Genomic DNA, 57,671 nt, shown 5'->3' on the forward strand with positions numbered 1-57,671 from the left:
TCTGGGACGGCAGCATCGGAAGGAACGACAGAAATACCGAGGCTCCTGCCGCCGAGAACATGTTGCCGAAGTTACTCGACGTCCCCATCAGCACGTATTTGATCGTGTTAGCGAAGATTCTGCGCCCTTCGGCTACTCCGTCGGCGAGTACATCGAGGTTCTTCTCCAGCAAAATGACATCTGCTGCGTCTTTCGCGACATCGGTAGCCGAGTCCACCGAGATCCCCACGTCGGCCGCATGGAGGGCCAGTGCGTCATTCACGCCGTCCCCAAGGAAGGCGACACCGGCGCCACTTCGACGTTGGACACGCACGATCCGGGCCTTGTCCTGGGGACTTACGCGGGCGAAGACGGTGGTCGCAGGAATAGCAGCCGCCAGCGCATCGTCATCCATGCCCGCGAGTTGCACGCCCGTCAACGCGGCACCGTCGGGAATCCCGAGATCATGGCAGACCTTGATGGCAACTGCCGGGTTGTCCCCCGTGATCACCTTGACGGTGATCCCGATGGAGGCCAGCCGGCGCAGCGCGTCGGCAGCGTCGGGTTTGGGTGGGTCCAGAAAGATGAGATAGCCGATCAGGTTGAGGTCCCGTTCGTCAGCGACCACCAAATCCTTCGCCACGGAAAGTTTTCGAGTACCGACAGCGATGACGCGGTTGCCAGCTGCAAACTCGGCGGCCACAGCGTCGCGGGCCTCCCTGGAGACGTTGACGCATCGATCCAGCACTGATTCGGGTGCACCTTTTGTGACGAGCGTCAGGACGCCCGCACCATCTCGGACCAGTACGGAAACCATGTTGCGATCGTGATCGAATGGGAGCAGCCCGAGCTGGGTGTAATCCGTGAGCGCAGCATGCTCGGCCGTCGCGGCAGTGGAAACGCTCAGCGCACGGTCGAGCGGGTTGCCGCCGACTGCTTGCCCGTCCTGGACGGTGCACTCTGTGCATAGAAGTCCCCAGCGCAGCACGCCGACATCGTCGAGACTGGTTGGCACGCTGCGGGTGTAGTCGACGCGGCCTGCGGTCAGCGTCCCAGTTTTGTCGGTGAACAAAACCTCCACGTTGCCGAGATCTTCGATACAGACGAGCCGTTTGACGAGCACCTTGCGACGGCTCATCCGGCGCGAGCCTGCGGCCAGGCTGCTCGAAACCACAGCAGGCAACAACTGCGGTGTGATGCCCACCGCGATAGCCAGGGAGAACAGCAGAGCGTCCATGATCGGCTTATGCACAACGACATTGAGAACGAAGATTGACGTGGTCAGGGTGCCCGCGACGTAGACCAGAAGCATCGAGAAGCGGCGCAAACCCCGTTGAAATTCTGTTTCTAATTGGTGCCCACTCAACCCGGCCGCAATCTTGCCGAACTCGGTCCGCCCCCCGGTCGTCACCACCACGGCGCGGCCGCTACCAGCGTTGACAACGGTGCCCATCAGCGCGCAGCCAGTCAGGTCCGCCAGCGCTGTCCCAACAGGAACGGCCGATACGCGTTTGTCGACCGGCAGCGACTCCCCCGTGAGTATTGATTCGTCGCAGGCCAAACCTGATACCTCCAACAACCGGACGTCAGCAGGCACGATGTCGCCCAACTGCAACCGGACGATGTCTCCCGGCACCAACTCTGTGACGTCAATCGAGGCCGCCCGACCGTCTCGGACAACCGTGCACCGGTGTCGAATCTGGTCGTGCAGCGACTCAGCAGCCTTCTCGGCGCGATATTCGTTCACGAACCCGAGTCCCACGGAAAGCGCGACAATCGCGCCGATAATTACCGCGTCGCTGCGCTGGCCCACAAAATATGACGCGGTGGCTGCGGTGAGTAACAGGGCCAGCAGCGGCGAACGAAGCTGGTGCCAGAGCACTAAGAGCAGTCGGGCTTTGTGCGAGGACACTGAGTTTGGGCCGTACTGGTCTGCGCGACGCAACGCTTCTTCGGTCGACAACCCCTCCGCTGCTGTGCTTCCCAGAGTGGAGAGCACGTCGCTGCTCTCGGTGACCGCGGCCTCGATGATGCCACCGAGCCCGGCCGTCGACGGTGACTTCCCCGGCTGCTTCACGGTGTGAGTCTCGGAGTCAGCAGTATTCACGAGGTAGTGCTCTGGCCCGCGCCGACCTGCCTTACCCGGAGACCTGACCCGGAATCAGCTCGGGTCTTTACGGTGCACCTCGATCTTCCAATCATTGGCGAGCGCCGCAAGTGCCCCCACTGCGGTGATGATGGGAAGGCCCACTGCGGCAACTACTCCCGCCGTCACCGGGATTTCCATCACGGTGTGGCCGTCCTCGTCTTTGACCACGATGCGACGAACGTTGCCCTCGTGCAAGAGTTCCTTGACCTTGTCGCCCAATGCTTGGCCGGTCAATTTCAGAGATTCTTGAGGTTCAGCGGCAGCAGCCGACTGGTGAACGTGATCATCTTTAACAGTGCTCATGACGTTTCCCTTCGCGTGGAATCCTCAGCATGCGCCGATCTTTCGGCGCCCGACCGGGGCGAAAGTCCCTGAAACTGGGGACCATCGGCGAGAAACTTGGGAGCCGGTCAACGCAAAAATTCAGCGTCAGTGAGCGCTGACAATTTCTTTCCCCAGGGGGGCTAAAGACACTGGGATGAGCTTGAAGTTGGCTAGCCCCAGGGGGATTCCAATAACGGTGACACACATGAGGACCCCGCTGATGAGGTGGCCGATTGCTAACCAGATGCCGGCGAGTAGGAACCACATCACGTTGCCAATCGTCGATGCAGCGCCACCCGTGGCTCCCCCGGGTCTGGAAACCACAGTCCGACCAAAAGGCCACAACGCGAAGAAACCAATGCGAAACGCAGCAATACCAAAGGGAATTGTCACCACGAAGACGCACATGACGACTCCCGCTAGCAGGTAGCCCAAGAACATGAAGAAACCGCCGAAGACCAGCCAGATGAGATTCAGAATAAGGCGCATAGTGAGTGAGCCTAGAGGTGTTCGGCGAATGAGCTGGGCAGCGTAGGGTCAGCGACCAGTCGCCCCCGCACTCGCCCGACAGGATGCCACATGACGTCAACCACGCCCACCACCGCTCCGACTGCTGACCTCGCGGGTTGGACCCAAAAGAGTTTCACCGCAGCGGGTATCACCCATGATTGTTTCGAGAAAGCGCCTGTCGGAGGCGGACCGGGTGTGGTGTTGATCCCTGAAATTCCAGGCATGGCACCAGAGGTAATGGGTATGGCGCAGCATTTGGTGGACAACGGATTCTCCGTCGTCATTCCGTCGCTCTTTGGGCAGCCGGGCCGTGCGGTCTCGGCGGCCTATATGGCTTCCACGATCCCCAAGCTGTGCATCTCCAAAGAGTTTCGCGCTTTCGCGACCAATGCCCAGCGTCCTGTGACGGCATACCTGCGCGCATTAGCCTCCGACCTCAATGCGCGTACGCCGGGCGCTGGGGTGGGAGTCGTGGGAATGTGCTTCAGCGGAGGTTTTTCCTTAGCGACAGCAGTGGACGACGCGGTGGTCGCGGCCGTCGCGAGCCAGCCCTCGGTGCCATTCCCGTTGGGGGCAGCGAGAAAACGCGACCCTGGGATGTCGCCGGAAGAATTCGACGCCTTGGCACGGCGGACAGCGAGCGGCGAGGTATGCCTCCTTGGATTGCGCTTTTCCGAAGACAAGGCAGCGCCTGCAGAACGCTTTGTGACGCTCAAAGCCCGTCTTGGCGATCGCTTCGAAGTAATTGAACTCGACTCTTCGAAGGGCAACAGCGGCGGGTTCTCCTCGTCTGCGCACTGCGTCATTACCCGCGAAGTCCGCGAAGAGCCCGCCAACGAAGCGTTTTCGGCTCGCGAACGAGTGGTGAGCTTTTTGCGCGAAAACGTTACTGGCGCCGCGAGGCAGTAAATGCGAAATTCTCGGGTTTGCTTTTGCTAAATTTACGTCAGAACCGGCTCACGCACGGTAACCCGGGGGCCTGCCAATTAGCGGGACGTTCTGGGAATTAAATGAAGCGCCACTGAGAGGACGCCCATGCAAGCCACTGGAGTTAACGAATCGAGCCTGTCTCGCTTACGCCGCTGGAACCTGGGGCTCACGATCCTGCACGGCTTGCAAGCGGTCGGGATCCTTATCCTGGCAAAAGAGTTTGCGATCACCATCACGTCATCGTTTCCCGCGGGCCCGCCCGGCAGTGTGGTCCCAGCACCCGAGGCGCTCTTCGATGTTCCGGTAGCTCCGGTCATTGCTCTCTTCTTGGCACTGGCAGCCCTCGATCACCTGCTGACCTCCACCGTTTTACGCACCCGCTACGAGACTGATCTGCGAGCGGGCCTCAATAGATTCCGATGGATCGAATACTCCGTTAGTTCCACACTGATGATCCTTCTCATCGGCTCGTACAACGGACTGACGGGGATCAGCGAAATTATCCTGATTATCGGCGCAAACGTCGCGATGATCCTGTTCGGTTGGCTGCAGGAGATCATGAACCCGCCCGGGCGCAGCCGCACCACGATGATGCCGTTCTGGTTCGGCTGCATCGCTGGCTTCGCCCCGTGGGTGGCGATCTTCGTCAATCTCATTGGAGCAGCCGCAGTGCCGGGATTCGTACTGGGCATCGCTGGTTCGTTGTTCATATTCTTCATGAGCTTCGCGCTCAACCAGTGGTTGCAGTACCGCGAGATCGGCAAATGGTCCAACTACGCCTACGGCGAAAAGGTCTACCTGGTCTTGAGTCTCGTAGCGAAGACAGCGTTGGCCTGGCAGATCTTCGGCGGCTCGCTTGCTGGAACGGGCTGAGTGGTCACGGGCTCATCTCTGGCTACTTACGGGGGCTGCTCCGGCTTCCGTAGCATGGCGATATGCCTGCCACTTCACTTCCACTCTTTCCCCTGGGCACCGCCTTGTTTCCAGGAGTCGCGCTGCCGCTCAACATTTTCGAACCGCGATATCGGAATATGGTTCGCGAGCTGATGGAGCAACCGGCAGAGTCTCGTCAATTCGGCGTGGTGGCAATCAAGGCGGGGCGCGAAGTGGGGATCAACGGCATTGATGCCCTGCATGAGATCGGTTGCACCGCAAGGATTCAACATGTCGAGGCCTATGCCGACGGGGGCCTGGAAATACTTGCGGTAGGTGCCACCCGTTTCAAGCTTGTCTCCACAGACACCTCCGATGCTCTCGTGCGCGGCGAAGTCGAGTACCTCGCGGATTCATTCTCGCCGGGCGCGGCTGCGCTGGTGGGGCCCGTGTCCCGCCGCTTCGTGAATTATCGGGACTCGCTACTCGCCGCGCAGGGCCTCGAAATGGCCGAGGGTTCGTCCCTGCCCACAGATGCAACTCGGCTTTCCTATTTGGTGGCGAGTGCGATGATTCTGGACCTGGTAGAAAAACAAGAACTGCTGGCCTGCGCCGATGCCGAACAACGTTTGCGCCTTGAGCTGCAGCTGCTGCGCCGCGAGTCCGCAATGTTTGATCAGTTGTCGACCCGTCCCGGGGTGGAGTTGTCGTCAGAGCCCTACAGCACCAACTGATCCGTATCTTTCAGGGCAAGAAGGATGACAGGGCTCGTCGCGCAAGCCATCAGGGAGCCCTCTAGCGGGCCGTTGAGCCACTGTTTCGCCCCTGGGGAACTGGGTGCCTAGCAGATGCAACGGGCCGCAGACGGTGGAAGGAGCGCGATGGCGGCGGACGACGTGCGAGAGATGGATGGTGGCCATCCGATGAGGCTCACCCATCTCTCCAAAGTCCTCTACCCCAAGGCGGGCACCACAAAATCGGATGTCATCGATTATGTAGCTGCTGTTGCTTCCGTGATGCTTCCGCACCTGATCGGTAGGCCGGTGACACGCAAGCGCTGGCCGAATGGTGTGGGGACAGACCCCTTCTTCACGAAAAATCTGGAAAGGGGCGCACCCGGGTGGCTTGACAGGGTCGACATCGAACACAGCTCGAGGGTTTTGACCTACCCCCTCATTGATTCGGTCGCCGGGCTCACCTGGCTGGCCCAGGTCGGGGCGCTCGAAATCCATGTGCCGCAGTGGAGAAGCGGATACGCCCACGCCCCGGTAGCCAAAGCCCTGACCGAACAAGGAAGAACCGCAGAACGCTATCCCGATCGGGTGGTGTTTGACCTCGACCCCGGACCGGGGGCGGGTCTGCCCGAATGTGTGCAGGTGGCGTTACTGGTTCGAGAACGGCTGGGCGCCTTGGGAGAACGGATGGTTCCGGTTACCAGCGGTAGTAAAGGGCTACACCTCTACGTGCCGATGGACGAGGCGATCACGTCAACCCAGGCCAGCGCGTGGGCATTACAGGTCGCCGAGCAAATGGAGAAGGCGCTCCCAGATCTCGTAGTTTCGACTATGTCGAAAGCGATTAGAACCGACAGGGTTCTCTTCGATTGGTCGCAAAATAATGCTGCTAAAACGACCATCGCCCCGTATTCGCTCCGCGGCCGCGAGCAACCCACCGTTGCCGCGCCGCGCACGTGGGAAGAGTTGTCCGAACCAGGCCTGGCGCAATTAGATTTTCGCGAGGTCATGGAACGAGTAGCCGCCGGAATTGATCCACTGGCAACGCTTCTCGATCCCCCGCCGGGATCAACGCGCCGCGCTTTGCGGTCCCAGCCAGCGGCAGCTAGGGCAGCCGCAGCGAAGGCAGCCGCACCGGAAGCAGCCGCAGCGGAAGCGGCCCCAGCGGAAACATCAGCTGCGGCAGACCTACTGACGGAATATCGCGCGAAACGCGACGCAACCAAAACGCCGGAACCCGTCCCCATGGTCACTGTCGGCACGAAGGGGGGCGTCAAGCAGGGGCCTGGCAACACCTTCGTCATTCAAGAACACCACGCCAGCAGCCTGCATTGGGATTTGCGGCTGGAACGGGCTGGTGTTCTCGTGTCGTGGGCAGTGCCCAAAGGAATTCCGGTGCAACCGACCGGTAACCGGCTCGCAGTTCAGACCGAAGATCATCCGCTGGAATACGCGAGGTTCGAGGGCACCATCCCCGCGAAGGAGTACGGCGGCGGGGTGATGACGATATGGGATTCCGGCACCTACGAAACCCTCAAGTGGCGAGATGACGAGGTGATGTTCGAGCTGATGGGATCTCGGGTTCAAGGCAGGTATGTCCTGATTCGCACGTCGGGTCGGCAGTGGCTGCTGCACAGACTCAAGGAGTCCAGCCAACACTTGGCGCCTGCGGAACTGGCTAAACGCCCCCACGAGCGAAGTCTCCCCTACGAGCGAAATAGCCCAGGGGGCCGTCCGCCACTCGCAGCTTCTGCTGGTGAGGTAGACCACGATCTCCGGCCGATGCTGGCTACCGCTGGCCGTGCTGAGGAGGTTGTGGACGGGAGCGCCTGGGTGTACGAAGGCAAATGGGATGGCATGCGCGCCTTGGCCTTCATCGACAATGACACCGTGACACTGCGCAGTCGCACCGGCAAGGACAACAGTGCCACCTTCCCCGAATTGGCAGAGCTCGCTACTCTCGTCCACGGACATCGGGTGGTGCTGGATGGTGAAATTGTCACCTTCGATAATGCTGGCCGCACCGACTTTGGCCTGCTGCAACAACGAATGGGGCTACGAAAGGCCAGCGATATTGCAGCAGCGGCAGCCACTATCACCGTCCACTATCTGATCTTTGACGTGCTGGAGTTGGATGGCGTGTCGTTGGTCGGGAAGAAATACACTGACCGTCGCCGCCTTCTTGATGCACTGTCAATCATGGGCGAGAATTGCTCCGTGCCGGGCCATCTCACCGGAACGCTTGAAGAGATCTTGACCCGCACCAAGGCCGACGGTTGGGAGGGCATCATCGCCAAACGGACGGACTCCCATTACTCCCCCGGAGCTCGCTCACGAGCCTGGCGCAAGGTCAAGCACGAACTCCAAGCCGAAGTGCTGATTATCGGATGGCAGGAGGGGCAGGGACGCCGGGCGGGCGGAATTGGTTCCCTCCTGCTAGCGGTGCCGAAGGACGGTGACGGCTTGGCTAACGAGCTTCGTTACGTCGGCAAGGTGGGCACTGGCTTCAGCGATGCGGCCCTCACCTCGCTGCGGGCGCAGCTGGGCATGTTGCACCGGGAATCTCCGCCGGTGGATATCTCAGCGGCGCCATCTCACACCCAGGACACCCACTGGGTGGAGCCTCAGCTTGTCGCCGAAGTGGCCTACGCTGAATACACAAGTAGCAACATGCTGCGGCAGGCAAGGTGGCGCGGCTTGCGCCCGGATAAGTCTCCCGGTGACGTGAAGAACCCGGACTTTCCACCGAGGACGGGACCCGCCACTGCGAACGCGCTAGCCCGCAACGAGGAATAACAGAGCGAGCGCGTAGGCCTGTTCCGCATCCGGATCGCTGACATGCCAAGGCTTTTCGTTGACAAGCAAGTTGACGACCCACCCCTGGTCAGTTTTTTCCAAGGACTGTAACGCGCCGCCCAACATTTCGCGAAGCTGCGCTTCCCGCGGCAGCCACAGTGCCTGTTCGGCCTCCACCGAATCCAGAGCCCACTCGGTCGTGCCATTGAAGCCGATCACCGTGGCGCTCGGGAACTGGTGAATTTCGGCTGTCATATTGCTCAACACGAAAAAATCAGAGTCCATATCGCGATCTGCGACGACGAACCAGTCGCCGATGGCGGGTTCCCACTTAACGCCGCCTTCGTTCAGGCTTCTTGCTACTTCAATAGTGATCACCCCGTCCAGTATTACCGAACTCTCCCACTGTGCGCGGTGGGCGGCACGGTCGAGCGCTCCACTACGCTGCTATGCATGCAGCAGTACATGGCCCTGATGGAAAAGATCCTGCTCGAGGGCACCGTGAAAACAGACCGCACCGGAACAGGGACTAGGTCCCTGTTCGGCTATCAGATGAGATTTGATCTGGCAGAGGGATTTCCACTTCTCACGACAAAAAAGGTTCACCTGCGTTCGGTCATCATCGAGCTGTTGTGGTTTTTGCGAGGCGGCACCAATGTCAAGTGGCTGCAGGAGCGCGGCGTCTCGATCTGGGATGAGTGGGCGGACGCTGAAGGTGAGCTCGGGCCGGTCTATGGTCACCAATGGAGGTCCTGGCCAACTCCGGATGGCGGCAGCATCGACCAAATCGCCGCCGTTCTCGAGTCAATCCGCACCAACCCGGATTCGCGGCGCCACATCGTCTCGGCCTGGAATGTGGCGGAAGTATCTGAGATGGCTCTGCCGCCCTGCCACACGCTGTTTCAGTTCTATGTCGCCGACGGCAAACTTTCATGTCAGCTTTATCAGCGTTCAGCCGACGTGTTTCTGGGGGTCCCCTTCAACATCGCCTCCTACGCGCTTCTCACCATGATGGTGGCGAAGCAGACGGGCTTGGACGTCGGTGAGTTCGTCCACACCCTGGGGGACGCGCATTTGTACTCCAATCACATTGAGCAGGCGAAGTTGCAACTCACCCGGACGCCAAGACGACTACCGCTCCTCGAGATCGCGGACGGCGTCACGAGTTTGGACGCTTACGAATACGAGGACTTTACGGTGGTCGGATACGACCCGGACCCAGCGATCAAAGCGCCGATCGCCGTATGAGCATCACCTTGATCGCAGCGGTGTCGAGCAACGGCGTGATCGGCCGAGATAACGACTTACCCTGGCGGATCCCGGCTGATCTGAAACATTTTAAGGAGCTCACCATCGGGAAGACACTCTTGATGGGCCGGCGAACCTACGACTCCATCGGCCGAGCGCTACCCGGTCGAACCACAGTGGTAGTGACCAGGCAAGAACAGTGGAGCGCACCTGGCGTCACTACCGTCCGGTCCATTCAAGAGGCGTTGGACCTCGCGGCTGGAGATGAGCTGATGGTGGCCGGCGGCGGCGATCTGTATGCACAGTTGATGCCCACAGCTGACCGACTCGAGATCACCCACATCGCTCAGATAGTCGAGGGCGACACATATTTCCCTCATATCGATCCGGCGCAGTGGACTGAACTGAGTCGTCAAGAGGGCGACGGATACTCATTTGTGTCCTACGGTCGAATTTAGCGGCCGGAATCCACCGCAGCGGCGACCAGTCCCTACTATGCGAGCGCTACTTCTTTCCCGCCTCGAGTCTTGCCGTACGGCACAACAATCCGCAGAACAGCGTCGTTACTATTTTTGCTGCCGTTCTTGACGTTGTTTTTGTTGCTGCCACCCGCAGGCTGAAGCGAGCCGTTGCGATGATCTGCCACCGGTTGACTACGAAGCAGCTCAGCATGTGCTTGGTCGTTGCTCAGAGCAGCAGACACAGTGTTCAACACATCGTGTAATTGAACCTCGAGAGCGGCACAGATAGACGCTAGCAACTCGCTTGAGGCTTCCTTGCGACCGCGTTCCACCTCGGAAAGGTATCCCAGCGAGACATTGGCCGCATGAGAAACATCCCGCAAGGTGCGATTTTGCCGTGTCCGAGCATCACGCAATGTTTCGCCCAGCGCATCTCTTAGCAGCACATCAACCTCCCAATCAGACAGCTCACAACCACTTTTTTCTTGCCGTCCTGTCACCGTACTCGCTGGCGCCGACAGCCGCGCTTCAACGCCGCTATCAGGTCAACGTAGAACTGACCGGTTTCTGTTCCCTGATGCGGACAACCTCAGGCCGGCTGGCTCTGGGTGAGGCCGGCGAGCAGCTGGATCGCCGACCGCACGGCTGCAGCGCGAATGTCCGCACGAGTCCCGTCGGCGGCCAACTCCAGAACGCGGGAGTAATGACCTTCGCGCGGTTGCACACTCCCATCGCAGTCGGCTGCCATCGATAGCGCCACGAAGACCGTCCCGACTGCTTTCCCATCCTGAGGATCAGGTCCCGCAACTCCGGTCAAGCCAATGCCGATCGAGGATTGGCACCGCCGGCGTGTCCCTGCAGCCAGAGCCAGCGCGACGTCGGCATCAACGGCGCCCACGCGGTCAAGCAAGTGGCTATCGACACCGGCCAGTTGATGTTTGAGATCGGTGGCGTAGACGACCAGGCCGCCGCGGATCACGGCGCTGGCGCCTGGGATCTCTGTCAGGACCGCAAGCATCAATCCGCCGGTGAGCGACTCTGCGACCGATACCGTGAGCGACTTCGACGCCAGCGCACGGAGCAGCTCTGCCACCTTGTGGTCCTCAAGTCCCACGTACGTAGACAGCGTGTTCATGCTGATTCGGTGGAGTTTGTCTTGTTCGTTGCCCGCTTGCGACCGGAGGCGACAATCTTTACCGCCTTGACGATGTAATCCAGGCCCGTACCGACAGTGAGCAGCAGCGCAAGGGCCATAAATCCGAATCTGAACCATTCCAGGAAACCGGGAAATGGAAGGACGTACAGACCGATGGCGCAGATTTGAACAAAGGTTTTGAGCTTGCCGCCGGCGCTTGCCGCAATCACCTCGTAGCGCAGCAGGGCGAGTCGAAGCAGCGTGATTCCAATTTCCCTGGAGAGGATGACAATGGTTACCCACCAATAAATGTCACCCAGGATCGACAGGCTTACCAGTGCCGCACCCGTCAGTGCTTTGTCAGCAATCGGGTCAGCTATTTTGCCGAAGTTTGTGATCAAACCGCGCTTACGAGCGATGTGACCGTCGTAGCGGTCAGTGATGGCGGCGATCGCAAAGATGGTCCAGGCCGCGACTCGCCACCACGGCTCGTGCCCGTCACCCTGAAACAGAAAGATCAGACCGATTGGAACCAGCAAGATCCTGGAAACGGTCAGGATATTGGGCAGGTTGACGAGCGGAACCGGCCGATCCGGGATCATCCGCGGGCACCCGCCCCATCAGGACGCGGTAGGACTTCGATCACCCTCGCTTTCAGGTCGATACCTTCTGAGCCGGTGACAATAGCGCGGACCAGATCGCCGAGCTCGACGCCGAGAGCGCCCGTGAGGGTGGTGATTCCGTCAACCTCGGGTGCCTGATGCGCTGCGCGGCCGACGATGGTGGCGCCGCTGGCATCGGAGTGCAGCCCGTCGGAGTAATCGCCAATACCGCCGTCACCATCGACCAGGACGATGACTTCGGTACCGATACGGTCCTCTGCGCGTTGGGTGACCAACTCGTCGACTAACGCTGTGATCCGCTCAACTCGAGCGGCGACCACGTCCTCCTCGAGATGATCCGGCAGATTTTCCGCTGCTGTGCCGTCCTCGTCGGAGTAGCCAAAAACCCCTACCGCGTCCATCCGTGCACCGATCAGGAACGCTTCCAGTTCGGCCAGATCGGCTTCCGTCTCACCGGGAAAGCCCACGATCACATTGGAGCGAATTCCCGCTTCGGGGGCTGCTGCCCGAATCTGCTCGACTAGCCCGAGGAAGGACTCCCGGTTGCCGAATCGGCGCATTCGCCGAAGGACGGGTTCGGAGGCGTGCTGGAAGGACATGTCGTAATAGTCCGCGACGCCCGGGGTGTGCGCGATGGTCTGCACCAAAGACGCTTTGGTCTCCGCCGGTTGAAGGTAGGACAGGCGGACTCGGGTAATCCCAGGAACTGCAGCAAGGCGCATGAGAACAGATTCGAGCTGTCCATCCCCTGGCAAGTCCTTACCGTACGACGTGGAGTTTTCACTCACGAGGACAATTTCACGCACTCCCTGGCCGGCAAGCCAGACGGCCTCGGCGACGATCTCGTCTGCGGAGCGAGAAACGAAGGAGCCGCGGAAGGACGGGATTGCACAGAATGTGCACCGCCGGTCGCAACCAGAGGCGATCTTGAGCGGCGCGACTGGGCCCTTGTGCAGCAACTTGCGCACCAGCGTCGGGCCAGTCTGCGGGAAGGCGCCAGTTCCGTCGTCGGTGTGGGAATGGCTGGTGGTGGAATGGCTGGTGGTGGAATGGCCGGGCACTGAGATGCCCTGGGCAGCGCTGGGCCGTGACACGGGCGAAATGGGAAGGAGTGTGCGCCGGTCAACCGGTGTGTGTGCGGCTGGTCGGTGGCCGTCGATAACATCCCCCAGCAGGCCTGCTAGCTCAGGGTAGGAATCGAAGCCCAGTACCGCATCGGCCTCGGGCAGCGCAGCCGCCAACTCCGCTCCGTAGCGCTCGGCCAGGCAGCCGACCGCAACCACCTTGGCGCCGGTGTCTGCGGCTGCCAGCAAGGTATCGATGGAGTCCTTTTTTGCGCTGGCAACGAAGGCGCACGTATTGACCACGACCACGTCAGCTGGACCATCATCCTCGACGAGCTCGTACCCACCCAGTGCCAGGCGACCAGCAATTTCTGAGGAGTCAACTTCGTTTCGGGCGCAGCCCAGGGTCAGGAGCGAAACACGCGGCGAGGCAGACACACCTTACAGAGTAGTCGCCTGGGGCAGACCTGATTCCCGTTCGCGCCACCGCGCGTTTCGCTCCCTTCGCGCGCGTGCACTACTCTCACAGCGCGTGAGAGTTGAAACATCCGCAGCATCCCGGTCGGGCGAGGCCCAGGGGCCACAGGTCCGCCGGGCCAGACCGGCAGACGTACGACGCATCAAGCAACTAGTCGATGCCTACGCAGGTCCCATCCTTCTCGAAAAAACCCTCGCCAACCTCTATGAAGACGTCACGGAGTTCTGGGTCGCCGAGCTCGACGGCGACGTGGTTGGCTGCGGCGCACTGCACGTGCTGTGGGAGGACCTGGCTGAGATTCGAACCGTGGCAACGGATCCGGCGCTGCGAAGCCACGGCATTGGACGCGCCGTGTGCTCTGGCATCATCACACACGCCCGCGAGATGGGGCTGGAGCGGCTGTTCTGTCTCACCTTCGAAGTGTCCTTCTTCGCAGGCTTGGGGTTTGCGCCCATCAAGGAGCTGGACCTGAGACCGGAGGCACTCGTGGAGTTGAGGCGGTCCTACGATGCCGGGGTGGCCGAGTTCCTTGACCTTCCGTACGTCAAACCCAACACGCTCGGAAACACCCGGATGCTCAAGTATCTGACCTGAGACGTCGGTAGATACAGAAAGGGGCGGCCACCGAAAGGTCGGTGGCCGCCCCTTGTCGGAGACACTCAGGTGGGTCGGATGGTGGAATCGACCTTCAGGATTAACCCGACCCCGATGATGGCGATAACCCAGACCAACGCTACGAAAAGCGTGAGACGGTCGAGGTTCTTTTCCACCACGCTGGACCCGGACAAGGACGACTGAACTCCGCCACCGAACATGGTCGACAACCCGCCGCCCTTACCCCGGTGCAACAGCACCAGCAGGATCAGCGCCAAGCTGGAAAGCAGCAGCACTACGTCGAGAATGACTGTGAGGATGTTCATTGCCTACCTTGTGTATGCGGACAGCGTGGAGCCGACCTGGAATTTCGCGGTGTTTCTACAACCTTGGAGAGCATACCTGCAAAGTGGCAGAGACTCCGATAGGCCCCTAAGCCAGGATGCCCACCGTGTTGGCGCACAAGGTGGCGAATTCGGTCGCATCCAGGCTTGCGCCTCCCACGAGTGCGCCGTCGACGTCAGCTTGGGCGACAATTTCCGCTACGTTCGCCGCCTTGACGCTTCCCCCATAGAGAACTCGGACACCCTCGGCAAGCTCTGCCGAATATTTCGTAGCGAGCGCAGCCCGAAGTGCGCCGCACACTTCTTGAGCGTCCGCCGGAGTTGCCACCCGGCCGGTGCCGATGGCCCAGATGGGCTCGTAGGCGAGAACGATGGATGCGGCCTGCTCTGCAGTCACGTCTTCAAGCGCGCCGAGCAACTGGCTGACCGAATGTTCGATCTGGTTACCGGCTTCGCGTACTTCCAGGCCTTCACCCACACACAGAATCGGCGTGAGGCCGTGTCGATAGGCGGCTTTGACTTTCGAGTTGACGACGGCGTCTGCCTCGTAATGGTTGTCCCGTCGCTCCGAGTGGCCGATAGCCACGTAGGTGCATCCGAGTTTCGCCAGCATCGAACCAGAAATATCGCCGGTATAGGCACCGGATTCGTGCGGGGAGACGTCTTGCGCGCCGTACACGAGCTTGAGCTTGTCGCCGTCGACCAAAGTCTGAACCGAGCGAAGGTCGGTGAAGGGGGGCAGCACCGCCACCTCGACCTTATCGAAGTACTTGTCTGGCAACGTGAATGCGATTTTCTGGACCAATGCGATGCCCTCCAGGTGGTTGAGGTTCATCTTCCAGTTGCCAGCGACCAAGAGCTTGCGTACTGCCATCTCAGGACTCCAATACGTTGATGCCGGGGAGTTCGCTGCCCTCGAGGAACTCCAAGGAAGCACCCCCTCCGGTGGAAATGTGGGAAAAACCAGCCTCGTCGACGCCGAGAGTGCGCACGGCTGCTGCCGAGTCGCCACCGCCGACGACGGAGAACGCGTCCGATGCGGCGATGGCGTTAGCCACCGCTGTGGTTCCGGCCGAGAACGGTGCCATCTCGAATACGCCCACGGGCCCATTCCAGAACACTGTCTTGGCTTCGGTGAGAATCGCCGCAAAAGCAGCGCGAGTGTCGGGGCCAATATCGAGACCCTGCCAGCCGTCGGGAATCTCCGAGGCAGCGACGATCTTGGTGTTGGCATCCGCTGCGAAGGCATCAGCAATGACGAAGTCTGTCGGCAACACGATTTTGCCCGGGTAGCCCTCCAGCAACGCCTTCACGGTATCGATCTGGTCGGCCTGCAGCAACGAGTCGCCGACACCGTGACCTTGCGCAGCCAGGAAGGTATACGCCATGCCGCCACCGATCAGGATGCGATCAACCTTTGGCAGCAGCGCTTTAATCACACCCAGCTTGTCGGAAACTTTGGAGCCACCAAGGACAACGACGTAGGGGCGTTCCGGGTCGGTTGTGAGAGTGCGCAGAACCTTGGTCTCCGCCGAGACGAGATACCCGCCGTAATTGGGTAGCAACTTGGCCACGTCGTAGACCGATGCCTGTTTCCGGTGAACGACACCGAACCCGTCTGACACGAATGCGGCCTCATCGCCGACCAAGCCTGCGAGTTCAGCGGCTAATTCTTCGCGCTCAGCCTGGTCTTTCGACGTTTCGCGCGGATCAAACCGAACGTTCTCCAGCAGTGCGACGTGCCCGTTTTGCAAGCCAGCAACGGCTGACTTCGCCGAACTGCCCGTGAGGTCGGTGGCAAAGGTTACTTCCGCGCCGAGCAGTTCGCTCAACCGGGCACGAACGGGAGCCAAACTGTATTTGGCTTCGGGTACGCCACTGGGGCGGCCCAGGTGTGCGGTAACAACCACACGGGCACCCGCCGCGGTCAACGCCCGCAAGGTGGGCAACGATGCGCGGATACGCCCATCGTCGGTGATGGTGGCACCGTCCAGCGGGACATTAAGGTCGGCGCGCACCAAAACGGTACGGCCTGCCAAGTCGGTGGCTAAGAGGTCATCAAGGGTATGCACGGGTAACTGCGCTCCTGCTCAGTCTGGAATGTGATCAAGGCCCCTAGTGGGCGGTAGTCGTAAGACACAACGGGCCTGCCACCACCGATATCGGTCGTGGCAGGCCCTTTCAGCAAGTACCAGCGAGCGTTAGAGTTTGCTGGCGACCAATGCGGTGAAATCTGCGAGGCGGTTGGAGTATCCCCACTCGTTGTCGTACCAGCCGACGACCTTGATCATGTTGCCGCCAAGCACCAGAGTCAAAGGTGCATCGAAGGTTACCGAGGCCGGTGAGCCGACGATGTCGGAAGACACGATCGGGTCGGTGGAGTAGCTGATGTAGCCCTTGAGCGGGCCATCTGCTGCTGCCTTGAATGCGGCATTAACCTCATCCACGGTGACTTCGCGAGCGAGTTCGACCGTGAGGTCGGTGGCGGAGCCGTCGACAACCGGCACTCGCAGCGCGTAGCCGTGCAATTTGCCGGCCAACTCCGGGAGCACCAGGGCGGTGGCCTTGGCTGCGCCCGTGGAGGTCGGAATGATGTTCTGAGCTGCGGCGCGGGCGCGACGAAGGTCGGAGTGCGGGAAGTCCAGGATGACCTGATCGTTGGTGTAGGCGTGGATCGTGGTCATCAGACCCTTGACGATGCCGAAGTTTTCGTGCAGGACCTTCGCCATGGGAGCAACGCAGTTGGTGGTGCACGAGGCGTTGGACAGGATGGTCTGGCTGCCGTCGTACTTCTCCTCGTTGACGCCCATGACGACCGTGAGGTCCTCGCCGGTGGCGGGAGCGGAGATGATGACCTTCTTGGCTCCACCCTCGAGGTGCTTGCGGGCACCTTCGGCCTTGGTGAAGTGGCCGGTCGACTCGATGACGATATCCACTCCCAATTCGCCCCACGGGAGCTTGGCGGGGTCGCGCTCGGAAAGTGCCTTGATGCTCTTGCCGCCAACGATGATCTCGTCTTCGGTGAAGCTCACATCGTGAGCGAGACGGCCCAGGATGGTGTCGTACTTCAGAAGGTGTGCGAGCGTCTTATTGTCGGTGAGGTCGTTAACCGCCACCACTTCGATGTCATGATCGAGGGAGTCAATTGCTCGCCATAGGTTGCGGCCAATACGACCGAATCCGTTGATACCAATGCGCACAGTCACGCCAATCCGCCCTTCAGTTTGACGGACCCACGTGAGGCCCGTTCGTTATCCCACTACCAGACTATCGGAATCGATCAAGAAACACAGTGTCTGAAACCGGCTGGTAACGCCAATTCTACGCACCCCGTCGAATTCGGAAACTAGCACCCTGTTTCACCAGGTAGGGCAGTTCTTTAGTTGTCGAGCATGTCCGGCGTTACCGCCGACTCGGTGTCCGGGATTCCGTCGTCCTGAGCGCGCTTATCCGCCATGGTGAGCAAACGGCGGATTCGGCCCGCGATGGCATCCTTGGTCATCGGTGGATTCGCCAATTGCCCCAGTTCCTCCAGGGAGGCCTGCCCGTGTTCAATGCGCAGCCGCCCAGCTTCAGCGAGGTGGTCGGGCGCATCTTCACCCAAAATGAACAGTGCTCGCTCTACGCGAGCTGATGCGGCAACTGCGGCTCGCGCGGACCGGCGCAGATTCGCGTCATCAAAATTGGCCAAGCGATTGGCAGTGGCTCGCACCTCGCGCCGAAGCCGGCGGTCCTCCCAAACCAACACGGACGAGTGTGCGCCCAGCCGCGTCAACATCGCCGCAATCGCATCTCCGTCACGGACCACCACGCGATCAGCTCCGCGGACCTCCCGGGCTTTGGTCGCAATCCCCATGCGACGAGCCGCTCCCACCAGTGCTAACGCCGCCTCCGGCCCGGGGCAGGTTACCTCCAGCGATGCTGACCGGCCTGGCTCGGTGAGGGACCCGTGGGCCAAGAATGCTCCACGCCACGCGGCTTCCGAATCTGCTACTGAACCAGCAACGATTTGCGGTGGCAGTCCGCGCACAGGCCGACCGCGAAGATCGAGCAAACCGGTCTGACGAGCCAGCGCATCCCCGCCGGCAACAACGCGGATGATGTAGCGGGTCCCTTTGCGGAGACCGGATGCTGCGAGCATCTGAACTTCAACTTGGTGGCCGTAGAGTTCGGCGATTTCTTTCCGCACGCGGCGAGCAACCGCTCCGGTATCAATCTCTGCCTCGACTACCACGCGGCCAGCGACGATATGCAACCCCCCGGCAAAACGCAGAATAGTCGAGACTTCCGCCTTCCGTGCCGAAACCTTTGCGACGACCACCCGGCTCAGTTCGTCCTTCACATCGGCCGTCATCGCCATGTATCGATCCCCTTGTTCTATCTCTGCATCGCACGCTGATGTACTTCTCTGCCCCGCTGAGTCTTGCCGTTCGCACTATCGTCGCGGCACCACTGCCTGCGCCACCACCGGGGCGATGGCGCGGGCCAGAGCCAGCGAATCGTGTCGCGGTGCACCTGCTGGATCCGCTACCGATGTGAGCAACAGCTGCGCTTCCAAGCGAGCAACCGCCGACGCTAGACGAAGCGGTAATACAACTGCACCAGTGTCGGCTAAAACCGTGTTGATGTGAAACCCGGGGGCATACCGGGCTAGAACCTCAAGATGCTGTTCGGGCGAAAACCCGTCGGTCTCCCCCGCTTGGGGTTCGATGTTCAGGATCACCATACGGTGCGCAGCGGTCGCGGAGAGAGCCTTCTCCAAATCGGGTAGCAGTAAATGCGGAAGCACGCTTGTCATCCACGAACCGGGGCCGAGGGTGATGAGGTCTGCATTCATGATGGCCGCGATGGCCTCCGGGCACGCGGGAGTGCCCGATGGTTCGAGGTAGATCCGCTGTACGCAGCCTGGGGTGGTTGCGACTGCAACCTGTCCGCGGATATGCCGAACAGCCGCCGGATCCTCATCCAGCCCCGTGACATCGGCGACGATGTCCAACGGCGCGCACGCCATGGGGAGCACCCTTCCCAGGGTTCCCAGCAGCTCGCCCGCGGCATCCAACGCTTTGACGGGGTCTTCGGTTACTTGGGACAGACCTGCCAGCAGCAGGTTACCCACCGGGTGTCCCGCGAGCGCACCTTGGCCACCGAACCGATGCTGGAATGTGGAGCCCCACAGACGCCCGTGTTCAGAGTCAGGCGTCAGAGCGCCCAGCGCCATGCGAAGATCCCCAGGCGGCAACATGTGTGGGAGTTCGCGTCTGAGGCGGCCCGAGGAGCCGCCGTCATCGGCGACAGTCACGACAGCTGTGATGTCTACGTCCATCGTGATCAACGCCCGCAAAATAGCCCACAAGCCGTGGCCGCCACCGAGTGCCACCACTCTCGGGCGGCGTCGCGGTTCGGCGGCGGGCGCCAGCGGGGTGGCTGGTGCGGGTGATTCGAAGGACGCAGACTGGTTATCTGCATTCGCCTCAGGTATCGAGGCACTCATTCGCGGCCCAAGTCGCGGTGCACCACCGTCACGGCCATATCTTCTGTCCCAAGCCGAGCCGCGAGCTCCTGCGCCGTTGCCACACTCCGATGTTTGCCGCCGGTACAACCGATGGCCAGAGTCAGGTACTTTTTTCCTTCGCGCAGGTAGCCACCGGATACCAGATTGAACAGTTCGACGTAGCGGGTCAAGAACTCACCCGCTCCCTCCTGGGAGAGCACGTACTCGGAGACTTCGGGGTCTAGGCCTGTCTGTTCACGCAGTTCGGGGATCCAAAAAGGGTTGGGCAAAAATCGCATGTCGATGACAAGGTCAGCATCCAACGGAAGCCCGTATTTGTATCCGAACGAAAGTAGCGTCAGCGTCGTCTTCACCGGCGCTCCCATGAAGGCCTGCTCAATGGTGGAACGCAGCTGATGCACCGAGAGGTCGGAGGTATCAATAACGAGCTCTGCTGCATCTCGAAGCGGGCCTAGAAGTGAGCGTTCGGAGGTGAGGCCATCGACGAGGCGACCGCCGCCCTGAAGCGGATGCTCACGCCTATTGGCTTCGTACCGCCTGATCAGCACCGCATCCGAGGCTTCCAAGAACAACAGTCGAGGCCTGTATCCGCGAGCGTCAAGGTCACGGATCACTGAAGCAAGATCGCGAGTGAACGCCCGAGAACGCACATCGAGCACAATCGCTATCCGCGTTACCGATCCGCTGGCCTTCGCGCCAAGCTCCATCATGGTGGCGATCAGTTCCGGTGGCAGGTTGTCTACAACGAACCAGCCCAGGTCCTCCAGGCATTTTGCCGCGGTCGAACGGCCAGCTCCGGACAAACCCGAAACGATGGCAACTTCGATTCCGGTAGCGCCTTTCGCCGGGGCGGCCGGGCTAGCGCCCTGGTGCGGTGATTCCGACATCGTCATTGGTGTATCTCCTGGGCAGCCGCCATTACCGCGACGGGAGTTTCTTCGGGAAGCCCCAGCGTAGGCGAGCGCTTCGCGGATGTGACGGCCGGTGCACCCGGGTCCGAGCCTGAGGCGCTAGAACCAGAATCGCCGCCCAGCGCGATCACGATTGCCTGGGCAGTTGAAAGGCCGATTCCAGGAATTTCACTGATTTGCTCAGCCGTAGCGGCTCGTACTTTGGCCACAGACCCAAATTGCTTGATCAAGGCTGTCCGCCGAGAGGGTCCCAGCCCGGCGATGGTGTCAAGGGCGGACGCCGTCATCGCTTTGGAACGTTTGGCACGGTGGAAGGTGATGGCAAACCTGTGAGCTTCGTCCCGCAGGCGTTGCATCAGATACAGGGCCTCACTTGTTCTCGGCAGGATGATCGGGTCGTCGTCTCCTGGCAGCCATACCTCTTCAAGTCGCTTGGCCAAACCCACCACAGTAATGTCAGCGATCCCGAGGTCGGTCAAAACCGCAGAGGCTGCGTTGACTTGCGGCTGCCCGCCGTCGACGACCAAGAGTTGCGGCGGGTAGGCAAATCGACGGACTCGTCCGGTCAAGGGGTCAATACCCGGGCGGGACTCGCCGTCAGAAGCGACCTCTCCCGACTGCTCGACATCCTTGGGAAGTTGTTCGCCTGCGCCCCTGCTAAATCTGCGCCGCACCACCTCAGCGATGGAGGCAACGTCGTCTCCGGGCGCTTCCCTTATTGCGAATCGCCGATAGTCAGACTTCTTGGCTATCCCGTCTTCGAAGACCACCAGGGACGCGACCACGTTGGTGCCCTGGACGTGGGAGATGTCCACGCATTCAATCCGCAGCGGACTTGCGTCCATGCCGAGGGCATCGGCCAGTTCTGTGAGTGCAGCCGAGCGCGATGTGAGGTCGCTAGCGCGCTTGAGGCGGTATCTACCAAGGGCCTGCTGGGCATTTAGCGCAGCAGTCTCCGCCAAATGTCGCTTGTCGCCGCGCTGGGCTATCCGCAGTGACACCCTCGAGCCCCGCAGCCCGCTGAGCCACTGGCTCATCTCTTCGTGGTCGGTCGGCAGCGCGGGCACCAAAATTTCACGCGGGACGGCGGTGCCGCCGTCATCGTCGGCGCGGCCGCCGTAAAACTGTAGGAGAAAGTCCTGCACCTGGGAGGCCAAATCTGCGCCCGAGTCGAGATCAACGATCCAGCCGCGTTCACCGCGTACTCGACCTCCGCGGACGTGAAAAATTTGTACGGAAGCTTGCAGCTCATCGCCATAGATCCCGACGAGGTCCGCATCCGTGCCGTCGCCCAGCACAACAGTCTGTTTCTCCATCGCGCGGCGCAGCGCGCCGATGTCGTCGCGAAGCCGGGCCGCACGTTCGAAATCAAGGTCTGCAGACGCTGTCTGCATCCGTTTGTCGAGTTGTCGAAGCAGAGGGTCAGCGCGGCCAGCCATAAAGTCGCAGAACTGATTAACGATCTCGCGATGTTCTTCAGCGCTCACCCGACCAACACACGGCGCAGAGCATTTGTCGATGTACCCGAGGAGACATGGCCGCCCAATCTGCTCGGATCGACGAAACACCCCGTTGGAACACGTGCGTGCCGGAAATACCCGTAGAAGCAGATCGAGCGTTTCCCGGATAGCCCAGGCGTGCGCGTAAGGACCGAAATACCGCACGCCCTTCTTATGTTCGCCGCGCATCACCTGTAACCGCGGGTATTCCTCCCCCAGCGTGACCGCGAGCTCGGGATAGGACTTGTCGTCCTTGAACTTGACGTTGAACCGTGGATCGAATTCTTTGATCCAGTTGTATTCCAGCTGCAGCGCCTCGACTTCGGTGTTGACCACCGTCCATTGAACAGCGCAGGCGGTGGTGACCATCTGTGCTGTTCGTGGGTGCAGGCCACTGATATCGGCGAAATAAGAATTAAGCCGCTGTCGGAGGCTCTTTGCCTTGCCGACATAGATTACCCGACCCTCCGAGTCACGAAATCGGTACACCCCGGGGGCCTCCGGGATAGTGCCGGGTGCCGGTCGGTAAGTCGCTGGATCTGCCACATGGCAAGGGTAGATCAGTGCACCGACGGTCGGTTCCGCGCGCAACTCGCGTACCCCAGCAGGGAGCGCGGTTCACTAAGGTGAAGGTCCACCGGTAGTTGCTCGACGCGATCTGGAGCGACGTGCAGCTCACTGTCGGTTGTAGGAAAAAATGCAGGCAACGCTGCGAAAAGACTGTGCTGGGAAGAGAACACACACCGATGACCGATACGCGAACTGCCCCCGTCGAAATATGGCCCGGGTCGGCCTACCCCCTGGGTGCCACCTTCGACGGTACTGGTACAAACTTTGCCCTCTTCACCGAAATCGCGGACAAGGTCGAGCTCTGCCTGTTTGACGATAAAGGGGCCGAAACGGCCCTACTGATGTACGAGAAGGACGGCTACGTGTGGCACGCCTACCTGCCGCAAATTCAGCCGGGCCAGCGGTACGGCTTTCGGGTGTACGGACCCTACGACCCTGCGGCAGGCCATCGGTGCAACCCACACAAGTTGCTGCTCGATCCGTATGCGAAGGCCGTGACCGGCTCGATCGATTGGGACCCCGCGTTGTATTCGTACAACATGGGCGATCCTGGATCTTTCAACGATGCTGATTCGGCCTCGCACATGTTCCTCGGTGTGGTGATTAACCCGTTTTTCGACTGGGCCGGTGACCGAGCTCCGAAGACGCCGTACCACCAGAGTGTGATTTACGAGGCGCATGTTAAAGGTCTGACCAAATTGCATCCCGCGGTCCCCGAGTCACAGCGTGGCAGTTATGCAGGGCTCGCCCATCCAGCCGTCATAGAACACCTCCAAAAGCTCGGAGTTACGGCGCTGGAATTGATGCCGGTACATCAATTCGTCCAGGACAACACACTTCTCGACAAGGGACTGTCGAATTATTGGGGATATAACAGCATTGGATTCTTTGCTCCCCATAATTCCTATGCCTCGGGCGGGGATCTCGGGCAGCAGGTCCAAGAGTTCAAAGGCATGGTGCGTGCTATGCATGCGGCGGGGATCGAGGTGATCCTGGACGTCGTCTACAACCACACGGCCGAGGGAAACCATCTCGGTCCGACACTGTCTTTCCGGGGTATCGACAACGCGGCCTACTACCGGCTTGTCGAAGGCGATGAGCAGTACTACATGGACTACACGGGCACCGGCAACTCGCTCAATGTCCGACAGCCGCATTCGTTACAGCTGCTGATGGACTCGCTCAGATACTGGGTCACTGAAATGCATGTGGACGGCTTTCGTTTCGACCTCGCAGCTACCCTTGCTCGAGAATTCTACGAAGTCGATCGACTTTCTACGTTCTTCGAGCTGGTTCAACAGGATCCGATCACTTCGCAGGTCAAGCTGATCGCCGAGCCCTGGGACGTCGGTCCGGGCGGCTACCAGGTGGGGAATTTTCCGCCGTTATGGACGGAGTGGAATGGGAAATATCGAGACACAATCCGCGATTTGTGGCGGGGTGAGTCCTCCGCCGTTGGCGAGTTTGCCTCTCGCCTGACGGGGTCGGCCGACCTGTACGAGCACAACGGCCGTCGGCCCATGGCCTCCATTAATTTCGTGACCGCGCATGACGGTTTCACGCTTGCGGACTTGGTGTCCTACAACGAGAAGCACAATGAGGCCAACGGCGAGAATAACCAGGACGGCGAATCGCACAACCGCTCGTGGAATAGCGGTGTCGAGGGACCGTCGTCGGAGCCGGAGATTGTGGCCTTGCGCAGCCGCCAGCAACGCAACTTCATCACCACGCTGTTGCTCTCGCAGGGCGTCCCGATGGTGCTCGCTGGGGATGAAATGGGGCGCACTCAACGGGGTAATAACAATGCGTACTGCCAGGACTCGGAGCTGACTTGGGTGCATTGGGACCAAGCCGACCATGATCTGGTTCGCTTCACCGCCTCCGTGGCCGCTTTGCGCAAGGCACACCCCACCTTCCGCCGACGACGGTTTTTCCGTGGCACCCCGGTAGCGCGTGGCGTTGGTGAACCCTTGCCCGATATTTGTTGGCTGACACCAACTGCAGAAGAAATGACGCCGGAAAATTGGGAATCGGGCTTCGGCCGTTCGATCGGCGTCTTTCTGAATGGCAACGGCATCCATGGCCGGGACTCCCGCGGGCAGCACGTTGTGGACGCGCATTTTTTGATGTTTTTCAACGCCCATGACGACACGGTGGACTTCACCGTGCCGGGGGCGGAGTTCAGCGCGTTATGGCAGGTGGTCGTAGATACGGCCGGAGCTCTCCACGATGCGGATCCATTCACCAGCGGTGCACGGATACCGGTTCCGGGGAAGGCCGTGATGGTGCTTCGAGCGCTCGATACGCCCGCCGAGGATCAAGAAGTCGCGGATCTGGGTAGTTTCGGAGCGGTACCCGCCCCTCGGCCGGCGCCACAACGTCCGGCATCCAGCCGCGCCGCAGTGGATGCGGTCGCGTCACAGGAGTGAGCTGCGTCCGGCACGCAGTGTTTTTTCGGGCATATACACACACGTTCACCAACTACAGCGGTCCGGCCGCTCGGCCATCTGGCCAGTACGGGAGTCCACAGCGATGAGAACACCGAAGTCCACCTACCGGCTGCAGATTTCGCCCCGATTCACCTTGCAGCACGCCGCAGATCACGTCGATTATCTGAGCAACCTGGGTGCAGATTGGGCCTACCTCTCACCCGTCCTGCAATCGGAGAGGGGATCAGACCACGGGTATGACGTCACTGATCACAGCCTGACTGACGAGCAACGCGGCGGACCCGAGGGCCTCAAGGTGCTGAGCGACACCGCCCATCAACACGCGATGGGTGTGTTGGTAGACATCGTCCCCAACCATGTCGGCGTTGCTAGCCCTGCCCAGTCGAAGTGGTGGTGGGACCTGCTGTTGCGGGGGCAAGAGTCGGCGTACGCCTTGGCCTTTGATGTGGACTGGGACTTCGGCAACGGACGAGTTCGGGTACCGATCTTGGGGGACGGACCAGACGAACTTGCGGCTCTCACCATTTCCGATGGCTTGCTGCACTACTACGACCACGTCCTACCTATTGCTGAAGGCACAGGGTCGGGTACTGCGCAGCAGGTGCATGAGCGGCAACATTATGAGCTTGTCAGTTGGCGCCGCGCCGATGCTGAACTGAATTACCGACGGTTCTTTGCCGTCAGCACGCTTGCCGGGATCCGTGTCGAGGTGCCCGCAGTATTTGCCGAATCGCACGCGGAGATTCTGCGGTGGGTGCATTCCGAGCTGGCCGACGGACTTCGTATCGATCATCCGGATGGGCTGTACGACCCTGCTGCCTATCTGGACGAGCTGGCGGCGGCTACGGGCGGCATGTACGTTCTGGTTGAGAAAATCCTGGAAGGCGAAGAGCCGCTGCCCACCGATTGGAAGTGCGCCGGAACCACGGGGTATGACGTTTTGGCGTTGATTGACCGGGTGTTCGTTGACGAAGCCGGTGAAGCCGAGCTGACCAGGGTAGATCGCGAATTGCGCGGCGCCGAGGCCGACTGGAAAACCCTCATCCATCAGACGAAGCGCGGAATCGCCGATGGTATTTTGCGCTCGGAGGTGGTGCGGTTAGCCAGGCTTGTCCAAGCGCACTCTCCCTCAATTGCTGATCCGGCCGACGCGCTCGCCGAATTACTCACCTGCTTCCCGGTTTATCGGTCCTACTTAACGCAACCCGCTGGATCGGGGGCGCCTCGACGCAAGACCGCCGACGCCGCGCGAGACGGCGCTGACCTGCAGTGCGCGCTGGACCTCGCCCTCCTGTACCGGCCGGACATTGCCGATGCATTGCACGCCGTCGCGTCGCTGTTGGCCGACCCCACGTTGGAAGTGTCGCGTCGTTTCCAGCAGACCTCGGGCATGGTGATGGCCAAGGGCGTGGAGGACACCGCTTTCTACCAATTCACCCGCCTGACATCGCTCACCGAGGTAGGTGCTGATCCCGACGAATTTAGTATCGATGTGGCCGACTTCCATCGTCGTCAGGCAAACAGGCACGCCGAATGGCCAGCCTCGATGGTGACGCTGTCCACGCACGACACCAAGCGCAGCGAAGACGTGAGGGCACGGCTCAACGTGCTCGCCGAAATCCCTGAGCAGTGGTCTGCTGCAGTGTCGACGTGGCGGCAACAGTTGGCCGATTTTGACCTCGTCATGGCTGACGGGCCGTTGGTCAATTTGTTGTGGCAGGCCGTTGTCGGAGCGTGGCCCATTTCGCGGGAGCGTATGCACGCCTACGCAGAGAAGGCAAGCCGAGAGGCCGGCAACAGCACTAACTGGTGGCACCCGAACGAAGCCTTCGAGGACCAGATGCACGGCATGCTCGATGCCATCTTCGACGATCTCGCGGTCCGGAGAACCTTTGAAGAAGTAGTCGAAAAGCTCACCGCACCAGGTTGGTCCAACTCGTTAGCCGCCAAACTTGTGTCTATCACCGGGCCAGGAGTTCCAGATGTCTATCAAGGCACGGAGCTATGGGACTACTCCCTCGTGGATCCGGATAACAGGCGACTGGTCGACTACGACCAGCGTCGCGCGCTTCTTGCCAAGATCAACGATGGATTTGTCCCCGCAGTGGACCAGAGTGGCGCCGCCAAAATGCTGGTTACCGCTTCAGCCCTGCGGCTTCGCCGAGATTCGCCGGAGCTGTTCAACAGCTATCAACCCCTGTACGCCAGCGGTTCGGCTGCCAAGCATGTGCTGGCGTTCGACCGCGGCGGCGCGGTCACGGTGGCGACCAGGCTGCCTGTGGGCCTTCAGGGAGCGGGCGGATGGCACGAAAGCGTGCTGGCTCTTCCCGAGGCAGATGGCTACCTCGACGTTCTGACAAACCGGTTCTTTACCGCGGGCGTTGTTCCTGTACCGCTCTCGGATTTGCTCGCGCAGTACCCCGTTGCCTTGCTGATCCCTGCGGAAGGACCCGCCCTCGATGTTGCATGAAACAGAATCACTTAATCCTGGAAGCTCTGCGATGAACCTGACGGAGAAAGGAACGCAGTGGCCCACACCCGCTGGCGCGCTGCGAGTGTGGGCGCCCAAGGTGGATCGCGTTCGTGTGGTGGTGGGCGGCGGCGACTCGTCCGGCATCGAAATGACGGCAGACGGTGACGGCTGGTTCTCCGCCCCGGCGCTGCAACCAAATACCGATTATGGCTTCCTCCTCGGCGGGGGAACCCAGCCCCTTCCCGATCCTCGGTCGCGCCGGCAACCCTATGGCGTGCATGGGCTTTCGCGTACCTACGATGCAGATTCCTTCCCGTGGACCGACGAGTCGTGGACGGGGCGACAGCTGGCTGGCGGCGTGATTTATGAACTGCACATCGGAACATTCACCGTCCAGGGAACCTTTGATGCAGCGATCGAGAAGTTGGACCATGTCGCCTCGCTGGGAGTCAGTTTCGTGGAAATCCTTCCCGTCAATGCCTTTAACGGTGTGCGGAACTGGGGATACGACGGCGTCGACTGGTATGCGGTGCAAGAAACCTACGGCGGCCCCGCGGGGTATCAGCGTCTGGTTGACGCGTGCCACCAACGCGGTTTGGCCGTTGTCCAGGACGTCGTTTACAACCACTTGGGTCCGAGTGGGAATTACTTGCCCGAGTTCGGGCCCTACCTGCACTCGGGCAGCTCCAACACGTGGGGCGATTCGCTGAACCTTGACGGTCCTGACTCGGAGCCGGTCCGGCGCCACATCATTGATAACGCCCTGATGTGGTTCCGCGACTATCACGTCGATGCTCTGCGGTTGGATGCTGTTCACGCACTGGTGGACCACAGCGCTATCGGATTGCTAGAGCAAATGGCCATGGAGGTCGCGGCGCTTTCGGTTCATCTCGGCCGTCCACTGACCTTGATCGCCGAATCAGATATGAACGACTCCCGGCTGATCACTCCCCGAGTTGCCGGCGGCACGGGGATCGACGCCCAGTGGAGTGATGATTTCCATCATGTGGTGCATGTGGCGCTAACAGGCGAAAAGACCGGTTACTACGGTGATTTCGGCTCCATGAAGTCAATTGCGAAGGTACTCACCCGTGGTTTCTTCCATGACGGCACCTGGTCCAGCTTTCGTGGCCGCCCCCATGGTCGCCCGGTTCGCACGGACACAACCGAAACGTGGCGGTTCGTCGTGTTCGCGCAGGACCATGACCAGATTGGCAATCGCGCCACCGGCGACCGGCTCAGCGCCACACTGGACGCTGGCTCGTTGGCGATGTCAGCAGTGTTGCTGATGACATCTCCGTTCACCCCGATGCTGTTCATGGGTGAGGAGTGGGGCGCGAAGACGCCGTGGCAGTTCTTTACCTCTCATCCCGAGCAGGATTTGGGTGAAGCAACGGCTCGGGGTCGCATCGCGGAATTTGCGAAAATGGGGTGGGACGAGTCGAAAGTGCCGAACCCGCAGGATGAGTCGACGTTTTTGAACTCGAAGCTCAACTGGTCGGAGCCCGAACGCCCAGAACACGCGGAGCTCTTGGATACCTACCGACGGTTGGCTGTGCTGCGCCGGGATCGGCCAGAGCTCACAGATCCCCGCTTCGGGGCCACTACGGTGTCCTACGACGACGACGCGTGTTGGTTGATCGTTGAACGGGGCCCTGTCAACGGCAGAACTTTGAACGGCAGAACTGTGACGATTGCTTACAATTTTGCCCACATGCCGGTGACGCTTGAGATAGGCAGCGGCGAAGTGTTACTGGCCACAGGCGAGCCCGAGCGGGTTACCGGTGGGTGGACCCTGGCGGCGCGCTCGGCCATGATCGTGGCCCGGTAGAAGCGAGGCAACAAAGACGGTTCGGAGATCGCATCACTTGGCGGCGAAGTACTTCGCCTCCGGGTGGTGCGCCACCAGCGCCGACGTCGATTGCTCGGGGTGCAATTGGAACTCCTCCGACAACTCCACGCCGATCCGGCCGGGATCAAGCAGCGTCATGATCTTGGTCTGATCAGACAAGTCGGGACACGCCGGATACCCGAATGCGAAACGAGCACCGCGATAGGCGAGGTCGAAGAATCGTTCAACCTCGTCCGGGTCTTCTGCGGCAGCCGTGGTCCCGTCCGGAAAGACAAGTTCGGACCTGATGCGTTGATGCCAGAATTCGGCGAGGGCTTCCGTGAGCTGTACCGAAATCCCATGCACCTCAAGGTATTCGCGGTAGGAGTTTGCCGCAAAAAGGGTGTTCGCGAATTCGGAAATTCTATTGCCCATGGTGACGACGTCGAAGGAGATCACGTCGACGACGCCGGCGGACTTGGGACGATAGAAGTCGGCGAGGCACAGATGGCGGTCCCGCTGCTGACGCGGGAAAGTGAACCTGAATAGCTCCTCGGCATCGATATGCGGTTCCGCGAGGATCACCACCGAATCCTTTTCGGAGTAGCACGGGAAGTAGCCGTAAACGACGGCCGCTTCGAGAACCTTCTCGGTGTGCAATCTTTCGAGCCAGTAGCGCAGGCGCGGACGCCCTTCGGTGGCAACGAGGTCTTCGTAGCTGGGGCCGTTTTGCCCCTTGGCGCCGCGCAGACCCCACTGACCCATAAAGGTGGCGCGCTCGTCGAGCAGCTTCGAATAGTCCGCGAGCGGAATTCCCTTCACGACTCGCGATCCCCAAAACGGCGGGGTGGGCACAGCGTTGTCGAGCGCCACATCTGATCGTTCCGGAATCGGCAGTGCGGTGAGCGCTGCCTCTGCCTTGCGGGCGAGAGCGATCCGTTGACTGCGCTCATGACGTGTGCGACGTTCGGCGGCTTTTTGCCGTTCCGCGGCATCCTCTGCCGGGGCCAATCCGCGTTTTCGAGCCATCACTCCATCCATCAGCCGGAGTCCTTCAAAGGCGTCGCGGGCATAGCGCACATCCCCTTGAAAAACCGCAGACAGGTCGTTTTCGACATAGGACCGGGTCAAAGCGGCACCGCCGAGGAGAACGGGGAAGCGCTCGGCGATCCCGCGCGTGTTCATCTCTTCGAGATTCTCGCGCATGATGACGGTCGATTTCACCAGCAGACCGGACATGCCAATGGCATCGGCGGAATTCTCCTCCGCAGCAGTGATGATGGTGGAGATCGGTTGTTTAATACCGATGTTCACCACCGAATAGCCGTTGTTGGACAAAATGATGTCGACGAGGTTTTTGCCGATGTCGTGTACGTCACCCTTGACGGTGGCTAGCACGATGGTGCCCTTCCCCGCCGAATCCAACTTCTCCATGTGTGGTTCGAGGTGCGCGACTGCCATCTTCATCACCTCGGCCGAGGTGAGGACGAACGGCAGTTGCATAGCGCCGGAGCCGAAGAGCTCGCCGACGGTCTTCATTCCCTCGAGCAGCGTGTCATTGATAATTTCCAACGCCGAGCGGCGGACCAGCGCTTCGTCGAGATCTGCTTCCAGGCCGATCTTCTCGCCGTCAATGATGCGCTGCTTGAGTCTTTCATCGAGCGGCATCGCGGCAAGTTCGGCAGCCCTGGTCGCCTTCCCTTCGGCGGTGGTGACGCCATCAAACAACTCTAGAAACTTCTGCAGCGGGTCGTAACCCTCGCGCCGACGGTCGTAGACCATGTCCAGTGCGACGGTGCGACGGTCCTCTGGGATGCGAGACATTGGCAAGATTTTGGATGAGTTGACGATCGCCGAATCAAGGCCTGCGTCAACGCATTCGGCGAGGAAGACCGAGTTGAGCACTTGCCGCGCGGCGGGGTTGAGACCGAACGAAATGTTTGAAAGTCCCAGTGTAGTCAACACATCCGGGTGGCGGCGCTTGAGTTCCTTGATGGCTTCGATGGTTTCGATGCCGTCACGCCGTGTTTCTTCTTGGCCTGTGGCGATGGGGAATGTCAGGCAGTCCACGACGATGTCGTGTTCGGCCATCCCCCAGTTCTCCGTCAGGTCCGCGATCAGCCGTTCGGCGATTGCCACCTTATGGTCTTTGGTGCGCGCCTGACCTTCCTCGTCGATGGTCAGAGCCACGACGGCGGCGCCATGTTCGGAGACCAGCTCCATTATTTTGGTGTAGCGCGAATTTGGCCCGTCGCCGTCCTCGAAGTTGACCGAGTTCACCATGGAGCGACCGCCTAAGTGCTCCAGCCCCGCTTTGATCACGGCTGGTTCGGTCGAGTCAAGCATCATCGGCAACGTCGAAGCGGTGGCGAATCGAGAGGCGATTTCTTGCATATCCGTCACGCCGTCACGCCCGACGTAGTCGATGCAGACGTCCAGGATGTGGGCGCCGTCGCGGGTTTGCGAGCGCGCGATTTCCACGCACTGATTCCAATTTTCGCCCAACATGGCCTCTTTGAAGGCCTTGGAACCGTTGGCGTTGGTCCGCTCCCCGATCATCAGCACCGAGGCATCCTGGGCAAAAGGCACCGATGCGTAGAGCGAAGCGAGCCCGGGTTCGCTTCGTGGCCGACGTACCGCCGGGGTGAGTCCCTTCACCGCTTCGACCACATGCCGCAAATGCTCCGGGGTCGTGCCACAACATCCGCCGACCAATGTAAGCCCGAATTCCGTGACGAAGCCGGAGAGCGACTGGGCAAGAGCTTCGGGTCCGAGCGGATATACCGCGCCCTTGGGCCCGAGTTCGGGAAGTCCCGCATTCGGCATCACCGACACTTGGGCAGTGGTGTGCCGGGAGAGATACCGCAGGTGCTCGCTCATCTCAGCGGGGCCGGTTGCGCAGTTCAGACCGATCAAATCGATGCCCAAGGGTTCGAGAGCGGTAAGTGCTGCTCCGATCTCGGAGCCCAACAACATGGTGCCCGTAGTCTCGACTGTCACGTGACAGATGAGCGGCACCTTAATGCCGAGCGCCGTCATCGCGCGTTTTGCCCCGATGATGGCCGATTTGGCTTGCAACAGGTCTTGGCAGGTTTCTACGACGACCGCGTCAATTCCACCTTCGAGCATGCCGCTCACTTGCTGGAAGTAGGCATCGCGAAGGGTTGCGTACGGCGTGTGGCCGAGGGTGGGAAGTTTGGTTCCCGGCCCCACGGATCCGAGGACGAATCGGGGCTTCTCGGTGGTACTGAACGCATCGGCCTCTGCCCTGGCGAGCGCGGCACCCGCCAGTGATAGTTCGTGGATGCGCTCCGGGATGTCGTACTCAGCGAGGTTGGCAAAGTTCGAGCCGAATGTGTTCGTCTCGATCGCGTCGACACCCACCTCGAGGTAGGCGCGATGGACGGCCCGAACCATGTCAGGGCGTGTGACGTTCAGTATCTCGTTGCACCCTTCCAGACCCGCGTAGTCATCCAGAGTGGGATCCTGAGCCTGCAACATCGTGCCCATGGCGCCGTCAGCTACAACCACTCGTTCGGACAATGCGGAGAGCAACGGGTGCCTGAGCGGGGTGTTCACACCGAAAGCTTAGTCGTCGGGTGCCGGCCCCGTTGTCTTGACGAACCGGGAAAAAGCCGCGCAAACCACCTCGCTCCGGCCGGTGATCAGAGCGCGGACGTAGGCTTGTCCAGTGATGCAACCCCAACAATTAAGAGATCCGGTGCTGATCGCCGCTTTCGAAGGGTGGAACGACGCGGGTGATGCCGCTACCTCCGCAGTGGAGCATCTCGCGCTTACCTGGGATGCGACCCCGCTGGCGGAAATAGACCCGGAGAACTTCTACGACTTCCAAGTTTCCAGGCCAACTGTCAAGATTCTTCAGGGGGTTACTCGACACATCGAATGGCCCACAACCAAGCTAACGGTATGCCGGCTGCCCGATCAGAGCCGCGACGTGATCTTGGTTCACGGAATAGAGCCGAACTTTAGGTGGAAGGCATTTTGTGCCGAGTTGGTCCAGTTGGCCCTGGACAACGGGGTGACCACCATGATCAGCCTCGGTGCGCTACTCGCCGACGTCGCGCACACCAGGCCTGTTCAGGTCACCGGATCCGCCCATGATGCCGAGACGGCGGACCAGCTGGGGATCATCAAATCCACCTATGAGGGGCCCACCGGAATCTCGGGAGTGTTTCAGGATGCTTGCTTGCAGGCAGGTATCCCCGGGGTCGCATTCTGGGCGTCCGTGCCGCACTACGTCTCTCATGCGCCGTCTCCGAAAGCGACTCTGGCGTTGCTGCATCGCGTGGAGGATTTCCTCGACATTGCGGTGACACCTGGCAACTATCCGGAGCAGTCTGAGGAGTGGGAATCGGAGGTTTCGCAGATTGCCGAAGATGACGACGAGATTTCCGAGTACATCAAGAGCTTGGAGGAGCGCGACTCTGAAGAAGAACCGCTGACTCCGGCTAGCGGTGATGCCATCGCCGCGGAGTTCGAACGCTACTTGCGGCGGCGTGGCCCGAAAAGTTGGGGTGATAAGCCGGACAAGCCAGGGCGAGATGGCCGGTAGAACCCGGCGGTAGCTACGAAACCTGAATACAACTGCGGGGCGGGGCATCCATGAAGGAATGCCCCGCCCCGCAGTGTGTGTGCAACCTACCGAGCGATGTGGCTGCCCCCCTTGACGCGGCGACGGGCTAGGAAGGCGCAACCAACTCCCAGGAGCACGAGGGCGAATCCGATCCACAGCTGGGTTCCCACCTGAACGCCAGTGACCGCAAGGGTGGATGTCGGGCGCTGCGATGGTGTGATGACCCCCGTTGACCTACCCACGAGGGTGGTGCTCCCGACCGTCGCGGTTGTCTGACGCACCGACGTGTTGCCGCTGGTGCCGGACGTGGTCGTGCCGGACGTGGTCGTGCCGGACGTGGTCGTGCCCGAGGTGGTCGTGCCCGAGGTGGTCGTGCCGGACGTGGTCGTGCCCGAGGTGGTGGTGCCGGACGTGGTCGTGCCCGAGGTGCTGGTGCCGGACGTTGTCGTGTCCGAGGTGCTGGTACCGGACGTGCTGGTACCGGACGTGGTCGTGCCGGACGTGGTCGTGCCGGACGTGGTCGTGCCGGACGTGGTCGTGCCGGACGTGGTCGTGCCGGACGTGGTCGTGCCCGAGGTGGTCGTGCCCGAGGTGGTCGTGCCCGAGGTGGTCGTGCCGGTTGTGGTGGCGACAACTGGTGCCCAGGTGATCGTGTTATCAATGGACGTGGAGGCTTTGCTCAGGTTTCCTGCAGTGTCTTTGGCAAAACCTGGCAGCAAGGAGAAGGTTACGATTCCCGGGGTCGTCATTAAGGATATCGACGCCTCATAGGTGTCTCCGGAACCGGTCAAACCGGGGTCAAGCGTTCCGCCCGCTGTTGACGTCACGGTCGTGTACTGGGAGATGTCTGCAATAGTGACCGGTTCGGAGAACTTCAGAGTGAAACGGAGTGGGCCGCTCGAAGCGGGGTCGCTCTGTCCCGCTGCCTGTTCGACCGTGACAGTGGGCGCCGTGGTGTCTGCTGGCGGGACCACAGGAGTGTCGGTGATGGTGATAGTAACCGTGTCATTGCCGAGGATCATGCCAGCGGGGATACTGTCCGGATCGAGACTGACAGTCAGCGTCTCGTCACCTTCAACGAGCGCATCAACCGTGGTCAACAGTGTTGACTTCACATTTGGTGTGTTGGCGAGGAACACCAGCGGCGAGGTGGCCGGGGTGTAGTCGGCTAGGGTCGCTGTCCCCGGCGTGGTGACAAGTACGGGGCTAAATGCCGCGTGCGTGGTGTCGGAAACGGACACGGGAATCGCGATCGATCCACCCTCGGGAACGGTCAGGGTCTTGGGCAGGCTGACAACGTTTGACGCTTTCACCGAAAATGTGACAGTGCCAAAATCAGCCCCAGTGAGATCCGGAATTTCTACTCCCCCGACAGCTGACACTGGCAAGCCGTTGTGTCCTAGGTCGTGGACGAATGTGATCAGTTGGCAGTCGCCGGTGGTGTTGTTGGCAACAAACCCGATCTGGGAAAGGGCGTAGTTAACTTCCTTCAGACTGCCGATCGCAGCAATCGCCTCGTGCGGATCCGAAGGGTTACCGGTGGCAAAGGTCTGCCCTGAGATGCTGGCTGGCAGCAGGCCGACGACGGTATCGGCCAAAGCGGGGGTGAAGCCGGCCTGGTCGATGAGCAGCTGTTTAATGTCGTTTTCAATGGTCAGTTGTCCGCCGCGTAGACGTACCTGACCGCACGTTGCAGCCACTACGAGCAGCATCTGGTCGTTGCCGATATCTGGGTCAGACACGGAGAAATCGCCTGGGTCGCCCATGGCAGGTGCCGCCACCGGAAGGTATGTGGTCGATCCACCGGCGACCGCGTACGGACCTGCTGGCACCGTGAGCGTGGGGCCAACATTCTTGTGTTTGATCATGATGTTGACGTCTTTGGTGCTGTTGTCGGTGCTGTTGGCCGTCACAGGGTGGGTGACTGTGATGTGCAAGGTCTCCGTCTTGTTCGAGTCATTGGCAACGGACTCAAAACCGTTGTCCGGGGTGTACACCAGGTTCGCCATGGCAGCGTTGAGCGATGCCATCGTTCCATTGATGTTGAGACTCTTGCCGGTGGCGTTGCCATTTTGGCTACTGACGGCAATAGCACCGCCGGGCAGCAGGGCTTCGGCGTTGGGGCTGTTGATGACTGACGCACCCGCGATGGACAGATTGCCATGCGAGGTGGTCATCTGGATTCGGGCACAGCCGGTAATGAAGTAGCCCGGTGACTGGGGGGCGCAATTGGTGGAGTCTGCGGTCGTGAGAACGATGGCTCGATTATTACTGGTGAGCGGATCGACCCCGGTGAACGGCAGTGGCAGGTTGGTTGCCCCGACGACGTCGGTCGGCGCGCTAAACACCGGCTGCGCAGCGGAGGCCGCCCCGGTTCCTAAAACGATAGATCCCAGCACTAGCCCTGTTACCGCGGTGATCCTCGCGATCATCGATGGCAGCGACACTTGCGTCATGTGAGTGTGTTCCTCGTTTTCTGATGTAAGACACTGACCCAAAGCCCGCGGAGCACTACATAAATAGTGTTTCCGCCAGGAACTCCTCGACCGTTTCTCGGCTTCGGTGGGTGTGAGGTCGAAATGCGGCCCGATGGGCAGCGTGACCTCTCTGTGTCAAGACAGTAGCGACATTTCAGGCGGTCGGGCACGGGTGCCTCCACCACAAACGCCAAGGCGTACACCACTATCGGGATGTGGTGTACGCCCACCGGCAACGTGCGTCAGATCGCGTCAGGGAGCGAGGGTGATTCCCAACAGGGCATCTACTGCCATCGCCACCGACCATCCGTCGAGGTCGGGGTTTGCCGCCCATTCATCAATCACCGCAATAGCTTTCGGTGTATCCAGGTCTTGCGCCATCGCTGCTCGCAACGACGCAACGACTGCCGACGCGTCAGCCGCGACACGAGTGGCGGCTGCGCGCCAGCAAGTCAGACGCTCTCCCGCTTCGATCAGCAAGTCGGCAGTCCACAGGCGGTCTGCCCGATAATGGCCGGATAGCAGAGCTAATCGAATGGCCATCGGGTCGACGCCTTCGTAGCGAAGTTTGCTGACAAACACCAGGTTTCCTCGAGACTTTGACATTTTTTCGCCGTCTAAGCCGATCATTCCTGCATGTGTGTAGTGCCTTGCGAACGGATGGACCCCGCTCAACGATTCCGCGTGCGCCGCGGAGTATTCATGGTGCGGATAAATAAGGTCGCTGCCGCCTCCTTGAACATCGATGCTGGGGCCGATTCGATTGCCAGCAATCGCCGCGCATTCGATATGCCACCCCGGCCGCCCGCGTCCGACTGGCGAATCCCACGCCGGCTCCCCCGCGCGTTCCAGCCGCCACAGCAACGGGTCTAGGCGGTTTCGCTTTCCCACGCGATCCGGGTCGCCTCCGCGTTCGCCAAAAAGCGATGTCATCGTCTCTTCGTTGTATCCGGACTCGTAACCGAATCTGCCCGATGTCCGGATGTCGAAATACACATCCTCATATTCGTCACCGGAGAGCCGATATGCTGCGCCGTTTTCGAGAAGCGCTGCTACAGCTGCTGAAACCTCATCCATCGCTTCGACAGCGCCGACGTACTCACGAGGCGGTAGCACGCGCAGCGCAGCCATATCGTCACGAAAAAGCTGGATTTGGGTCTGCGCCAAGTCGGACCAGTCAACGTTGTCGCGGGCCGCGCGCTCCAACAGCGGGTCGTCAATATCGGTCACGTTTTGCACGTAGTGAATGTCGTGACCGTTGTCGAGCCAGACCCGTTGAACAAGATCGAACGCTAGATAGGTGGCTGCATGTCCGAGGTGGGTTGCGTCGTACGGAGTAATGCCGCAGACGTAGATCTTAGCGATCTGGCCGGGTTCGGTGAGGCGAACTTCGCGGGTCGCTGCATCAAAGAGCGAGAGCGGCGAGGCGACACCGGGGATGCGGGGAACGCTAACGGATGACCAAGACTGCACAGGAATAACCTCACGGACGACGAGAGCGACGGAGTAAAACTGATGGACGAATCTGGGCGACCTAGTGGCGGACGCCAGGGATCACATGACGATTACCGTGCAGCACGGCAGACTGCAGTTTATTCATGGAAGTACCCCGAATATCTGCCGGTGGGCTGGACATCGGAAACATCAAGTTGTCCTTATCGGGATGGTGCGGCAGGTTGCAGGCATGGCCAAGCTCATGTGCCAGCACGGTTTCGTCATAGGAATGCGGTGCTTCGTCGTCGAAAAGTGAGGCCTGCACAATCACCCAATCGGCAGAGATACCCAGTGAACAACCGGTTGTTTGGCCCGCGATGTTGCGGACTACGATCGCGGTGATTGGCTTCCCCACCACATCCAGTAACGAACCCGCCTCGCTGAAATCTGCAAGCTCGCTGCGGTAGAAGTCATTTCGCCCGGTTAACTCGTCGAGCAGCAACAACTTGTTTGCTCTGGGGTCGAGCGCCGCTGTAGGTGCGGGCCGCCCCGACACACGGGTACCGACGTGGCGAACTCGGACCCCGGACTCATCAAGTAGGACATTGCTGGCCCGGTTGATCGACGCGGTCAATTTTCCCGGTGCGATCAGGGGAGCCCCGTTTTCGTCGCACAAGATAAGCATGTTCAGGCGTAGCGTCGCTGGCCCCGCTCGAGTGCCGGTGACCGCACCGACTGCCGACTCGCCCAGTTTGACCCAGGCGCTGGCGAGGTCGGCGGCGAAGGAGAGCGAGGACCGCGTTAGATAGCTGGTGGCTGCGATCAGCGGGTTCCTCACAACGCCGGCCACGGGATAGGACTTCGGTGCTGCGGCGGGTGCGTGAACAGCGGGGATTCGACGAGATGCGCGACCCGATCGCACAAAGCGCGAAGTTCGGTGATGGTGATCAGAGCGGAGAGATCTTCCCCTAACGCCCCTTCGAGTTGTTCAGTGAGTCGATGCAGGCCTTCGACACCCTCCTCGGGAATCTCGCGACCGGCCCATCCCCACAGCACCGTCCGGAGCTTGTCCTCGTAGTGCAGGGTAAGGCCGTGATCGACCCCGAGAACTGGCCCGCCGGTGACGGGCAGAATATGCGGGGCCTTCCGGTCTGCGTTGTTGACCACCATGTCAAACGTGGCCAATAGCGCTAGTTCCGGGGTGTCAGCATGGGCCAAAACTAGGGGCCGGCCGCGCTCGTCGGCAGCTCTGAGCACGGGAAGCCAACTCTTAGGCAGTTTGGACGGCTTAAAAATGTTCACGGTGTCGTCTTGGTCGGTTCCGTCGATCCACTGCTGGACCATTCCCTCGCCCAGGGGCCCCTCGCGTAGATACGTCGGGGGAACGCAGTTCCACTGCGCCGCGCGGGCGATCATCGCGGATCCCACCTCACGCGCCGCCAAACTGCCATCGGGGAAATCCCACAGGGGTCGCTCGCCGCGAACTGGCTTATAGACGCACTCCACGCTGACGCCCCCGAGCGTCGAGACCGCGAGAGCAGTCAAGTTTGAGGCATCGGTGAGGCGGCCACGAATCTCAAGTTCGCCGTTTACCAGCACGTCCGCAAGCTGGTCAGGAGTCAGATCCGGTATCGCGACGGTTGGCAAGCCCGCGTCCTCGGCCGGATCCAATTTAGCCGCGGTCACCGCGGTGGTACCCATTGAGCCGCGGGCAGATGTGCCCATCCGGGTTGAGCGGGTTGCTGCACAACGGGCACGGTGGACGGCCAGCGGAGATGATGCGCTCAGCTTGAGCTGCGAACGACTGTGCTTCGTTTAGGGAAAGAAAGACTCGAAGAGCATCCGGGCCGTCGGCACTGTCGTCGAGCACAGACTCCTCCGTGACGTCGGCTTCGGTGATAGCCAGCAATTCGACCACAATTCGCGAGCCTTCGCCGTCCCAGGCCAGACCCATGGTGCCCACCCGAAACTCGGGATCCACCGGAGTTTCCAGGGCAGGCTCGGTGGTGTCTATCGCGGGCAGCTTTTCGCCGAACCTGCGGACAACCTCGCCGATCAGTGAGCCGAGCTTGTCAGCCAGAACAGCCACCTGCTGTTTCTCGCAGGACACCGACACCACGCGGCTGCCGTCGACCGCCTGCAAATAGAATTCGCGGTCGCCGGGCTGCCCGACGGTTCCGGCGAGGAATCGGTCGGGGGAACGGAAAATGAATACCTGGCGGTCCATATTGCCTCCTATCTTATCCACGGGCGCTGGCGGGTTCCCTATCTACTACCGCCACCCACGACCCCATCAGTGCTCGGTACACCGTCACTGGAGGTCTTCGAATCTGCCGTTGCGGGCAGCAGGGCAGTGAGGTCGCCGCTATCGTTCACCCGCTCCACAATGGGGCGGGTCGCGGTGTACGTGACCACGGATAATGAAGCGGGCGCAACGTGAATGCGCTGGAAAGCATCGAGGTGCAAGCCCAGTGCATCGGCCACGATTGCTTTGATGACATCCCCGTGGGAGCAGATCACCAACGGACCAGGATCCGGTGAATTTTTCAGCTGACGGCGCACAGCGGCGACGGCTCGAGCTGACACCTGAGCGAGGCCCTCACCGCCTGGAAACACGGCGGCGGATGCATGCTGTTGGACCACTTTCCACAGATCCTCCGAGGCAAGATCCTTCAAGGGCCGTCCAGTCCAGGTTCCGTAGTCAACTTCGGCGAGATCGGCGTCGATTTCTATTTCCAGCCCCGTCAGGCGGGCCAGCGGCGCGAGTGTCTCGAGACATCTCTCCAGCGGCGAACTCACAATCTTGCTGACCTTCAGGTCAACCAAACGGGTCGCTACCTTTTCGGCTTGGTTCGTGCCCCACTCATCTAGGTGGACTCCTTCGGTGTGCCCGGCCAAAATCCCGGCTGTATTGGCCGTAGAGCGGCCGTGCCGGAGCAGGATGACGGTCCTGGTTTCGCTCATACTGGTTCTCCTCCCTGGAGCAGTTGGAACTAAAGCGGTTAAATCTGGCGCGGTTGAATCTGGCGCGGTTGAAACTGGCGCGGTACCCGCTTAGGTAGCGCTGAGCCAGCCTGCCGAAAGCACCACGATCAGCACCGCGCCGAGCGCCCAGCGGTACCACACGAAAACGGTGATCTTGTGCCCTGATACGTATTTCATCAGCCAAGCCACGCTGGCGTAGGCAACGAAGAAGCTGACGACGGTCCCTACGAGGGTTGGCGCCCACCCGACGCCCTCGCCGAGGGCCGATGGCAGTTCGTACACACCGGCGCCGAGAAGGGCAGGGATCCCAAGCAGGAAGGCGAGCCGCGTGGCTGCAACGCGGTCGAGGCCGCGCATGAGTCCCACCGAAATCGTCGCACCCGATCGCGAGACACCGGGGATCAGCGCCAGGCACTGGGCAAATCCGATCAGCAATACGTCCATGAGGTTTAAATCGGCTTCTTGGCGATTTTGCTTGGCGACCGCTTCGGCGGCCAGCATCACCACGCCCCAAATGATCAACGCGAAGGCAACTACCCACAGCGAGCGCAGAGGGCCTTTGATGATGTCCTTCGCCGCAAAGCCCACGAACACGATCGGCAGCGAGCCGATGATAACCAGCCACGCCATGCGGTAGTCCGGGTGAGTGCGCGCTTGTTTGCTGCGCAGTCCCTTGACCCACGCGAGGAAGAGCCTCGAAATATCGGACCAGAAGTAAATCAAGACCGCGAAGATCGCGCCGACTTGGATGACTGCTGTGAAAGCGGTGACCGCGGAGTCGTCAATCCTCAAACCGAGCATCTTCGACACAATCGTCAGATGCCCAGTGGAAGAAACGGGGAGAAATTCGGTGAGGCCCTCAACAATTCCGAGGATGATGGCGTCCAAGAAGTTCAAGCGAGTACTCCAGCTTTCGTAGCGGCGTGCATGGTCGTTTCCAAAATGTCGATTCGATCGGCCAGCGAATGCCCGGATGCGGCGACATTTACAGAGGTAATTCCCACATCGTGCAAACGCTTCAGCCCCGCAGCGATGTCGTCCAGCGTGCCCACGAGGCTGGTTCGGGTGAGGAACTCCAGCGGCACGGCTCGGGCTGCGCCAGCATAGTCCTTCGACAAGAACAAACGCTGCACCTCGTCAGCCTCTGCCTCAAAGCCCATGGAGCTGGCGATCCGGTGATAGAAGTTGGTGGCCTTTGATCCCATTCCGCCGATATACAGCGCTGCGTTAGGCCGGAGTGCTGCAGCGGCGCCTTCCTGGTCTGGACCCACCGCTACCCCCACACTTGCCGAGTAGTCGATAGCATTCGGATCGCGGCCAGCGGCAACTGCGGCCTCGGCAATAGTCCGGACGTTCGCCGCGCCCAGTTCTGGGTCAAAAAAGATGGCCAGCCACCCGTCGCAGATTCGTCCGGTCAGCTCAAGGTTTTTTGGCCCCACCGCTGCCAGGTAGATCGGAATGTCGGTGCGAACTGGTTTCATCGCCAGCGACAGCGGTTTACCCTGGGCGGGTTTACCGTCCAGTCCGGGGAGAGGCAACGTGAAGTGTGTGCCACTGACTTCCACCCGTTGTCGGGTGAGAACCTGCTTCACAATCGCCACATACTCCGCCGTGCGTCCCAACGGGTCGGCATAGTAAACACCGTGCCACCCCTCGGAAACCTGGGGGCCGGAGACCCCCAGACCCAGCCGCATCCGGCCGCCGGAAATCGCGTCCAACGTGGCGGCCGTCATCGCCGTCATCGCCGCTGAGCGCGCCGGAATCTGCATAATTCCCGCTCCGATCCCGATCGTGCTCGTGCGGCTGGCGATCGCCGAGAGCACCGTGGGACTGTCGGTCCCGTAGGCCTCCGCAACCCAGGCGACGTCATACCCCAGTGCCTCCGCCGCTTGCGTGAGCTCGATTGCTTCCGAGATCTCCCGCGCTGACGAGAAGTAGCCGAGGCTGATGCCGAGTTTCATGGTTGCCCTTTTCGAAAATGTGACGCTGGACATAGGTAAGTAGGTGAGCGCCCACAGCGGTTTCCGCACAGCTCCCTAGCAGTACCTGGGACTCGGCCAACGCTACAGGCGGCCTGTTGGCCGAATCCAGGCTGCACGCCCAGTAGGTTTGTTCCATGGAATCCAGGCGGGTAGGTCGTAGCGGTTTGCAGGTTTCGCGGCTCGGACTGGGCACCATGACGTGGGGAAGGGATACCGACGCGGACGAGGCTGCCGCTCAGCTGGAAGCCTTTGTCGCCGCTGGCGGAACACTGATCGATACTGCCAACATTTACGGCGAGGGTGATGCCGAGTCGATCATCGGAACGCTCGTCCCGGATGTGGTACCGAGGTCTGCGGTCGTCCTCGCCACGACCACCGTGGGAACCGGAGGCGGTCGCGGTTCTCTGCTAGCGGCTCTGGATGCCTCGCTGGTGAGGTTAGCCACCGACTACGTTGACCTCTGGCAGGTCCATGGGTGGGATGTGCACGTTCCGTTCGAGGAAACCTGCGCGACATTGGCCACCGCTGTGAGCAGTGGCCGCGCAAGATATATCGGGGTTTCCGGGTACGCGGGGTGGCAGCTCGCCACCATGGCGACGTGGCTCCGCCGAGAAGGCATGCCGCTGGCCAGTATTGAAGTGGAGTACTCACTGCTTGAGCGCGAAGCCGAAACTTCGGTCTTGCCCGCTGCGGGCCTGCACGGCGTCGGACTGCTGGCCTGGGCGCCGCTGGGGCGCGGTGTGCTCACGGGCAAATACAGGCACGGCACACCTGCCGATTCACGTGGCGCGTCTCCCCATTTCGCCCGCTACGTAGGTCGGCATCGCGGCGAGTCCTCGGCGCGCATTGTCGAGGCCGTAGCCACCGCCGCCGACGGTCTTGGCACCTCTCCCCTTGCCGTGGCGTGTGCTTGGGCTCGGGATCGTCCGGGAGTGGCAGCGGCGATCGTCGGTGCCAGGGACAGCGCCCAACTGCTCGGGTCGCTGGCGGCTGAGGAAATCGAGCTTCCGGCGGAGATTGTCGCCGCTCTGATGGACGTCACCGATTCAGACCAGGACGAGGATGCCTGAACCCGCAACTTTCACCGAATTCTGCAATGCCGGTCTGTGGCCCGGGGTGGGAAAGGTGCTCGCGGCTGACCTCACCGCCGCCGGGATACGCGGGCCAAGAGACGTAAACCTTGCCACGCTCAGCAAGCTCCCCCGCGTCACCGCCAAGCGCGCCGATCGTCTGTACACCTCGTGGATCGGCGCGGGCCTTGCCTACGACGTCGCGGAACTCCTTGTCCCCGAGGAGATTTCCATTCGATGGGTCGCGAGGTTGATGGAATCCCTCGGTGAGAATGCGGCCCAAATCCTGCGCGGCGACCCGTGGCGCCTTCTCGTACTACCGGAAGCCCTTGTCTCCCAAGCAGACCAGCTCGCCAGGTCGCTGGACCCAGGCGTGCGACGCGAAGACCCCCGCCGCGGCCGAGCACTCGTGGCTTGGACGTTAAATCGTTTCGCCCGTGAGGGGCATACCGCCACCTCGGCAGCCGATGTCGCCGCTGGACTTCGTCCTTTCGGATGTGACCCGGCGCTGTCCATTCAAGCCTCGATGGACGCTGGCGAGGTGGTTCCGGTACCCGATCCCACCATTGATCCCTTGGCCGATGACGACGCCGAATTCGAGCCAGGCGACAACTCTGACGACATGGCTGAATCGCGGCTGGGTGAAACCCCCTGGATCGCCACCTTGAGTTTGGCCGAGGCGGAAGCATCCATCGCGGAAAATCTGGCCCGCCTGCAGGCCACCGCGAAGCCTCTGGCTCAACCCGCCGTCGTTACAGCCTCGTCGAAAGGGCTGGATTCGGTTCAGATCAGCGCGGTGATGCATGCCGCCGTGCACGGCGTGAGTTTGCTGACAGGAGGCCCCGGAACCGGCAAATCCCGCACGGTGGCCGCCATTGTCGAGGTTGCTCGCGCGGCAAGTGTCGTCATCGCCCTAGCCGCCCCCACCGGTCGCGCGGCCAAGCGACTCGAGGAACTGACAGGGGCCGAGGCGACCACTATCCACCGGTTGCTGGGAGCACGCGGCGGTCCCGTCAACAGCGGCGACAGGTTTGAGAAAAACAGCGAGAACCAGATCGAAGCCGACGTCATCGTCATCGATGAGGCATCGATGCTGGATGTAGAACTCGCAGCTGCCCTGCTGGAGTCCATTGCTGACGGGACGCACCTCGTGATCGTCGGTGACCCTGCCCAACTGCCCTCCATCGGGCCAGGCCGGGTGTTGGGTGACCTGCTGGACACCAAAGTGCTGCCCACTACCCACCTTTCGACCCTGTATCGACAGAGTGAAGGTGGCTCCATCGCCAGGCTCGCCACCGCAGTACGCGGCGGCACTGTGCCGCCCGTGAATGACCCCACGCACGAAGTGGTGGTCGTCACTGCACGAAGCTCCGGCGAGGCTGCACATCGAGTGGTCCAGTTGGTGACGGACTCGATTCCCCGAGTGTTTCAGACCCCGGCGGATCAGATCCAGGTGGTGACCCCCGTTCACAAGGGCGAGGCTGGAACCCAAGCCCTGAACCGCGCACTCAAGGCTGCCCTCAATCCGGGCCGCGGCCAGGTGCGCGGCTTCGACAAAGGGGACCGGGTAGTGGCGACAGCCAACCACCTGGACGCCGAACCGAATGGCTACGCCAACGGCGAGGTGGGCACCGTGATCGCCGCCGACGACAACAGCCTCAGAGTCGCGTTCAGCGTGGGTGAATCGACCATTGCGGGGAAGGCTCTCAATGACCTCCTGCACGGCTGGGCCATCACGGTGCACCGCGCCCAGGGAAGCGAGTGGGAAACGGTGGTGGTCGTGGTACCGGCGGAGGCCGGCAACATGCTGTCCCGGCCGCTTTTTTACACGGCGCTCACTCGCGCCCGCCACCATCTCTCGATCGTGCACGCCGCAGGCCCAGCATTGGCCAGGGCTGTCGAGCAGATCGGCGAGCGTCCCCGGCGCACCCGGCTGTGGTCGTTGGTCCGTGAGGAAATCGGCTCACTGAGCTAGGTATTTCCCCCCGACACCACGCCTACCTGCTACTACGCCCACCCGCGCGGAAGCGACGTAGGGTGTGGTGTGAGTGTAAATCCTGTTTCCCTGGTCCGCACCAAGCTTGCCGCGGCTCTACGTGGCCGAGTCGCGGGCGAGGATGCGTTGGAAGTTTCGCGCCAGATCTGGACCGCCCCCGGCGAGCGCTGGTTCACCCCCGAAGACGCCATTCATATGATCCACCAGGACGCGTCGATGTTTGTCGGAGGTATTCGGTCGTTGCTCTTGCAATCCCTACATCCGCTGGCCATGGCGGGGGTAGCCGGGCACTCCGGGTATCGAGCAGATCCGTGGGGGCGGTTGCAGAGAACCAGCACCTATCTGGCCGTCACTACCTTTGGCACGCAGGACCAAGCCGAGGAGTTAATTGCAAAGATTCGCGGCATTCATGAACGTGTCCGCGGCAAGGCAGAGGATGGTCGGCCTTACCGGGCCAGCGATCCACACCTGCTGCGGTGGGTGCATGTTGCCGAGGTGGACAGTTTTCTTGCCGGTTATTCCGCTTTTGGCCGCGAGAAGCTGAGCGAAGAGCGCCGCGATGATTACGTCCGGCAGTCCTCTTTCGTGGCTGCAAAGCTTGGCGCGACTGATCTTCCGCAGACCTATGCGCAGCTGCAACAACAGCTCACGGATTTCCGGCCGGAGCTGGCGAGCACCAACGGCGCCCGCGATGCAGCCCGCTTCCTCCTTCTCTCCCCTCCGCTGCCACTGCCCGCCAGGCCCGGATACGGATTGCTGGCTGCCGCAGCGGTGTCGACCTTGCCCGTGTGGGCGCGTGCCGAACTTCGACTGCCGCGAATCCCGTTGGCAGACAAGGCAATTGGGACCGGAATGGGAGCCGTCGCAACGTCGGCTATTCGGTGGGCAATGGACGCGCCCACCACCGGTTTGAAAGGTGACTAGCAAGTGCTGTGTTCCACCAATGGTTTGACAGAATACGTGCCATGCCTGAGATGACGTCGGCGGCGGGAAAAGAATCTGATGACGGTTTCGAGTACCGCCGACTGAAGATCGATCCCCATTTATCCCGGTCCGCCACGGCCGCGATGTTATCCATTCGCGCTGAATTCACCGGCTGGGAGCTGGCCCGTTCGCTCAAATTCTACGATGGCAGCCGGTTGGTCTATCTGAGACGACGCCGCACCTCAGGTCTGCTTCCCGACCTGAGTGTGTAGCTGCCCGCCCCTGTACGCGCGCTAGTAATCTGTTATCCCCTACGGTGGTCTGGCTATGGATGATCCCTCCGCCCCCGAATCTGCCACCTGGGCTGCCGCGCGCGGGCGCATCGTTCGGGACGCCCTCGGCGTTTCCCTCGCCACCGGCGCTTACGCCTTGTCGTTCGGCGCGATTTCCATTGCCTCCGGCCTGACCGTTCTGCAGACCTGCATCTTGAGCGTGGTGATGTTCACCGGCGGATCCCAATTCGCGTTAGTGGGCGTGATCGCAGGCGGGGGCAGCCCGTTGGCCGGCGCCGCAACCGCCGTCATGCTGGGGAGCAGAAACGCCCTTTACGGCCTGCGCTTAGCCTCGATTCTGCAGGTGAGAAGCTGGCGCCGGTTCGCCGCCGCGCAGTTCGTCATTGACGAAACCACGGCTATGTCGGTGGGTCGCCCCTCCCGCCGCGCGGCGCTCTGGGGCTTCTATTCAACTGGCATTTTGCTGTTCAGCTTGTGGAATCTAGGCACGCTCATTGGCGCACTCGGAGCCAATGCCATCCAGGACCCCAAGGTGTTCGGTCTGGACGCTGCCGTGACCGGGGCCTTCGTTGCGCTACTGGCGCCGCAGGTCCGCAGCAGGCAAGCGTGCATGATTGCGCTGTGCGCCGCTGCTGTGGCTGTTGCGGCCGCACCGTATGTGCCCGCCGGGGTTCCGGTACTGGTGGCTGCTGCCGTGGCGGCTGTTTTTGGACTCCGCAAACAGCGCGGGAAGGGTAGGGATCGCAGTATCGCGGTAGACGACGCGCCGCCTCCAACCTCAGGATCCGCGTCATGATCTGGCTAGGTATCGCGCTGGGAAGTATCGGGTGCTACGCCCTCAAGGTAGCCGGCCTGTCCATTCCGCTGCGGGTGCTCGACAACCCGCGTGTCCAGCGGGTTGCCACGGCGCTGCCCGTAGCGCTGCTGGCCGCGCTCGTTGCCATTCAATCCTTTGCAAGTGGGCAACACCTCGCTGTAGATGCTCGCGTCGTCGGGTTGGTGGTCGCGCTGTTCGCGGTATGGCGCAAATGGCCATTTCTGGTGGTCGTGCTTCTTGCAGCAGCCAGCACCGCGTTGGTTCGATCCTTCTTGGGCTGGTAGCCCTTCGCGTCAGCAGGTCCGCAGGAATGTGTCCAGGACCCGAGTTCCAAAGGTCAACGCGTCCACCGGTACTCGCTCATCAACGCCGTGGAACAGCGCAGAAAAATCCAAGTCGCTCGGCAACCGGAGTGGAGAAAATCCGTAGCCTTGGATGCCCAACGTAGCGAAGATTTTGTTGTCGGTGCCGCCCGAAAGCATGTACGGAATAGCAGTGCCATCGGCGTCCTCGCTGAGTAGCGCCGCCTTCATCGCCTCGACCAACGCGCCCTCGAAAGGCACCTCGAGTGGTGGATTCCAGACCCATTCGATCTGCACGTCGGGGCCCACGATTTCGGACACTAACTTGCGGAAAGAGTCCTCTGTCCCCGGGAGGACACGGCAGTCGACACAGGCCTGTGCTGTGGAGGGGATGACGTTCATTTTGTAGCCGGCGTTGAGCATGGTGGGGTTCGCTGTGTTTCGGAGCGTTGAATTAACGATGCGCGCGATTCCGCCCAGTTTCGAGACGCTGCCCTCGAGGTCGTCATCCGGGAATTCCACACCCGTCAGACGTGTCATTGCCGCCAAAAACGCATCGACGGTAGCGGTGCGGACAATCGGGAATTCGTAACTCCCGAGTGCTGTGACTGCAGCAGCGATCCGGGTTACCGCGTTATCGCTGTTGGTCATAGAACCGTGGCCGGCGGTGCCCGATGCTTTCAGCGTCGCCCACGCAACGCCTTTTTCGGCAGCAGCGATCAAATAGGCCCGGCGTGTTTCGTCCAGGGAAATGGAGAATCCGCCGACCTCACTGATGGCCTCTGTGGCACCTGCGAAGAGTTCGGGATGGTTCTCCACCAACCAGATCGCCCCGTAGTACCCGCCAGCCTCTTCGTCGGACATGAAGGCAAAGATCAGGTCGCGCGGGGGCACCACACCGCGGCGTTTGAAATCCAGAGCAACGGCGAGGGTCATCGCGACCATGTCTTTCATGTCCACTGCCCCCCGGCCCCACACGTATCCGTCCTGGATGGCGCCCGAAAAGGGATCAACGGTCCACTCAGCCGCATTCGCGGGTACCACGTCGACGTGCCCGTGGATCAGTAGCGCTCCCCTGCTGGGGTCTGCGCCCTTGAGTCGGCAGATGACGTTCCCGCGGCCGGGGATGGACTCGAGGTAGGTCGTCTCGTACCCGACTTCGTCCAGCTTTGCCTGGATGTACTTGGCAGCCAGCGCTTCGCCGTCACCGATGGTCGCCAGATCACCGGTATTCACCGACTCGATTTGGATCAACTCGCTACAGAGTTGCACCACCTCGTTCTCAGCATCGGAGGGAATTCGGGACTCGGTGGCATGGGTCATGCCTACTTACTACCACCCCTGCGTTTCGACGAGTGGACCCATCCTTGCTCCCGACGGTGCTGGCACAGCAAGCATGTGCCCGTACCTGGTGATTGGGCGCACGGCCAACAATCGAGTACCGTAGAACAGTCGAGCGGGAACGCAATCGATGCACCTGTCCGGGTGGCGGAATGGCAGACGCGCTAGCTTGAGGTGCTAGTGCCCGCAAGGGCGTGAGGGTTCAAGTCCCTTCTCGGACACGCAGTTGAGACAGTGAAAATGAAGACCCCCGGTGTCCACACACCGGGGGTCTTCTTTTTCCGAGCTGCTGGGCTGATTAGGGAGCCTCTACCAACGCACCCCCGGACGCTGCCAATTCTGCCACCGTTCGACTCGACTCGCGCTTGGAGCGACGCAGTGCCTTGGACTCCGGACTGTTGCCCCGCTGATAGGGATCCTCTGGACGGGTGGCTAAAGTGGCTAGTTGCCGCACGACACTACCCATCTGCTTCGAGAGACGACCGGAGTTGTAGGTGAGGCCATATTTCTCAACCAGGCGGTGGACGTCCACCGCCACCTCTGCGTAGCGGCGCGCAGGGATGTCAGGGAAAATGTGATGCTCAATCTGAAAGCTCAGGTTGCCGGTCAAAAGGTGAAAAACCTTGCCGCCGTTAATGTTCGCTGAACCCAACAGCTGGCGAAGATACCACTGACCGCGGTTCTCGTTCTCTGCATCGGCTTTGGCGAAAGTCTGCACCTCAGCGGGAAAATGGCCGCAGAAGATGATGATGAAGGTCCAGATATTGCGGACGATGTTGACGACAAAGTTGGCGCCGAATACTGCCAGCGGCACCCACCACGACGTAAATGGCACAAGCGCGAGAGACAGCACCGGATAGAGGACATAGTCCTTGAACAGCTGTTTGCGGATTTTCTTGAATGCCCGTTTCTTACGGACGTCAAACTCTTTCTTCGGCATGTTGCCACTCAAATATTCATCCAGTTCCAGGCCGTGGTACATCACGCCCCACTCAAAGACGAGCATCAAGAGGAAAGCCAGCGGCAGATTGAAACGATGGTTCGGGTACCAGGGCTGGTCCTTGTCGATTCGGAACAGGTTGTAGCCGATGTCGCGGTCCATGCCATGAATGTTGGTGTAGGTGTGGTGCATGTAGTTATGGCCGTTTTTCCAGTCTTCAGCGGGGGCAATGATGTCCCACTCGTACTTCTTACCGTCGACCATCGGATCGTTCATCCAGTCGTACTGCCCGTGCATGACGTTGTGGCCGATCTCCATGTTCTCGATGATCTTGGCCAGTGACAGACAAACAATGCCCAGTACGAAAACTGGCCAGAAGAAGGGAAAGAAGATTCCGATTCGGCCAACGATTTCAAACGTGCGCTGCACCTTGATTACGCGTCTGATGTAGTTCGCATCACGCTGACCAAGATCGTTCAGGATCCGACCACGGATCTCGTCAAGCTCGGCGCCGAATTCTTCCAGCTGCGAGTACGTCATGTACTCCAGGCCGATGGTGGAGAGCTTGGACGGGTCGGCGCCGACCAAGGTCAGCGGTGCCGCATTGTGACCGGCCGCGCTACGGGCCTTGATCGGAGCTTTCTTTTTTCTTCCGAACATATTTTTGTCTTCCTGTGGTGAACGCTGGCTGATGCTGTCTGAATTATGGGCTAATGCTGTGAAGCGAATCTGCGGTGCGCGATAGTGAGGTCCTAGAGAGCCACGGTGACGTCACCCACCGGAACGTTCACGCAAATTTTGATTGTCTCGCCGGTATTAGCATTGATCTCGCCACTAATGACGTGACGAACTGCGCCGTATTCCTTTTTGATCGCGCAGGTGTTACATACGCCCATGCGGCAGCCGAACGCGGGGGCGAGCCCTGCGGCCTCGGCTTGCTCAAGGATTGTCGCGCCGCTGTTTGGAGCATCTGAGCCGGCAATTTCAAACGACAAGGTACCGGTGGCATCTGCTGCGTGGACGTCGATCGATGGGACCTTGAAATATTCGGTCTGCAACATCGCGCTGGCACCCATTTCGTCATACGTTTCTCGCATGCTGGAGATGAGACCGCTGGGGCCGCAGACATAGGTCAGAGTGCTTGCTGGGTCGATCCCGAGGTGTTTGAGGTGATCCACCGAATAACGGCCAGCTAGCGCCGCGCCAACTTCGGGTTCGCGGGTGTAAATCCGTTGGACCGTGACATTGGGCATGGCAGAGGAGATCTCGTCCAGTTCGCGAGAGAACATTTCGTCCGACTTCGAGCGGGCGTAATGCAGGAACACCACCGCACCCTGGTGGTTGCTGTCGCGAAGAGAGCGAAGCATGGACATGACGGGGGTGATGCCGCTGCCGCCGCTGGCAAGCACCAGGTGGTCCGGTACCTGGCGGGGTAAGACAAAATCGCCCTCTGCTTGGGAAAGGTGGACCAACGTGCCGGGTTGGAGTTCGTTATGCAGGAACTGCGATACAAATCCGTCGGGATGCGCCTTGACCGACACACTGAAAAGTTTCTTCTTACCGGCAGTCGAGCTGGAGATAGAAAAGCAGCGAATCCTTCTCGTTCCGTTGACCTCGATACCGAATTGCACATGTTGGCCGGGCTTGAAACCGCGCCAGACCCCGTTGGTGCGGAGCTCGACGGTACTGGCATCGCCTGTTTCGCGCAGTACCCGAACCACACGTGCTCGCACCAGACCCACGGTAAGCATGGGGTGCAGGTGCTCGAGATAGTGGTCGACCGTGTGCGGTGAGGTGAAGGACGCCACTGCACGCGAGCGGAGTACCCGGCGAATGATGGCGATAACTGACTCCCTGACATGAGTGCACGCTTGTACACTAGAAATTGTGCCTCGTAATCGGCGATCGCGCAACAACGCAGTTCAGCGCACTCCGCCGCAGGTTCACAGATGTACACCCAGACCCGTATGGTGGGGCCATGCAGCCACGCGTGGGTCCAGCCTCACTGGCCGCAACATCGGCGCAACAGGGCACTTCACGATCCGAGCCGGGCGGCACGCGGCAGGAACAAAAGGAACGGACCCGAGAGACAATTATGGCCTCGGCGCTTACTTTGAGCCAGACCTATGGTTTTGCTCAGATCAGTCTGCGGCAGGTCGCGGTGCAGGCCGGCGTAGTGCCCACGGCTTTCTACCGGCACTTCGAGTCGATGGAGAACCTCGGACTGGTTCTCGTCGAGCAGTCGTTTTCTACCCTGCGGGCGATGATTCGAGATGCTCAGCGCAACCCCAGCGTTTTCGAGAACATTATTAACGCCTCGGCGGAGGTTTTGGTAGAGGCGGTGAAAAACAACAAGGCGCATTTTGCCTTCGTCGCTCGAGAGCGTCTTGGCGGGACTGCTGCGATTCGCCAGGCAATTGCTCACGAACTCAACCAGTTCTCGACCGAGCTGGCGATCATGTTGGGTCGCTTGCCACATATCTCTCGTTGGGCCGCTGACGACGTGCAGATGGTCGCACAGCTTTTCGTGCGGAACATGGTCTCAAAGGCGGAGGACGTGACCGAGATTCCTGACGGGCGGACTGATTTGGAGGAACGAATCAAAGAGTCTGCGCGTCGAGAAATGCGGTTGATAGTGATCGGATTTAAGGAGTGGCGTTCTTAATCAAGGCTCGGGCGTCTAGTTCTTTCGCCGGCTGATGAACACCACCGCAGCAACCGCGGCTAGGACTCCGGAAATTAGTCCGGCCTGCCCCACTCTGGAGACGCGCTGCCACAGCAACGGCACTGTAATCAGCGGTGCGCCCGGCGCAAATTGGTCGCTCCCCGTCACGAGTTTGCCAAGAAGTGAGGGTGAAGCGCCACCGAGCCTGGCAACTACCCCGCGCGGGCCTGTGACGTCGACTTGGAGGCCGACAGCGGACAGTTGTTGCGCAAGTGCACCCAGCGATTTCAATCCACCGATATTGCTGAAACCATCGGGCATTTCGGCCCCAGCGGCTTCTCTCCACAGCTGGGCTGGATTCTCGGTGTGGAGGACCAGATGACGGCCTGAACCGGATAAATCAGCCACGAGGCCATTCACCTCGATGCGCAGATCCGCCGTGACGAGCAGGCGCGTCATCTGATCCTGAACCGTCATCCCTGCGACGCACCCTCAGAGGTGGTGATGCGCAGTGTTCCGTTGAGGCGCCAGTTGGCCCGAGGGGCGTTGTCGCCGGTGCTACGAGGAACTTCGACGATCATGTCCTTGAACTCGTAGTTGATCGCTGCACCCTTGCCGGTGAGATACGACCACATTTCCTTACCCAAGTCGGCGAAACTGCTGACTTCGCCCGTCATGGGGCCTTCTGTTGCGTGACTATCTGACATTGCCAATCCTCTCGTAGGCCGGAAGCGACCGTTCACCTGCGGTGAAACCCACCGTACGCTTCCTTCAATTTGGTGCCCTAGGCCACCTGATACCCAGCGTCACTTTGAGGCACTGACCGGCCTCTACCATTGCGACGCTCTAGTGGTTGGTTGCCGAGTTCAGGTCCGGCGGCGACGTCCGGTGACAGTCAGCATCGCGCCCGCAAGCAGAGCAATAATTCCGGCGCTCAACCAGACGGCGGGGTTGACGCCGGTCTGTGCAAGTTCGGGCCGCGCGAGTGCGGGAGCTGGCACCGGTGCACCCGATGTCCGGTGTGCAAGCGGCGCACTCGCAGTCGAGTTATCCGGATCTGTGCTGGACGCAGCCAAGACGATGATGGAAGCCGACGCAGTCCTGCTGGAGTCGCCGATCAGCTGGATGCTGTGCGCTCCCGGTGCGGTGTTTGGGCCGATGGTGACAACGCCAGCAACAGTGCCGTTTGCGTCCGCGACTACCCGGCCAAGCAAAATTGGATCGGAGTTCAACCACACCGCCACTGATTCGCCGGGGATAAAGCCTGAGCCCGTGAACGAGAGCGAGCCGCCTGCCACCACAGTTTCGGCAGACACCTTCACCGTCGTACCGGGCCCGGGTGTGGGCATCGGGTTTGAAGTGCTGGGTGCTGTGGTGCTGGGTGCTGTGGTGCTGGGTGCTGTGGTGCTGGGTGCTGTGGTGCTGGGTGTCCCGGACGGAGTGGTCGTCTCGGGCGCGGTGCTGGTGCTAGTGCTAGTGCTAGTGCTAGGGCTAGTGCTAGTGCTAGTGCTAGTGCTGGGGCCCGCGGGCAATGGTGTGCAGTTGATGGTGCCGCTTCGCAGCGCATGCCCCCCATCGTTGGTGTCGTCTGCGTAGTACACCGGCTTCACGCCATCAGCGCAGAGCGCTTGGGGCGCGATCGCAAACCCCTCGTTGTTGTAGTTCGGCATGCCTGCTGGCCGCTCATAGACGGTGTTGACGACGAACCGTCCTGCGGCTGGACCGGACTGCGCGATCTTAAGAACTGAGGTGCGGCCGTCGCATGTGTCATCACAGGCAGCCCAGAGGCTGTTGGTCTCGGCTTCATACTCGAGATCCATCACCCCCGAAAAGCCACTGGAAATGGTTGCGACGCGTGTGTAGGCACCGCTGGTTTGATCCAGGGCGTAGGCGTAGATGGTTCCGTTAGCTTCCAGGCCGACGAAGAACAGCCCGGACCCATGGTGTGGATAAGCGTTGGGGTTGTAGGCAGCGTTGGTGTGCTCATCGTAAAAGCCCTGGGAGACAAGGAACGTGTCGGATAACCAGGAGATTGCCTCGAGGCCGCTGTTTGGCGCGACGACCGGAAGATCAGCGGTGAGGTCCCAACTGTTGGACGCCAGCAGGGAGGATCCAGATGTGGTGGCGTCGAATCGCAGCACCATGGGTTTGCTGACCTTCCCAACTTTATTGTCACGCTCTGTCGAGACGAATATTCCACCAGCCAGCCCCGAATCGGTGAGTGCGACCCCTTCTGCGTCCGGGTCACCCAGACCGTTCGCGTAGTGCAAGGGCTTGCCGGCGCCCCAGTCCCCTGCTTCGGGCACCCAGGCGGTGCCGTCAAAAATGAGCTTGTACAGCGTGCTCGGGCCATTTTTGACCGCCCAGAGCGTCCCAGGCGTTGCCCCGCCCGAGGCTTCGTAGGCGAGGCCGCTCACGTTGCCCCCAGGGTGTCCTTCGTGTCAGCAGTGGAAACAGCCGCACCTCCGGGCCACACGGAGGTCATCACATCTCCCGGGCAGCTATTGGCCGCGCCCTTGGTTGCGGCGGTGGTGACGGCGAAATTTCCGGTGCCGTTGGGGCAGCGTCCGTACGTGGTGCTCGCATGTGCGGTCCAGCTGTAGGAATCAATCAGAGTCGTGCCGTCGGCGGCGAACAGTCGCACGGAATCAGCTCCGCCCAGGCCGAATCCGAGGGATGCTTCTTCGACGACGTAGTAGCCGCCGGGCGCAACCGTAGTGCCGGTGGGGATGAGCGACTGGGTGTGGGTGTCATCGCTGTCGAGAAGCCCGAAGCCCGAGATGTCTACGGCTGTCGCACCACTGTTAAACAGTTCGACCCAATCACCCGGAACGCCACCGTTCGACTCAATCTCATTGATTTTGATCGGGATACTGCAGTCGTTGGCCGCGCCCTTGGTTGCGGCGGTGGTGACGGCGAAATTTCCGGTGCCGTTGGGGCAGCGTCCGTACGTGGTGCTCGCGTGTGCGGTCCAGCTGTAGGAATCAATCAGAGTCGTGCCGTCGGCGGCGAACAGTCGCACGGAATCAGCTCCGCCCAGGCCGAATCCGAGGGATGCTTCTTCGACGACGTAGTAGCCGCCGGGCGCAACCGTAGTGCCGGTGGGGATGAGCGACTGGGTGTGGGTGTCATCGCTGTCGAGAAGCCCGAAGCCCGAGATGTCTACGGCTGTCGCACCACTGTTGAACAGTTCGACCCAATCACCCGGAACGCCACCGTTCGACTCAATCTCATTGATAACGATCGTGGGGGGCGCCGCAGCGACTGCACTGCTTACCCCCACCAGCAGCGGCACCATCGCCATCGAAGAGGCGGTCGCTGCGGAAAGTGTTCTACGCCAATAGGTTCGCAAGTCTTTATCCTCTTCGTTCGGGTGCCACACAGCTTCTTGAGGTGTGGCCTTAGCCAGAATGGGGTACTTGCCGAAACGAAAGATGAACGGCACACTAACGCGGTTTCAACAGTGCACTCTGGGCACCCTGGCGATCCCGCTGAATGCGACACTGCGATTTCTTCCGGCCGACTCTTGCGAAGTACGGTGAATGACGCAGGCGCGAAATGCGATGGGCGCGAGTCGGGCTCCCGCCGCAGCTCTGGGACCGATACCAGCGTCCGGCCTGATACCAGCATCGAGAGGGGGAGTACGCGCAATGACGAACACGCTGCAGCAGATCCTCCTCACCGCCCAGAAGCGACCGCACGTGGTGGCCGATGTGCGAGCGCTGATCGATAGTGAGGTCGCCGGCAAGGGTGGCGTCAGCGGGTTGATGCTCAAAGCCGGATTCGCCGCAGCCAAGGCAATTAAGCCCGGGGTCGTGCTGGCCGCCGTCGATGGCTTCCTGGATGAACTGGTCGGCGCTCTTGATCCGTTCTACCAGCAGTATGGATTGACCAAAGATGTTCACTTTGGTCAGTACCTGGCTGGTCGCAGTGACGAATCATCGGAGGCGTTGCTGACCGTCACTGACGCTTGGACGGAACGCACTAGCCGAGATGGAATTAAGAAGATCTACGGAACGTTGCGCCCGAGCGCGAAAAAGCACGTGGTGGACGCACTCCCCCAGCTCGGCGCCATCATCGAAAAATACGCCGCGACTTCGTGAGCGTGGGAAGGCGACGATGAGTCCGCTAGGGTTTCCTGGTGTCCAAAGTCCTCACCTCCCTGCCCGTCGGCGAACGAGTCGGCATCGCTTTCTCCGGAGGCCTTGATACCTCCGTGGCTGTCGCGTGGATGCGCGAGAAAGGCGCGGTGCCTTGCACTTACACCGCGGATATCGGCCAATACGATGAACCGGACCTGTCCAGCGTCCCGGTCCGTGCCAAGGATTACGGCGCCGAAATTTCGCGGCTTGTCGACTGCCGC

52 protein-coding genes and 1 tRNA gene (2 of these 53 cut by a window edge) are annotated in these 57,671 nt (G+C 60.9%); 21 read left to right on the forward strand and 32 right to left on the reverse strand.

Features of this window, described 5'->3' with window-relative positions; genetic code table 11:
• The 3 genes from mgtA to EH165_RS07070 all read right to left on the reverse strand — a co-directional run.
• Positions 1-2,056: the 5' portion of a magnesium-translocating P-type ATPase gene (gene mgtA, locus EH165_RS07060; protein ID WP_124798805.1), read on the reverse strand. It extends 569 nt beyond the left edge of the window; the window shows 2,056 of its 2,625 coding nt (coding positions 1-2,056); it begins with the start codon at positions 2,054-2,056; its stop codon lies beyond the left edge, outside the window.
• A gap of 84 nt (positions 2,057-2,140) precedes the next feature.
• Positions 2,141-2,431 (reverse strand): DUF4342 domain-containing protein, encoded by a 291-nt coding sequence (locus tag EH165_RS07065; protein WP_124798806.1) that lies wholly within the window; start codon positions 2,429-2,431, stop codon positions 2,141-2,143.
• Between the two features lie 126 nt (positions 2,432-2,557).
• Positions 2,558-2,941 (reverse strand): YccF domain-containing protein, encoded by a 384-nt coding sequence (locus EH165_RS07070; RefSeq protein ID WP_124798808.1) that lies wholly within the window; start codon positions 2,939-2,941, stop codon positions 2,558-2,560.
• Positions 2,942-3,031: 90 nt separating this feature from the next.
• Between EH165_RS07070 and EH165_RS07075 the strand changes: the two genes are divergently transcribed.
• The 4 genes from EH165_RS07075 (at position 3,032) to EH165_RS07090 (ending at position 8,295) form a co-directional block, all read left to right on the forward strand.
• Complete coding sequence (locus EH165_RS07075; RefSeq protein ID WP_124798810.1) at positions 3,032-3,871, forward strand: dienelactone hydrolase family protein; 840 nt, start codon at positions 3,032-3,034, stop codon at positions 3,869-3,871.
• A gap of 126 nt (positions 3,872-3,997) precedes the next feature.
• Positions 3,998-4,765 carry a heliorhodopsin HeR gene (gene heR / locus EH165_RS07080; RefSeq protein ID WP_124798812.1) on the forward strand — a complete coding sequence of 256 codons (768 nt, stop codon included), beginning with the start codon at positions 3,998-4,000 and terminating at the stop codon, positions 4,763-4,765.
• Between the two features lie 62 nt (positions 4,766-4,827).
• On the forward strand, positions 4,828-5,499 hold the full coding sequence (locus EH165_RS07085; RefSeq protein ID WP_124798814.1) for an LON peptidase substrate-binding domain-containing protein: 672 nt from the start codon (positions 4,828-4,830) through the stop codon (positions 5,497-5,499).
• 147 nt (positions 5,500-5,646) lie between these two features.
• Positions 5,647-8,295, forward strand: a complete 2,649-nt coding sequence (locus EH165_RS07090; protein ID WP_124798816.1) for an ATP-dependent DNA ligase — start codon at positions 5,647-5,649, stop codon at positions 8,293-8,295.
• Here the strand turns inward: EH165_RS07090 and EH165_RS07095 are convergent.
• Positions 8,275-8,673, reverse strand: coding sequence for a pilus assembly protein CpaE (locus EH165_RS07095; protein ID WP_124798818.1), 399 nt, complete (start codon positions 8,671-8,673; stop codon positions 8,275-8,277). The genes EH165_RS07090 and EH165_RS07095 overlap by 21 nt on opposite strands.
• A gap of 75 nt (positions 8,674-8,748) precedes the next feature.
• Here EH165_RS07095 and EH165_RS07100 point away from each other — a divergent pair, with 75 nt between their 5' ends.
• Together EH165_RS07100 and EH165_RS07105 are read left to right on the forward strand one after the other, a co-directional pair.
• Positions 8,749-9,543, forward strand: a complete 795-nt coding sequence (locus EH165_RS07100) for a thymidylate synthase (protein WP_124798820.1) — start codon at positions 8,749-8,751, stop codon at positions 9,541-9,543.
• The gene (locus EH165_RS07105; RefSeq protein WP_124798822.1) at positions 9,540-10,001 is read left to right on the forward strand and encodes a dihydrofolate reductase; all 462 of its coding nucleotides are present in this window, start codon (positions 9,540-9,542) and stop codon (positions 9,999-10,001) included. Before EH165_RS07100 ends, EH165_RS07105 begins: the two co-directional genes overlap by 4 nt.
• A gap of 35 nt (positions 10,002-10,036) precedes the next feature.
• On the opposite strand, the gene EH165_RS16490 is transcribed toward EH165_RS07105, so the two are convergent.
• From EH165_RS16490 to rimO, 4 genes are all read right to left on the reverse strand, one after another.
• A complete protein-coding gene (locus EH165_RS16490; RefSeq protein WP_422392119.1) occupies positions 10,037-10,450 on the reverse strand; it encodes a helix-turn-helix domain-containing protein in 414 nt (137 codons plus the stop codon).
• 143 nt (positions 10,451-10,593) lie between these two features.
• On the reverse strand, positions 10,594-11,139 hold the full coding sequence (locus EH165_RS07115) for a CinA family protein (protein WP_124798826.1): 546 nt from the start codon (positions 11,137-11,139) through the stop codon (positions 10,594-10,596).
• On the reverse strand, positions 11,136-11,741 hold the full coding sequence (gene pgsA, locus EH165_RS07120; protein WP_124798828.1) for a CDP-diacylglycerol--glycerol-3-phosphate 3-phosphatidyltransferase: 606 nt from the start codon (positions 11,739-11,741) through the stop codon (positions 11,136-11,138). The genes EH165_RS07115 and pgsA overlap by 4 nt, the downstream gene beginning before the upstream one ends.
• Entirely contained in the window at positions 11,738-13,264 is a 1,527-nt protein-coding gene (gene rimO, locus EH165_RS07125; RefSeq protein WP_124798830.1) for a 30S ribosomal protein S12 methylthiotransferase RimO, read from the reverse strand. The genes pgsA and rimO overlap by 4 nt, the downstream gene beginning before the upstream one ends.
• A 94-nt stretch (positions 13,265-13,358) precedes the next feature.
• On the opposite strand from rimO, the gene EH165_RS07130 reads away from it, so the two are divergent.
• Entirely contained in the window at positions 13,359-13,898 is a 540-nt protein-coding gene (locus EH165_RS07130) for an amino-acid N-acetyltransferase (RefSeq protein ID WP_124798832.1), read from the forward strand.
• Positions 13,899-13,963: 65 nt separating this feature from the next.
• Here the strand turns inward: EH165_RS07130 and secG are convergent, their stop codons facing one another.
• The 8 genes from secG to uvrC form a co-directional block, all read right to left on the reverse strand.
• Complete coding sequence (gene secG, locus EH165_RS07135; protein ID WP_124798834.1) at positions 13,964-14,224, reverse strand: preprotein translocase subunit SecG; 261 nt, start codon at positions 14,222-14,224, stop codon at positions 13,964-13,966.
• Positions 14,225-14,330: 106 nt separating this feature from the next.
• Complete coding sequence (gene tpiA / locus EH165_RS07140) at positions 14,331-15,116, reverse strand: triose-phosphate isomerase (protein ID WP_124798836.1); 786 nt, start codon at positions 15,114-15,116, stop codon at positions 14,331-14,333.
• A 1-nt stretch (position 15,117) separates the two neighbouring features.
• A complete protein-coding gene (locus tag EH165_RS07145) occupies positions 15,118-16,314 on the reverse strand; it encodes a phosphoglycerate kinase (RefSeq protein WP_124798838.1) in 1,197 nt (398 codons plus the stop codon).
• A gap of 129 nt (positions 16,315-16,443) precedes the next feature.
• Positions 16,444-17,448 carry a type I glyceraldehyde-3-phosphate dehydrogenase gene (gene gap / locus EH165_RS07150; RefSeq protein ID WP_124798840.1) on the reverse strand — a complete coding sequence of 335 codons (1,005 nt, stop codon included), beginning with the start codon at positions 17,446-17,448 and terminating at the stop codon, positions 16,444-16,446.
• Between the two features lie 173 nt (positions 17,449-17,621).
• Entirely contained in the window at positions 17,622-18,602 is a 981-nt protein-coding gene (whiA, locus tag EH165_RS07155) for a DNA-binding protein WhiA (protein ID WP_124798842.1), read from the reverse strand.
• 75 nt (positions 18,603-18,677) lie between these two features.
• Positions 18,678-19,733: a gluconeogenesis factor YvcK family protein gene (locus EH165_RS07160; RefSeq protein ID WP_124798844.1), complete on the reverse strand. Its 1,056-nt coding sequence runs from the start codon at positions 19,731-19,733 to the stop codon at positions 18,678-18,680.
• On the reverse strand, positions 19,730-20,641 hold the full coding sequence (gene rapZ / locus EH165_RS07165; RefSeq protein WP_164479286.1) for an RNase adapter RapZ: 912 nt from the start codon (positions 20,639-20,641) through the stop codon (positions 19,730-19,732). Before rapZ ends, EH165_RS07160 begins: the two co-directional genes overlap by 4 nt.
• Positions 20,642-20,643: 2 nt before the next feature.
• Positions 20,644-22,710, reverse strand: a complete 2,067-nt coding sequence (gene uvrC, locus EH165_RS07170; protein ID WP_124798846.1) for an excinuclease ABC subunit UvrC — start codon at positions 22,708-22,710, stop codon at positions 20,644-20,646.
• 200 nt (positions 22,711-22,910) lie between these two features.
• On the opposite strand from uvrC, the gene glgX reads away from it, so the two are divergent.
• From glgX to treZ, 3 genes are all read left to right on the forward strand, one after another.
• The gene (gene glgX, locus EH165_RS07175) at positions 22,911-25,163 is read left to right on the forward strand and encodes a glycogen debranching protein GlgX (protein WP_124798848.1); all 2,253 of its coding nucleotides are present in this window, start codon (positions 22,911-22,913) and stop codon (positions 25,161-25,163) included.
• A 103-nt stretch (positions 25,164-25,266) separates the two neighbouring features.
• Positions 25,267-27,654, forward strand: a complete 2,388-nt coding sequence (treY, locus tag EH165_RS07180; RefSeq protein ID WP_124798850.1) for a malto-oligosyltrehalose synthase — start codon at positions 25,267-25,269, stop codon at positions 27,652-27,654.
• Between the two features lie 31 nt (positions 27,655-27,685).
• Positions 27,686-29,488: a malto-oligosyltrehalose trehalohydrolase gene (treZ, locus tag EH165_RS07185; protein WP_124800376.1), complete on the forward strand. Its 1,803-nt coding sequence runs from the start codon at positions 27,686-27,688 to the stop codon at positions 29,486-29,488.
• Positions 29,489-29,521: 33 nt separating this feature from the next.
• Here treZ and metH read toward each other — a convergent pair whose 3' ends face one another.
• The gene (metH, locus tag EH165_RS07190) at positions 29,522-33,067 is read right to left on the reverse strand and encodes a methionine synthase (protein ID WP_239020755.1); all 3,546 of its coding nucleotides are present in this window, start codon (positions 33,065-33,067) and stop codon (positions 29,522-29,524) included.
• Positions 33,068-33,182: 115 nt separating this feature from the next.
• Here metH and EH165_RS07195 point away from each other — a divergent pair, with 115 nt between their 5' ends.
• Entirely contained in the window at positions 33,183-34,061 is an 879-nt protein-coding gene (locus EH165_RS07195) for a PAC2 family protein (protein WP_124800378.1), read from the forward strand.
• 86 nt (positions 34,062-34,147) lie between these two features.
• Here EH165_RS07195 and EH165_RS07200 read toward each other — a convergent pair whose 3' ends face one another.
• From EH165_RS07200 to EH165_RS07235, 8 genes are all read right to left on the reverse strand, one after another.
• Complete coding sequence (locus EH165_RS07200; RefSeq protein WP_124798852.1) at positions 34,148-36,538, reverse strand: hypothetical protein; 2,391 nt, start codon at positions 36,536-36,538, stop codon at positions 34,148-34,150.
• Between the two features lie 273 nt (positions 36,539-36,811).
• Positions 36,812-38,032: a cysteine--1-D-myo-inosityl 2-amino-2-deoxy-alpha-D-glucopyranoside ligase gene (gene mshC / locus EH165_RS07205; RefSeq protein ID WP_124798854.1), complete on the reverse strand. Its 1,221-nt coding sequence runs from the start codon at positions 38,030-38,032 to the stop codon at positions 36,812-36,814.
• 61 nt (positions 38,033-38,093) lie between these two features.
• A complete protein-coding gene (locus EH165_RS07210) occupies positions 38,094-38,843 on the reverse strand; it encodes a M10 family metallopeptidase domain-containing protein (RefSeq protein WP_124798856.1) in 750 nt (249 codons plus the stop codon).
• A complete protein-coding gene (locus EH165_RS07215) occupies positions 38,828-39,694 on the reverse strand; it encodes an SCO1664 family protein (RefSeq protein WP_124798858.1) in 867 nt (288 codons plus the stop codon). The genes EH165_RS07210 and EH165_RS07215 overlap by 16 nt, the downstream gene beginning before the upstream one ends.
• Complete coding sequence (locus tag EH165_RS07220) at positions 39,666-40,220, reverse strand: DUF3090 domain-containing protein (RefSeq protein ID WP_124798860.1); 555 nt, start codon at positions 40,218-40,220, stop codon at positions 39,666-39,668. The genes EH165_RS07215 and EH165_RS07220 overlap by 29 nt, the downstream gene beginning before the upstream one ends.
• 38 nt (positions 40,221-40,258) lie before the next feature.
• Positions 40,259-40,957 (reverse strand): MSMEG_4193 family putative phosphomutase, encoded by a 699-nt coding sequence (locus EH165_RS07225; protein ID WP_124798862.1) that lies wholly within the window; start codon positions 40,955-40,957, stop codon positions 40,259-40,261.
• A 90-nt stretch (positions 40,958-41,047) separates the two neighbouring features.
• Positions 41,048-41,875, reverse strand: coding sequence for an undecaprenyl-diphosphate phosphatase (locus EH165_RS07230; RefSeq protein WP_124798864.1), 828 nt, complete (start codon positions 41,873-41,875; stop codon positions 41,048-41,050).
• The gene (locus EH165_RS07235; protein ID WP_124798866.1) at positions 41,872-42,939 is read right to left on the reverse strand and encodes an LLM class F420-dependent oxidoreductase; all 1,068 of its coding nucleotides are present in this window, start codon (positions 42,937-42,939) and stop codon (positions 41,872-41,874) included. Before EH165_RS07235 ends, EH165_RS07230 begins: the two co-directional genes overlap by 4 nt.
• Before the next feature lie 155 nt (positions 42,940-43,094).
• On the opposite strand from EH165_RS07235, the gene EH165_RS07240 reads away from it, so the two are divergent.
• From EH165_RS07240 to EH165_RS07265, 6 genes are all read left to right on the forward strand, one after another.
• The gene (locus EH165_RS07240; RefSeq protein ID WP_124798868.1) at positions 43,095-44,030 is read left to right on the forward strand and encodes an aldo/keto reductase; all 936 of its coding nucleotides are present in this window, start codon (positions 43,095-43,097) and stop codon (positions 44,028-44,030) included.
• Entirely contained in the window at positions 44,023-46,005 is a 1,983-nt protein-coding gene (locus EH165_RS07245; RefSeq protein WP_124798870.1) for an AAA family ATPase, read from the forward strand. The genes EH165_RS07240 and EH165_RS07245 overlap by 8 nt, the downstream gene beginning before the upstream one ends.
• 69 nt (positions 46,006-46,074) lie before the next feature.
• A complete protein-coding gene (locus EH165_RS07250) occupies positions 46,075-46,950 on the forward strand; it encodes an oxygenase MpaB family protein (protein ID WP_124798872.1) in 876 nt (291 codons plus the stop codon).
• Positions 46,951-46,991: 41 nt separating this feature from the next.
• Positions 46,992-47,222, forward strand: coding sequence for a DUF5703 family protein (locus EH165_RS07255; protein ID WP_239020756.1), 231 nt, complete (start codon positions 46,992-46,994; stop codon positions 47,220-47,222).
• A 55-nt stretch (positions 47,223-47,277) separates the two neighbouring features.
• Positions 47,278-48,039: an AzlC family ABC transporter permease gene (locus tag EH165_RS07260; protein WP_124798874.1), complete on the forward strand. Its 762-nt coding sequence runs from the start codon at positions 47,278-47,280 to the stop codon at positions 48,037-48,039.
• Positions 48,036-48,344: an AzlD domain-containing protein gene (locus EH165_RS07265; protein WP_124798876.1), complete on the forward strand. Its 309-nt coding sequence runs from the start codon at positions 48,036-48,038 to the stop codon at positions 48,342-48,344. The genes EH165_RS07260 and EH165_RS07265 overlap by 4 nt, the downstream gene beginning before the upstream one ends.
• A 9-nt stretch (positions 48,345-48,353) precedes the next feature.
• Here EH165_RS07265 and EH165_RS07270 read toward each other — a convergent pair whose 3' ends face one another.
• Entirely contained in the window at positions 48,354-49,685 is a 1,332-nt protein-coding gene (locus EH165_RS07270) for a M20/M25/M40 family metallo-hydrolase (RefSeq protein ID WP_124798878.1), read from the reverse strand.
• A gap of 156 nt (positions 49,686-49,841) precedes the next feature.
• Here EH165_RS07270 and EH165_RS07275 point away from each other — a divergent pair.
• Positions 49,842-49,924, forward strand: a tRNA-Leu gene (locus EH165_RS07275).
• Between the two features lie 77 nt (positions 49,925-50,001).
• On the opposite strand, the gene EH165_RS07280 is transcribed toward EH165_RS07275, so the two are convergent.
• Both EH165_RS07280 and EH165_RS07285 read right to left on the reverse strand, forming a co-directional pair.
• The gene (locus EH165_RS07280; RefSeq protein WP_422392142.1) at positions 50,002-51,183 is read right to left on the reverse strand and encodes a fatty acid desaturase family protein; all 1,182 of its coding nucleotides are present in this window, start codon (positions 51,181-51,183) and stop codon (positions 50,002-50,004) included.
• 212 nt (positions 51,184-51,395) lie between these two features.
• Positions 51,396-52,451, reverse strand: coding sequence for a ferredoxin reductase (locus tag EH165_RS07285; RefSeq protein WP_124798882.1), 1,056 nt, complete (start codon positions 52,449-52,451; stop codon positions 51,396-51,398).
• A gap of 170 nt (positions 52,452-52,621) precedes the next feature.
• Here EH165_RS07285 and EH165_RS07290 point away from each other — a divergent pair, with 170 nt between their 5' ends.
• Positions 52,622-53,308 carry a TetR family transcriptional regulator gene (locus tag EH165_RS07290; RefSeq protein WP_124798884.1) on the forward strand — a complete coding sequence of 229 codons (687 nt, stop codon included), beginning with the start codon at positions 52,622-52,624 and terminating at the stop codon, positions 53,306-53,308.
• A 15-nt stretch (positions 53,309-53,323) separates the two neighbouring features.
• On the opposite strand, the gene EH165_RS07295 is transcribed toward EH165_RS07290, so the two are convergent.
• The 4 genes from EH165_RS07295 to EH165_RS15745 form a co-directional block, all read right to left on the reverse strand.
• Positions 53,324-53,785 carry a hypothetical protein gene (locus EH165_RS07295; protein ID WP_124798886.1) on the reverse strand — a complete coding sequence of 154 codons (462 nt, stop codon included), beginning with the start codon at positions 53,783-53,785 and terminating at the stop codon, positions 53,324-53,326.
• Positions 53,782-54,015, reverse strand: a complete 234-nt coding sequence (locus EH165_RS07300) for a hypothetical protein (protein ID WP_124798887.1) — start codon at positions 54,013-54,015, stop codon at positions 53,782-53,784. The genes EH165_RS07295 and EH165_RS07300 overlap by 4 nt, the downstream gene beginning before the upstream one ends.
• A gap of 159 nt (positions 54,016-54,174) precedes the next feature.
• Positions 54,175-55,725, reverse strand: coding sequence for an LPXTG cell wall anchor domain-containing protein (locus EH165_RS15740; RefSeq protein ID WP_206426155.1), 1,551 nt, complete (start codon positions 55,723-55,725; stop codon positions 54,175-54,177).
• Positions 55,722-56,753, reverse strand: a complete 1,032-nt coding sequence (locus tag EH165_RS15745; protein WP_206426156.1) for a lamin tail domain-containing protein — start codon at positions 56,751-56,753, stop codon at positions 55,722-55,724. The genes EH165_RS15740 and EH165_RS15745 overlap by 4 nt, the downstream gene beginning before the upstream one ends.
• Before the next feature lie 205 nt (positions 56,754-56,958).
• Between EH165_RS15745 and EH165_RS07325 the strand changes: the two genes are divergently transcribed.
• Entirely contained in the window at positions 56,959-57,411 is a 453-nt protein-coding gene (locus EH165_RS07325) for a DUF6918 family protein (RefSeq protein WP_124798888.1), read from the forward strand.
• A gap of 38 nt (positions 57,412-57,449) precedes the next feature.
• Positions 57,450-57,671, forward strand: the start of a protein-coding gene (argG, locus tag EH165_RS07330; RefSeq protein ID WP_124798889.1) for an argininosuccinate synthase. 1,191 nt of this gene lie beyond the right edge of the window; 222 of the gene's 1,413 nt are visible here — the first part of the coding sequence; the start codon lies at positions 57,450-57,452; the stop codon falls past the right edge of the window.

The sequence above is a fragment of the Nakamurella antarctica genome (assembly GCF_003860405.1).
Taxonomy (GTDB): Bacteria; Actinomycetota; Actinomycetes; order Mycobacteriales; family Nakamurellaceae; genus Nakamurella; species Nakamurella antarctica.

What these genes read in the sequence shown, in the direction of transcription:
- EH165_RS07070 (WP_124798808.1), bottom strand. Translation starts at nt 2,941, where the DNA reads ATGCGCCTTATTCTGAATCTCATCTGGCTGGTCTTCGGCGGTTTCTTC.
- EH165_RS07235 (WP_124798866.1), bottom strand. Translation starts at nt 42,939, where the DNA reads ATGAAACTCGGCATCAGCCTCGGCTACTTCTCGTCAGCGCGGGAGATC.
- EH165_RS07295 (WP_124798886.1), bottom strand. Translation starts at nt 53,785, where the DNA reads ATGACGGTTCAGGATCAGATGACGCGCCTGCTCGTCACGGCGGATCTG.
- EH165_RS07115 (WP_124798826.1), bottom strand. Translation starts at nt 11,139, where the DNA reads ATGAACACGCTGTCTACGTACGTGGGACTTGAGGACCACAAGGTGGCA.
- EH165_RS07225 (WP_124798862.1), bottom strand. Translation starts at nt 40,957, where the DNA reads ATGAGCGAAACCAGGACCGTCATCCTGCTCCGGCACGGCCGCTCTACG.
- EH165_RS07085 (WP_124798814.1), top strand. Translation starts at nt 4,828, where the DNA reads ATGCCTGCCACTTCACTTCCACTCTTTCCCCTGGGCACCGCCTTGTTT.
- EH165_RS07220 (WP_124798860.1), bottom strand. Translation starts at nt 40,220, where the DNA reads ATGGACCGCCAGGTATTCATTTTCCGTTCCCCCGACCGATTCCTCGCC.
- EH165_RS07100 (WP_124798820.1), top strand. Translation starts at nt 8,749, where the DNA reads ATGCAGCAGTACATGGCCCTGATGGAAAAGATCCTGCTCGAGGGCACC.
- EH165_RS07090 (WP_124798816.1), top strand. Translation starts at nt 5,647, where the DNA reads ATGGCGGCGGACGACGTGCGAGAGATGGATGGTGGCCATCCGATGAGG.
- rapZ (WP_164479286.1), bottom strand. Translation starts at nt 20,641, where the DNA reads ATGTCGGAATCACCGCACCAGGGCGCTAGCCCGGCCGCCCCGGCGAAA.
- secG (WP_124798834.1), bottom strand. Translation starts at nt 14,224, where the DNA reads ATGAACATCCTCACAGTCATTCTCGACGTAGTGCTGCTGCTTTCCAGC.
- glgX (WP_124798848.1), top strand. Translation starts at nt 22,911, where the DNA reads ATGACCGATACGCGAACTGCCCCCGTCGAAATATGGCCCGGGTCGGCC.
- EH165_RS07245 (WP_124798870.1), top strand. Translation starts at nt 44,023, where the DNA reads ATGCCTGAACCCGCAACTTTCACCGAATTCTGCAATGCCGGTCTGTGG.
- pgsA (WP_124798828.1), bottom strand. Translation starts at nt 11,741, where the DNA reads ATGATCCCGGATCGGCCGGTTCCGCTCGTCAACCTGCCCAATATCCTG.
- EH165_RS07215 (WP_124798858.1), bottom strand. Translation starts at nt 39,694, where the DNA reads ATGGGTACCACCGCGGTGACCGCGGCTAAATTGGATCCGGCCGAGGAC.
- treY (WP_124798850.1), top strand. Translation starts at nt 25,267, where the DNA reads ATGAGAACACCGAAGTCCACCTACCGGCTGCAGATTTCGCCCCGATTC.
- EH165_RS07255 (WP_239020756.1), top strand. Translation starts at nt 46,992, where the DNA reads ATGCCTGAGATGACGTCGGCGGCGGGAAAAGAATCTGATGACGGTTTC.
- EH165_RS07270 (WP_124798878.1), bottom strand. Translation starts at nt 49,685, where the DNA reads ATGACCCATGCCACCGAGTCCCGAATTCCCTCCGATGCTGAGAACGAG.
- tpiA (WP_124798836.1), bottom strand. Translation starts at nt 15,116, where the DNA reads ATGGCAGTACGCAAGCTCTTGGTCGCTGGCAACTGGAAGATGAACCTC.
- heR (WP_124798812.1), top strand. Translation starts at nt 3,998, where the DNA reads ATGCAAGCCACTGGAGTTAACGAATCGAGCCTGTCTCGCTTACGCCGC.
- EH165_RS07195 (WP_124800378.1), top strand. Translation starts at nt 33,183, where the DNA reads ATGCAACCCCAACAATTAAGAGATCCGGTGCTGATCGCCGCTTTCGAA.
- EH165_RS07065 (WP_124798806.1), bottom strand. Translation starts at nt 2,431, where the DNA reads ATGAGCACTGTTAAAGATGATCACGTTCACCAGTCGGCTGCTGCCGCT.
- EH165_RS07240 (WP_124798868.1), top strand. Translation starts at nt 43,095, where the DNA reads ATGGAATCCAGGCGGGTAGGTCGTAGCGGTTTGCAGGTTTCGCGGCTC.
- EH165_RS07325 (WP_124798888.1), top strand. Translation starts at nt 56,959, where the DNA reads ATGACGAACACGCTGCAGCAGATCCTCCTCACCGCCCAGAAGCGACCG.
- EH165_RS07075 (WP_124798810.1), top strand. Translation starts at nt 3,032, where the DNA reads ATGACGTCAACCACGCCCACCACCGCTCCGACTGCTGACCTCGCGGGT.
- EH165_RS07290 (WP_124798884.1), top strand. Translation starts at nt 52,622, where the DNA reads ATGCAGCCACGCGTGGGTCCAGCCTCACTGGCCGCAACATCGGCGCAA.
- EH165_RS07265 (WP_124798876.1), top strand. Translation starts at nt 48,036, where the DNA reads ATGATCTGGCTAGGTATCGCGCTGGGAAGTATCGGGTGCTACGCCCTC.
- EH165_RS07160 (WP_124798844.1), bottom strand. Translation starts at nt 19,733, where the DNA reads ATGAGTGCCTCGATACCTGAGGCGAATGCAGATAACCAGTCTGCGTCC.
- EH165_RS07260 (WP_124798874.1), top strand. Translation starts at nt 47,278, where the DNA reads ATGGATGATCCCTCCGCCCCCGAATCTGCCACCTGGGCTGCCGCGCGC.
- EH165_RS07105 (WP_124798822.1), top strand. Translation starts at nt 9,540, where the DNA reads ATGAGCATCACCTTGATCGCAGCGGTGTCGAGCAACGGCGTGATCGGC.
- treZ (WP_124800376.1), top strand. Translation starts at nt 27,686, where the DNA reads ATGAACCTGACGGAGAAAGGAACGCAGTGGCCCACACCCGCTGGCGCG.
- EH165_RS07300 (WP_124798887.1), bottom strand. Translation starts at nt 54,015, where the DNA reads ATGTCAGATAGTCACGCAACAGAAGGCCCCATGACGGGCGAAGTCAGC.
- whiA (WP_124798842.1), bottom strand. Translation starts at nt 18,602, where the DNA reads ATGGCGATGACGGCCGATGTGAAGGACGAACTGAGCCGGGTGGTCGTC.
- EH165_RS07200 (WP_124798852.1), bottom strand. Translation starts at nt 36,538, where the DNA reads ATGACGCAAGTGTCGCTGCCATCGATGATCGCGAGGATCACCGCGGTA.
- EH165_RS07280 (WP_422392142.1), bottom strand. Translation starts at nt 51,183, where the DNA reads ATGACGTACTCGCAGCTGGAAGAATTCGGCGCCGAGCTTGACGAGATC.